Origin of the sequence: Nonomuraea bangladeshensis (genome assembly GCF_039529455.1) — a bacterium.
Classification (GTDB): Bacteria; Actinomycetota; Actinomycetes; order Streptosporangiales; family Streptosporangiaceae; genus Nonomuraea; species Nonomuraea bangladeshensis.
Genome location: NZ_BAAAMV010000003.1, coordinates 278,383 through 333,328 on the forward strand (window position 1 = coordinate 278,383; position 54,946 = coordinate 333,328).

The following is a 54,946-nucleotide window of genomic DNA, read 5'->3' on the forward strand; positions in this document are numbered from 1 at the left end:
GAGCTGACCCGCTGGGTGACCTGGCAGGGCTTCATCACCACGCCCACGTCGCTGACCGGGGGCGGCGCGGCCGTGATGATGGCGGGCCTCGCCGGGCTGTGCGGGCTCATCCCGGCGGGGGAGGGGCGGCTGCTGTGGTGGTTCGACGTGCGCTCGGCGCCCGGCGAGCCGTTCTGGGCGGACGACCCGCGCCTCGCCGAGCGGCTGCGCGAGCGCTTCGGCGGCTGGGCAGACCCGGTGCCGGCCGTCCTGGACTCCCTCGCGGGGCCCTCCCCTGTGACGCCCGACTTCTTCCCGCACCACCGCCAGCCGATCCCCGAGGTGTGGGGGAGGGGGCCGACGACCCTCGCCGGCGACGCCGCCCACACCATGCCGCCCACCATGGCCCAGGGCGCGAACCAGGCGCTGGAGGACGCCTGGCTGCTCGCCCGCTCGCTGGACGACCTGCGGGGCTACGAGCGCGCCCGCGCGCGGATCGCCCGCCGCCCGGCCCGGCTGGCCGCCACCGAGCTCACCGACATGCACCGTCCGGCCGCCGGGCTGATCCCCGACCGGCTGGCCACCTGGCTGAACACCGCCTGGCTGCGCAGGGCCAGCACCTACCTCTTGACAGCCTCATGAACGCCAGCCGACGATGTCGCAGATAGAGCAACTCGATGCGTCATACGCAACAAGGCGGTGTCGGTTGACCACCACGTCGAGCCTCATCCCCACGCTCCCCGGCCGCTCCTACTCCGACCCCGACGTCTTCGCCGACGAGCAGGCCAAGATCTTCGAAAGCCTCTGGTTCTGCGCCGTGCGCGGCGAGGACGTGCCGCGGCCCGGCGCGTTCCGTACCGTCCAGGTGGGCAGGGAGAGCGTCATCGTGGTCCGAGGCCGCGACCACCGGCTGCGCGCCTTCCTCAACGTCTGCCGGCACCGCGGCGCCCGGCTCTGCGACGAGCCCGCGGGCGAGGTCAGGCGGACGATCAGGTGCGCCTATCACGCCTGGTCCTACGACCTCGACGGCCGGCTGGCCGCCGCGCCCAACCTGGCGAAGATGCCCGACATCGACCGTGTCGCCCACGGCCTGATCCCCGTCCACCTGCGCGAATGGCTCGGCTACGCGTGGGTGTGCCTGGCCGCCGAGCCGCCGTCGTTCGAGGAGAGCGTCACCGGGGCCGCCACAGAACGGCTCGGGGACCCCGCCGCCATCGAGCGCTACCACGTCGAGGAGCTGGCGCTCGGCCGCCGCATCAGCTACGACGTCAAGGCCAACTGGAAGCTCGTCGTCGAGAACTTCATGGAGTGCTACCACTGCGCGACCATCCACCCCGAGCTGGTCGCCGTGCTCCCCGAGTTCGCCGGCGGCTACGCGGCGCAGTACTACGTCGGCCACGGCGCGGAGTTCGCCGAGCGGGTCGAGGGCTTCACCGTGGACGGCGGCCCCGGTTTCGGCAAGCTCCCCGACGTCGCGCGGGAGCAGGACCGCCGCTACTACGCGATCACCGTCAAGCCGCAGGTGTTCGTCAACCTGGTGCCCGACCACGTGATCGTGCACCGGATGTTCCCGCTGGCCGTGGACCGGACGCTGGTGGAGTGCGACTGGCTCTACCACCCCGACGTGGTCGCCTCGGGGGCGGACCTGACGCGGTCGGTCGAGCTGTTCCACCGGGTCAACGAGCAGGACTTCGACGCCTGCGAGCGGACCCAGCCCGGCATGTCGTCAAGGGCCTACCGGGAGGGAGGGGTGCTCGTGCCGAGCGAGCACCACATCGCGCTGTTCCATCAGTGGGTGAACCAGCGCTTGCGCGGATAGCGCACGGTCAGCCCGCCGTACTTGGTGACGCCGGTGACCACCACGTGCGGGCCGCCGGGCCTCGGGCGGCCCGGGACGTCGGCGGTCGAGACGTGGCCCCAGTCGCTGCGGAAGCCGTCCACGTTCGCCGTGCCGCCCTCCGGCAGGGTGGCTCGACCACGTCGTCCTGCGGCGGCTGCCGCTGTTCCGGGAGATCGGTGATGAGGCCGAGCAGGTCGCGGTAGGTCCGCGCGGTCAGGGCCAGCCCGAGCCGGTCCTCCAGCTCGGACCGGGTGAGGCGGCCCTCGACGAAGGCGTGCTGGAGCCGGCCGGCGGTGCGCTCACGGTCCTCGTCGGAGACCCGCATGTGCAAATCCGACATGCCCCGAGCATAGGTTCGGCGCGCTCAGAACGGGAGCCGTCGTCCGGAGGGGGTCCGCAGATCGAGGGGTTCCGGTTGCCGGACCGGACGGGGGCGGAGGATCACCTGCACTCTCTTCACACCTATGTGGTACCCAACCCTTTCCCATGAACTCCTCAACCTTGGGTAGCGTGAGGCGTGATGAAATCGGCCGGACCGTTCTCCCACCCCGCGCTGCTCTACCGCACCGCGGACGAGTACGTCTCCGCCACCACGGCCTTCGTCCGCGAGGGCCTGGCGGCGGGAGAGCCCGTGGCCGTCGCCGTCCCCGCGCCCAACCTCGCGCTCATCGCCGCCGGGCTCGGATCCGACGCCGGCGCCGTACGCATGCTCGACATGGGCGTCGAAGGCCGCAATCCCGGGCGCATCATCCCCGCCGTCCTCCGCGAGTTCGCCGACCGGCATCCCGGCGGCCGGGTGCGGATCATCGGCGAGCCGATCTGGGCCGGCCGCCCGGCGACCGTCTACCCCGCGTGCGCGCAGCACGAGGCGCTGATCAACCTGGCCTTCGCCGGGCGCGAGGTCACCATCCTGTGCCCGTACGACGTCGCCGCGCTCGCCCCCGCGATCGTCGAGGAGGCCGCGCGCACCCACCCCGTCATGCGGGACGCCCGGGGCGAGTGGCCCAGCGACGACTACGCGCCCGAGCGGGTCATCGACGCGCACAACCGGCCGCTGGAGGAGCCAGGGGAGTGCGTCTCCCTGCGCTTCGACGGCGACAACCTGTCGGCCGCGCGGCGCCTCGCCACCGGGCAGGCCGCTCTGCTGGGCTTCGCCGGCGACCGGCTCGACGACATCCAGCTGGTCGTGGCCGAGCTGGGCGCCAACAGCCTCGACCACGGCGGCGGCTCCGGCACGATCAGGGTGTGGGCGACGGACGACCGGCTGGTGTGCGAGGTCAGCGACCGGGGTCACATCCGCGATCCGCTCGCCGGGCGGATCCCCGTCGACCCGCGCGTTCCGGGCTCGCGCGGGCTGCTCATCGTCAACCTGCTCGCCGACCTCGTCCGCGTCCACACCCGGCCGGGCGGCACCGTCGTACGCGCCTACTTCGACCGGCCCTGACGCCCGGCCCTACCGATACTGCTCGATCTCGGCCATGCTCGGGTAGCGCTGCCCGGCCACCGCGTCCGCCGGGACCGCCGCGGCCAGCGCGTCGAGTTGCTCGGCGGTGAGCGTGATGTCGGCGGCGGCGGCGTTCTCCTCCAGATACTTCAGCCGCTTGGTGCCGGGGATGGGCACGACGTCCTCGCCCTGGGCGAGCACCCAGGCGAGCGCGAGCTGCGCCACCGTGACGCCGGCCGCGTCGGCGATCCGCTCGACCTCGGCCACCAGCCGGGCGTTGTGCTCGGCGTTCTCGCCGGAGGTGCGGGGGAAGTTGCGGCGGAAGTCGTCCGGGGCCAGCTCGCCCGAGGTGGGCGGCGCGCCGGTCAGCAGGCCGCGGCTGATCGGCGAGTACGCCACCAGCGCGATGCCGAGCTCACGTGCCGTCGGCAGGATCTCCGCCTCCAGGTCCCTGGTGAACAGGGAGTACTCGCTCTGCAGGGCCGCGATCGGGTGCACGGCGGCCGCGGCGCGCAGGGTCGGCGCGCTCACCTCCGACAGGCCGAGGTGGCGGACCTTGCCCGCGCGCACCAGCTCGGCCATGGCGCCGACGGACTCCTCGATCGGCACCTCCGGGTTGCGGCGGTGCATGTAGTAGAGGTCGATGTGGTCCACGCCGAGGCGGCGCAGCGAGGCGTCGCAGGCGGCCCGGATGTACTCGGGGCTGTTCTCGATCGTGCGGGTGGCGCCGTCCCGCTTGACGCCGAACTTGGTGGCCAGCACCACCTCGTCGCGCCGGTCCTTGATGGCCCGGCCGACCAGCTCCTCGTTGGCGCCCCTGCCGTACATGTCGGCCGTGTCGAGAAAAGTGATGCCGAGGTCGAGGGCGCGGTGGATGACCGCGATGGACTCGCTGTCGTCGGCCGGGCCGTAGAACTCGGACATGCCCATGCAGCCAAGGCCGAGCGCGGAGACCCGCGGGCCGCCGACGCCGAGAGTGCGCTTGTTCATATGTCCAGGTTGGACCCTAGAGCGCACTCTAAGTCAAATCAGGGACAACCCTGCCCACCCTGAGGGGGCAAACCCTACCCAGGGTCACTTCCTTCCAGGTCAACGCATTGATCCGGAGCCGTCGATACTTAAGGACTAAGGGGAGCTTCAGGGCTCCTTCGGGTTGATCTCCGATACTCCGCGAAGCCGTGTTCCACGAGCTTAAGAGGCATGAAGGCATTGCTCGTCAGCGGATTCGCGACCATCGGCGCCGGGGCAGGCGCCATGCTCACCCTGCACGCCGAGGCGGGGCTCGACCCCATGCACACCGTGATCAGTGAGTACGCCTGGCAGCGGTCCGGCTGGCTGCTGCCGGCCTCGCTGACCCTGTTCGCGGTGGGCGCGACGCTGATGGCCGAGGCGCTGCGCCGGAGCGGCGGCAACCGCTGGGTCGTGGGGCTGCTGGTGGCGTGGGGCGCGAGCATGTTCCTCATCGGGGCCTTTCCCACCGACCGGCCGGGCGTGCCTTTGTCGTTGTCGGGAGGCATCCACCGCTATGCCGCCTTCGCCGCCTTCCTCATGATGCCTGTCGCCGGGCTGCTGCTGGCCAGGGCCAGGGTCCGGTACGCCCGTGCGATGCGGATCCTCTGCCTGGTCGCCCTCGGGGCGCTCGTGCTGGTCGTGATCCCGTACGTGGTGCGCATGTTCGGCCTCCCGCTCACCAACGACGACATCCCCGCCGGACTCATCCAGCGGACCGTCGTGGTGACCGAGATCGCCGTGCTGGCGCTGGCCGGGCTGTCGATGCTGCGGCCGGCCGCCCGGCGCGCGCTCGCGGCCCGTCCCGTGATCGGGCAGGCGTGAAAGGCGCGGGCCGGGAAAGAAGTGCTGGCATGACGATCCTGATTGCGTACGACGGCTCCGACGACGCCAAGGAGGCCATCGCCTTCGCCGGGCGGATGTTCAAGGGCGAGCAGGCGGTCGTGCTGACGGTGTGGGAGCGCCTGGCGATGAGCTCGGCGCGGGCCTCGGCGGGCCTCATGATGACCATCGACACCGACGCCGCGGGCGACCAGGCCATCGGCAAGGCGATGGACGAGCTGGCCAGGCGCGGCGCGGACCTGGCCAGGCAGGCGGGTCTCGACGCGACGCCCCGCTGCGAGGCCGACGCGGTGGCGGTGTGGGCGGCCATCGTGGACGTGGCCGACGAGCTCGACGCCACGCTCATCGTGACCGGCACCCGTGGGCTCGGCGGGGTGCGCTCGCTGCTGCTGGGCAGCACCTCGGACCGCGTGCTGCACCACGCCCACCGTCCGGTCCTGGTGGTCCCCTCCCCGAAGACGGACCCCGAACCCGCGTAGGCCCCTGCCGCCCGCCGGAGGCGGCCCGGTGTCGCTCATTGACGGCCGGACTTCCCGCCGTCTAGGTTGACGCCAACCGACCAGCCGGTATGGAGGCAGGATGCCCACCGTGCAGACCGTCCGCGGGCCCGTGAACGTCGACGACCTCGGCCAGACCCTGATGCACGAGCACGTCTTCGTCGTGGCCACCGAACATCTCGACAACTACGGCAAAGGCTCATGGTGGGACGAGGAGCACCGGGTCGCCGACGCGGTCACCAAGCTCCGCGCGGTGGCCGCCAAGGGCGTGCGGACCATCGTGGACCCCACCGTGTGGGGGCTCGGCCGCTACATCCCGCGCATCCAGCGCGTCGCCGAGCAGGTGCCCGAGCTGAACATCGTGGTCGCGACCGGCATCTACTCCTTCGAGGAGCTGCCCCACCAGTACGAGCACCGCGGCCCCGGCCTGTTCTTCGACATCCCCGACCCGATGATCGACGACTTCGTCCGCGACCTGACCGAGGGCATCGCCGACACCGGCGTCAAGGCGGCCTTCCTCAAGTGCGTGGTCGAGCACAAGGGGCTGACGCCCGGCGTGGAGCGCATCTGCCGGGCCGTCGCCCAGGCGCACGTCCGTACGGGCGCGCCGATCACCGTGCACACCAACTCCTTCACCCAGAGCGGCCTCATCGCGCTCGACCTGTTCGCCAAGGAGGGCGTGGACCTGACGAAGGTCGTCGTCGGCCACGCCGGCGACAGCAACGACCTCGACTACCTCATGCGGCTGGCCGACACCGGCGCGACCCTCGGCATGGACCGCTTCGGCCTCGACATCTACAACCCGACGCCGCAGCGGGTGGCCACGATCGCGGCCCTGTGCGGGCGCGGCTACGCCGACCGGATGGTGCTCAGCCACGACGCGGCCTGCTTCATGGACTACTTCGGCGGGGCCTGGGACGAGGCGCACAGCACGCTCGCCCCGAACTGGCGCTACGATCACATTCACGACGACGTGCTGGCCGCGCTGCTGGACTCCGGCGTGACCGACGGCCAGATCGAGCAGATGCTGGTGTTCAACCCGAAGCGCTACTTCTCGTAAAGTGAGTGGATCGGGAGAGCGACGCGGGTAGGTGGAGCTGGGTGACTTCGGAGCAGGCCTTGTCGATCAGCCTCGGGCTCCAGGGACCCTGCGTCATCGCGAGGTTGACGGGAGACTTCGACTTCGGCTCGGCGGCCGAGGTGCGTGACCGTGTCACCAAGGCGCTCGATCTCACCCAGCCCCCGATGCTCGTCATCGACATGCAGGCCGTCAGCGTGTGCGACTCCTCCGGGCTGTCCGTGCTGGTCTATCTGCACAAGGCGGTCACCGCCTCCGGCGGGCGGCTGCTGCTGTCGGGGCTCAACGGGCGGTGCGAGCACCTGTTCGCGATCACCGCGCTCGACAAGTTCTTCGACATCCGCCGCACGGCGGAGCTGGCCATCGCCGAGCTCAGCGAAGCGGGCGACGCGCCGCCGTTCACCGGGTAGACAGCAGAGGAGCCGGCCCCCCGGCAGGGGACCGGCTCCTCACGCGGGCTCAGGCGGTGACGAGGAGTGCCACCCCGATGAGCACGACGACCGGGACGAGCCACATCACGGCCTCGAAGGCGAACTCCTTGTACATCGCGTAAGTCTCCTCTGTGTCGCTCTCATCAGGCACGAACGCCTATAAGGCATGACCGAAACGTCTCTGCGCAGCATAGCCGCCGTCAAGCGGTGACCGCGCCGTCGGAGGCGGAACCCACGGTCCTGACGTACTTCGCCAGCACGCCCCGCTCGACCGGGCGCTCCGGCCGCCGCCACGCGGCCCGGCGCGCGGCCAGCTCCTCCTCGGGCACCAGCAGGTCCAGCGTGCCGGCCGCGCTGTCGATCACCACGGTGTCGCCGTCGCGCACCAGCGCGATCGGGCCCCCGTGGTATGCCTCCGGCGTCACGTGCCCGATCACCAGCCCGTGCGAGACGCCGCTGAAGCGCCCGTCGGTGACCAGCGCCACGGACGTGCCGAGCCCGCGCCCGACGAGCGGCCCGGTGATCGAGAGCATCTCGCGCATGCCGGGACCGCCCGCCGGGCCCTCGTAGCGGACCACGATGACGTCGCCCGCAACGATCCGGCCCTCCTGGATGGCGGCGTAGCAGTCGTTCTCGGAGTCGAAGACCCGGGCCGGGCCCTCGTGACGGAAGTCGTCCTTGCCGCCCAGCTTCAGCACGCAGCCGTCGGGGGCGAGCGAGCCGCGCAGGATCGCCAGCGCGCCGCGCCGCTTGAACGGCCGCGTCACGTCCGCCACGACCTCCTGGCCCGGCCGCTCCTCGGCCTGCGCGGCCACGTCGGCGAGGGTGCGGCCGTCCGCCAGCGTCACGTTCTCGCGCAGCAGCCCGGCCTCCAGCAGCCGCCGCGCCACCAGCGAGGTGCCGCCCGCCCGCCACAGGTCCAGCGCGGTGTATGGACCGCCGCTCGGCTTGAGCCCGGTGATGATCGGCACCCGGCGGCAGATCTCGCCGATCTCGTCGATCACCAGCGGCAGCCCGGCCTCGCGGGCGATGGCCAGCAGGTGCAGCACGGCGTTCGTGGAGCCGCCCATGGCGGCCACCGAGACGATCGCGTTGTGCAGGGCGTCCGCGGTGAGCACCCGTGACGGCCGGGCGTCGCGGGCCAGCGCGTCCATGGCGAGCTCGCCGACCCGCCGCGCCGCGGCGTTCTTCTCCTCCGCCACGGCCGGGATGTCGCCGATCCCGAACGGCGCGAGGCCCAGGAAATCGGCGACCGAGCCCATGGTGTTGGCGGTGTACTGGGCGGCGCAGGTGCCGGCGCCCGGGCAGGCGTGCCGGGCCAGGTCGTCGAGGTCGGCCTGGTCGAGCCGGCCGACCTCGCGCTCACCCAGCGCCTCCCACATGTCCTGGATCGTCACGTCCCGGCCGCGCCACCGGCCCGGCATCATGGTGCCGCTGTAGAGCACCACGGACGGCACGTCCAGCCGGGCCAGCGCCATGATGGCGGCCGGCACGGTCTTGTCGCAGCCGACGATCGCCACCAGGGCGTCGAAGCCGTGCGCGCGCCCCATGAGCTCGATCGAGTCGGCGATGACCTCACGGCTGACCAGGGACGCGCGCATGCCCGGGGTGTGCATGGTGAGGTTGTCGGAGACCGCGATGGTGTTGAACTCCATCGGCGTGCCGCCCGCCGCGCGCACGCCCTCGGCGACGTGCGCGGCGAGCTCGCGGTGGGTGAGGTTGCACGGCATGGTGCCGGTCCAGGTGGAGGCGATGCCGACCACGGGCCGGCGCTGCTCCTCCTCGGACAGGCCCATGGCGTACAGGTGGGAACGGGCGGGTGCGCGGTCGGGATCGTCGGCGATGCTCAAGGGGGTCCTCCCGATGTACGGTTGTCGCCCCCTTATGATCCCGGACGCCGTCCTACTGCTCCCGCAGGCCCCACGGTGAGCCGTACTCGACCAGCAGGTCCAGGAACGGGCGCGGCTCGAACGCCTCGGGGCCGAGCACGCCCGCGCCCTTCCACGTCCCGTCGGCCAGCAGCTCCAGGGCGATCACCGGGTTGACGGCGGTCTGCCAGACGACGGCCTGGGAGCCGTACTCGCGCATCGACCACTGGTTGTCGACCACGTGGTAGAGGTACACCTCGCGCGGCCGGCCGTCCTTGACGCCCTTCACCCACGTCCCGGCGCAGGTCTTGCCGCGCATGCGCGCGCCCAGCTCGGCCGGGTCGGGCAGGACCGCGGCCACCACGTCGCGCGGTGACACCCGCACCGTGGTCCCGCCGTCGCCGCGCACGGGGACCGGCTCGGTGCGGTCCACGCCGAGCGCGTGCAGGGTCTTCAGCGTGTCGATGAACTCCTCGCCGAGGCCGTACTTGAAGGTGACCCGGCGGGCGTCCACCCAGCGGGGGACCAGCAGGACCTCCTCGTGCTCGACGTTCACGCACTCGACCGGGCCGATGCCCTCGGGGAAGTCGAAGACCTCGGGCTCGCTGAAGGGCTCGGTGGTGTACCAGCCGCGGTCCTTCTCGTAGATGACCGGCGGGTTGAGGCACTCCTCGATGGTGGTCCAGATGGAGAACGACGGGGCGAAGTCGTAGCCGTCGACGGTGAGGTTGGCGCCGTCCCTGATGCCGATCTCCTCGATCTCGTCGAAGAGGTCGTCGGCGGCGTAACGGGCGAAGACGTCGGCGAGGCCGGGCTCGACGCCCATGCCCACCAGCGCGAGGCGGCCGGAGGCGGCCCAGTCGGCCGAGCGGGCGAACTGCTCGTCGCCCAGCTTGACCCCCACCTCCTCGTACGGCCGCTCGGGGTGTGGCCTGGACATCGACATCGCCATGTCGAGGTAGTCGGCCCCGGCCGCGAGCGCCGCGTCGAACAGCGGCAGCACGAAGCGCGGGTCGGTGGCGTTGAGGAGCACGTCGCAGTCGTGCTCGCGGAGCAGGGCGGTGACGGCGTCCCGGTCGGCGGCGTCCACCTTGACCGGCGTGAACCGGTCGGCGTCGGGGCCCAGCGCGGCGACGGCCGCCTTGGCGCGGGGCAGGTCGTAGTCGGCGACGAGCATGTGGTCGAAGAACGTGCGGCGGGCGGCGATCCGTGTGATGGCGGTTCCCACCCCGCCGGCTCCCACGAGAAGGATACGCATGACGAAAAATCCCCTTTGGATGCTTTTGGGGGGCTGTGTCGCTAATCCAACTGCACTACGCTCATCAACGTCAATGGCGTTGGCATAAGGAAGGTTTCGCGATGGCGAAGCGGGTGGTGCCGGAGACGGCACGCAGGCGGCGGCGGCCGACCAAACAAGGGCAGGTCCTGACTCATCAGCTCATCGTGGAGAAGGCGCTGCGCATGCTCCGCGAGCACGGCGCCGCCGGTCTCACCGCCCGCCGGCTCGGCCTCGCGCTCGGCGCCGACGCCAGCACCGTCTACCGCTACTTCCGCGGCATGGACGACCTGGTCCTCGCCATCGCCGACGAGCTGTTCGGGCACGCCGTAGAGGGCTGGTCGCCGAGCGGCGACTGGCGGGCCGACCTGCGCGAGCTCGGGCTGCGCATCCACCACGCCTACCTGACGCACCCGCAGGCCGCCGTGCTCACCGCCAGCCGCGTCACCGGCCTCCCCCAGGAGGTCGCCACGGACGAGATGATCCTCGGCATCCTGCGCGGGGCCGGCTTCCCCGACGCCGACGCGGTCCGCATCTACCACGCCTTCATCGACCAGAGCCTCGCCTTCTCGATCCTGGACGCCGCCACCCTCTCCCTGCCGCCGGCCGCCCGCGAGGCCGACGAGGAGGTCTGGCGCGACACCTACGCCCGCCTGCCCGCCAGCACCCACCCCCACATCGCCGCGACCGCCCCGCTGCTGGTCGCCCGCATGAACGACAGCGCCTACCCGACCGCGCTCGACATGCTGCTGGCGAGCGCATCAGCCCAGCTCAGGGGGTAGAGGGGCGGTGTGCCTGAGGGACATCTGGTTCACCGCCACGCCGACGAGCAGCAGGCGGCACTGGGCGGGCGCGTCGTGCGCGCCTCGGGGCCGCAGGGCCGCTTCGACGCGCGGCCCTACGACGGACGGACGCTGACCGCCGTCGAGGCCCTGGGCAAGCACCTGCTGTACCACTTCGAGGACGCCCCCGCGATCCACGTGCACCTCGGCATGCGCGGGATCTTCCTGCGGTACGACGGCCCCGCGCGCGAGCCCCGGCGCGGGACGCGGCTCCGGCTGGCCACGGGCGACGTGGCGTTCGACCTGATCGCGCCCATCCAGTGCGAGGCGTACGGCCCCGGCGAGGTGGCCGCGCTGCGCGCCTCGCTCGGGCCCGACCCGCTGCGGGACGACGCCTCCAGGGACGAGGCCGTACGGCGGCTGACCGCGTTCGGCGGGCCGGTCGGCGCGGCCGTGCTCGACCAGAAGGTGTGGGCGGGCATCGGCAACGCCTGGCGGGCCGAGCTGCTGTTCCTCGTCGGACTGCATCCCGCCGCCAGGGACGTCGGCGCGGAGGGCGCCGGGCGGCTGTGGGACACCGCGGCCGCGTACCTCGCCCTGGGGCGCGACGCCGGGCAGGTCGTCAGCGATCCCGACCGGCCCGACGAGCGCTGGGTCTACCGCCGCGAGCACTGTCGCCGCTGCGGCGCACCCGTCCTGACCTGGGAACTCGCTTCCAGGACCGCATACGCTTGTCCTGTGGACCAGCCAGGGAAGGGGTGAACATGCGGACACAGCCGCTCCTCGACGTCCGGCGCGTCTACGTCGAGCCGGAGGCGGCCGGGCTGCCGCGCGGGCAGGAGATCCTCGCCCGCTTCCCCGACGCCGAGCTCATCGAGATCGGCAGCCACCACCGCATCCCCGAGCTGTACGGCGACGAGACCAACGTCAACCGCTGGGTGCGCATCAAGACCGAGGCGCTGGTGCTCGGCGTCAAGAAGTCGCTCACCGCCCGCCCCAACGACCGCTCGGCCGACTTCATCGCGCCCTCCACCGCCAACGGCTGCGCGATGGCCTGCGCCTACTGCTACGTGCCACGCCGCAAGGGCTACAGCAACCCGATCACGGTGTTCGCCAACATCGACAAGATCCTCGGATACGTCCGCCGCCACGCCGGCCGCCAGGGCGTCAAACCGGCGCCCAACCAGGCCGACCCGCGCGACTGGATCTACGACATCGGCGAGAACTCCGACTGCTCGGTCGACGCCACGATCTCCGACAACGTGCGCGACCTGGTCCGGCTGTTCCGCGACCTGCCCAACGCCAAGGCCAGCTTCGCCACCAAATACGTCAACCGCGACCTGCTCGACTGGGACCCGCGGGGCCGCACCCGCATCCGCTTCAGCCTCATGCCCGCCGCCGACTCCAAGCTGCTCGACATCCGCACCTCGCCGATCGCCGAGCGCCTGGCCGCCATCGACGACTTCGTGGCCGCCGGCTACGAGGTGCACGTCAACTTCAGCCCCGTCGTGGTGCGGGACGGCTGGCTGGAGAGCTGGGGCGAGCTGTTCGACCAGCTCGACGCCGCCCTCGGCCCGCAGGCGAAGGCCCAGCTCGCCGCCGAGGTCGTCTTCCTCACCCACAACGACCGGCTGCACGAGGTCAACCTGGGCTGGCACCCGAAGGCGGAGGAGGTGCTGTGGCGGCCGGAGCTGCAGCAGGCCAAACGGTCGCAGACCGGCGGCTGGAACGTCCGCTACCGCACCGGGCAGAAGGGGCGTCACGTCGCCGCCCTCACCGATCTGATCGCGGCGAGGCTGCCGTACTGCCGGGTCCGGTACGCCTTCTGACTCACCCGTCCTGCGGGTCCTGGTCGAGTCTGGCTCGGGCGAGGCGTTTGCCGAGGCCGGCCAGCGATTCGTCGGCCATCAGCGCGGCCAGGCGCGGCGCGTCCTCGTCGATCCGGCGCGACACCTCCGGCTGGTCACCGTTGAACCGCGTCCATGCCCGCACCACCTCCGGCATCGCGGCGATGGCCGCGTCCGACAGGATCGCCTCGCGCGGCAGCCACGAGGTCAGGAACCGCGACACCCGGTCCGGGCTCCACCACAGCGGATGGTCACCGACGAACTCCCGCAGCTTCCCGAACGCCTCCCGCGCCCCCGGCAGGTCCGGCAGGCCCGCCAGCTCCGCGAACCGCTCCGCCGTGTCGTCGCCCGCCCCGCGCACCAGCCCCGGCACGCTCCGCGCCCGCGTCACCGCCAGCGCGCGTACCCCCGGCAGGGTGTCGGCCACCTCCGCCCCGAGCAGGCGGTCACCCAGCTCGAACGCGTCCAGCACCCGCCCCGCGACCACCTCGGGCTCGGCCGCCGCCAGCCCCAGATCGTCGAGGAACTTCACCTCCTCGACCACGGCGTCCACCGCCAGGCCGCCGTGCGGCTGGTCGATGCCGACGACCAGGACGTGCGGCTCCTTGCCGTTCTCGTAGCGGAAGCTCAGCGCCGCGAGGATCTGCTCGCCGTACGGGTCGGCCCTGCCGTACCAGGCGCCTTCGCAGACGACCCGTCCCATGCGCCGGGTCCATCCCGGCAGTGCCTCCAGCGCCTCTTCCGCGGCCCGCCCGAACACCGACCCGCCCGGGGCTTCGCCGGGCTCAAGGACGGCGTCGGCCTGCTCCTGGGGCGCCACCGCGGCCAGGGCCGCGAGCGTCAACCGCGCCTCCGCGCCGCCGTCGCCGGTCAGCTCGCGGAGGAACGGCTCCAGCTGTCCCGGCTCCAGCTCGGCCGTCAGCCGGGCCGCCCAGAGCTCGGTCCTGAGCGGGGAACGCCACCTGAGCAGGTCGCGAGCCTGCGCGAGCGCCGCCTTGAACGTCGAAGTGCTCACACTCCGACCGTAGCCCCCGCGCCGGCCTCGTCGCGCCCCGGGTGGCGGGGCGCGACTACTTCCTCAGCCAGAGCATGTAGTACGGGCTGTCCCAGCGGCAGTCGTACTCCTTGTAGTTCTCCATGACGAGCTTGGCCGTCCCCGCCTTGACGCAGTTCGTGAGCGTCCGGAAGCCCTGGTAGGGGACCCAGCCCGCGGCCGTGGCACTGGCCGGGGCGGCGAGGGCGCCGGTGGTGAGGGCGCCGGCCATGGCCAGTGTCACGCCGAAACGTGCGGCTTTCTGTCGCATGACATCGTCCTTCCTTTGTGGGCGGCGCACGCGCCGCCCGTACGGATGGACTCACGCTACAGCTTGTTGATCTAGAAAAATCGGTAATTGTGGATCTTGTCCGGAAGATCCGGCGACCGGTTGAGCGGCCGCCCCGGACAAGTCCCGGCTAGCGGCGGTCGTCGCCGGTGAGGCCCGCCTTGCGGAGGGCTTCGGCCATGGCGCCCGTGGGGGCGGGGCTCTGGCGGCGCTGACCGCCACCACCACGCTGGCCGCCCTGGCCCCGGCCGCCGTCGCCCCCGCGCCGGCCGTCACGACCACCCTGGCCACCCTGGCCGCCCTGACCACCTTGACCGCCCTGGCCTCGGTCGCCGCGAGCACCGTCACCACGAGCGCCGTCACCACGAGAGCCGTCACCGCGTCCGCCGTTGCCCCGGGCGCGGTCGCCGCGGGCGCCGTCCCCTCGGGCGCCCTCGCCCCGGGCGCCGTTGGAGCGGCGCGGGCCGTCGGACTGGGCCGTGGCGTCGTCCTCCAGGCGCAGGGTCAGGGAGATGCGCTTGCGCGGGATGTCGACGTCCAGCACCTTCACCCGGACGATGTCCCCGGGCTTGACCACGTCACGCGGGTCCTTGACGAACGTGCGGGACATGGCCGACACGTGCACCAGACCGTCCTGGTGGACGCCGACGTCGACGAAGGCGCCGAAGGCGGCGACGTTCGTGACCACGCCCTCCAGGATCATCCCGGACGACAGGTCGGAGATCTTCTCGACGCCCTCCTTGAACGTGGCGGTCTTGAAGGCGGGACGCGGGTCTCGGCCCGGCTTCTCCAGCTCGCGCAGGATGTCGGTGACCGTAGGCAGGCCGAAGGTGTCGTCGGTGAAGTCGTCAGGCCGCAGCGAGCGCAGGGCGGCGGTGTTGCCGATCAGCGACTTGAGGTCGGTCTTGACCGAGCCGAGGATGCGGCGGACCACCGGGTAGGACTCGGGGTGCACGCTCGACACGTCGAGCGGGTCGTCGCCGCCGCGGATGCGCAGGAAGCCCGCGCACTGCTCGAACGCCTTCGGGCCGAGCCGCGGCACCTCCTTGAGCGCGGTGCGGGTGCGGAACGGGCCGTTGGCGTCGCGGTGCCGCACGATGCTCTCCGCGAGCGTGGCGCCGATGCCCGACACGCGCGTGAGCAGCGGCGCCGAGGCGGTGTTGACGTCGACGCCGACCGCGTTGACGCAGTCTTCGACCACGGCGTCGAGCGAGCGCGACAGCTTGGTCTCGGCCAGGTCGTGCTGGTATTGGCCGACGCCGATCGACTTGGGGTCGATCTTGACCAGCTCGGCCAGCGGGTCCTGCAGCCGGCGGGCGATGGAGACCGCGCCGCGCAGCGACACGTCGAGCTCGGGCAGCTCCTGCGAGGCGTAGGCCGAGGCGGAGTAGACCGACGCCCCCGCCTCCGACACCACGATCTTGGTGAGCCCCGGCATGTGCTTGCACAGCTCGCCGGCCAGCTTGTCGGTCTCGCGGGAGGCGGTGCCGTTGCCGATGGCGATCAGCTCGACGCCGTGCCGCTGCGCGAGCGCGCCGAGCACGGCGAGCGACTGGTCCCACTGGCGCTTGGGCTCGTGCGGGTAGATGGTGGCGGTGTCGACGACCTTGCCGGTGGCGTCGACCACGGCGACCTTCACGCCGGTGCGCAGGCCGGGGTCGAGCCCCATCGTTGTACGGGTGCCGGCCGGCGCGGCGAGCAGCAGGTCGCGCAGGTTGGCGGCGAAGACCCGCACCGCCTCGTCCTCGGCCGCCTGCCAGAGCCGCATCCGCAGGTCGATGCCCAGGTGGACGAGGATGCGGGTGCGCCAGGCCCAGCGCACGGTGTCGTTGAGCCACTTGTCGGCCGGCCGGCCCTGGTCGGAGATGCCGAACCGGGAGGCGATGCGCAGCTCGTAGTCGGGGCTGTCGTCGGGCTCCAGCGTGACGCTGAGGATCTCTTCCTTCTCGCCGCGGAACATCGCCAGGATGCGGTGGGAGGGCAGCTTGGTGAACGGCTCGCCGAACTCGAAGTAGTCGGAGAACTTGGCCCCCGCCTCCTCCTTGCCCTCGCGGACCTTGGACACGAGCCGCCCGCGCGTCCACAGCTGCTCGCGCAGGCCGCCGATGAGGTCGGCGTCCTCGGCGAAGCGCTCGATGAGGATGGCCCGCGCGCCCTCCAGGGCCGCGCCCGCGTCGGCCACGCCCTCGGTGACGAAGCCCGCGGCCTCGGCGGCCGGGTCGAGGGACGGGTCGGCGAGCAGCCGGTCGGCCAGCGGCTCCAGCCCGAGCTCGCGGGCGATCTGCGCCTTGGTGCGCCGCTTGGGCTTGTAGGGCAGGTAGATGTCCTCCAGGCGGGCCTTGGTCTCGGCCGCCATGATCTGCTCGCGCAGCGCGTCGTCGAGCTTGCCCTGGGACTCGATGGACTCCAGGATGGCGGTGCGGCGCTCCTCCAGCTCGCGCAGGTAGCGCAGCCGCTCCTCCAGCGTGCGCAGTTGCGCGTCGTCGAGCGCGCCGGTGACCTCCTTGCGGTAACGCGCGATGAACGGCACGGTCGCGCCGCCGTCGAGCAGTTCGACGGCCGCCTGCACCTGGCCGTCGCGTACGCCGAGCTCCGCGGCGATCCGCTGGTGAATAGAGAGCACTTGCCTGCCTTTCGATGGTCCCGCCGGTCAATTGTGCAGGACTGCGCCGTCCTTCATGACCAGAGTGCGCGCAGGGTGAACGACCACGGCCTCCGCCGCGCCGCCGCACGGCAGCACGACGAGGTCGGCCCGGTCGCCCGGCTTCAGCCCGTAGCCCCGCAGCCCGAGCAGGCGGGCGCCGCCCGTGGTGGCCGCCTCCAGCGCCAGCTCGATGTCCTCGTCCCTGCGGAAGGTGCTGCGGTAGGCGAGGTGCATGGCCCGCTCCAGCAGGTCGCCGCTGCCGTACGGCCCCCAGAGGTCGCGGATGCCGTCGTGCCCGCAGGCGAGCGTGACGCCCGCCGCCCGCAGCTTCTTGACCGGCGGCACCGGGAAGTCGTAGACCGCCGCGGTGACCAGCGCCACGCCCGCCTCGGCCAGCCCCTGGACCAGCCGGTCCTGGGCGGCCTCGCCGAGCTGGCCCAGCGCGTAGGCGTGGCTCACCGCCACCCGCCCGCCCAGCCCGAGCGCCCTGGTGCGCTCGATGATCAGCTCCAGCTCCCAGCCGCCGAGGGTGCCGCCGTCGTGCAGGTGGATGTCGACGTGGACGCCGTAGCGCTCGGCCAAACCGAAGATCACGTCGAGGTGGCGCACCGGGTCGCGGTCGATGCCCGCGGGGTCGAGCCCGCCGACCGCCTCCACGCCGCTCTTGAGCGCCTCCTCCAGCAGCTCGGCCGTGCCCGGGTTGGTCAGCACGCCGTGCTGCGGGAAGGCGACCTGGCGCACCTCGACGGGCACGCGGGCGGCGGCCTCGCGCACGGCCTCCACGCCGCGCAGCCCGACCTGCGGGTCGATGTCGGTGTGCGTGCGCACGTGGGTGGTGCCGGCCGCGCTCATGCGCTCCAGCAGGGCCGTGATGCGCCCGGCGTCGGGCACGCCGAGCTCGGCCCGGCGGCCGAGGTCGTTGCCGATGCGGCCGGCGAGGGTGTCGTCGGCGGAGTGGGGCACCCACGGGCCGCCGTAGAGGGTCTTGTCGAGGTGGCAGTGCGCCTCGACCAGGCCGGGCAGGACGAGCTGCCCGGTGATGTCGGCCACCCGCGCGCCGGGCGCGTCGAGATCGGGGCCGACCTCGTGGATCAGGCCGTCGCGGACGAGGAGGTCGGCGGGCGACCCGAGCCCCCAGGGGAGCCCGCCGCGCAGGAGCACGTCGCTCATGCCAGCACCCTAGACGCCGCCGGTGACGTTTTCCCGGCCGCCGCGATGACCGGACGGGCCGGCGGTCACATCTGCTCCAGGTGGGAGATGTTGGCCCGGTCGGCGGGGTCGTCGCTGGGCCGGCCGGCGAGCCAGGCGTCGAGGATCTCGCCGAGCACCACGTCGGAGGTGAGGCGCAGGCTCAGGGCGAGCACGTTGGCGTCGTTCCACTTGCGGGCCCCGTCGGCGGTGTAGGCGTCGACGCAGAGGGCGGCGCGCACGCCGGGGACCTTGTTCGCGGCGATGGAGGCGCCGGTGCCGGTCCAGCAGCACACGACGGCCTGCTCGGCGCGGCCCTCGGCGACGTCGCGGGCGGCGAGCTCGCAGGCCCACGCCCAGTCGTCGCGCTCTCCGTCGTCGAGCGCGCCGTGCGTGATCACCTCGTGGCCGCGCCCGCGAAGCTCCGTCACCACCCGCTCGGCCACGCCGTCCCTGCTGTCGGCGGCCACAGAGATCCGCATCCACGCCTCCGCCCGTCGTTTCTCCAGAGTCGTTCCCAAAGAGTACGGCCGGCACCTGCCGGACTGGCGAAAGCAGCGGCGGTGTGGTTGGTTGTGTCGCCAAATGAGCATTGATGTGAGCGATATCCCGGCTCTCGCCCGGGGCTGCGCCGTTCTCGGCACCGGTGGCGGGGGAGACGTCCGCACCGGGTCGCTGGCCGCGGTCCGGGCCATCCGCGAATACGGCCCCGTCCCCCTGGTCAGCCTGGCCGATCTGCCGGACGACGCCCTGGTGGTGCCGCTGTCCGGCATCGGCGCGCCGACCGTCAGCCACGAGATGATCCACAGCGAGGACGAGCCCCGGCGCGTCGCCGAGGAGGTCGAGCGGATCTTCGGCCGTCCGCCGAGCGCCGTCATGTCCTCCGAGATCGGCGGCTCCAACGGCGTCATCCCGGTCGCCTGGGCCGCCCAGCTCGGCCTGCCGCTGCTCGACGCCGACGGCATGGGCCGGGCCTTCCCCGAGGTCCAGATGGTCTCCATGTACGTCGCCGGCCTCCCGGCCGACCTGGTGATCATGTCCGACGTGCAGGGCAACGTGGTCACCATCCGCCCGGTGGACGGCCTGTGGTCCGAGCGCCTGGCGCGGGCGGTGTGCGTGGCGGCGGGCTCGTCCGCGCTGATGGCCGACTACGTGCTCACCGCCGCGGGCGCGCGGGGCGCGGTGATCGAGGGCACGGTCACGTACGCGCTGGAGGTCGGCAGGGCCACCGAGGGCGTCCCCGACCCGCTGGGCGCGCTCCAGGGCAGGCTGGGCGCCGCCCGCCTGGTCACCGGCAAGCTGACCGACGTGGAGCGGCGCACGACGGGCGGGTTCGTCCGGGGCACGGCCACGGTCGAGGGCACCGGCGACGACCGGGGCCGCACGCTCACGCTGGAGCTGCAGAACGAGAACCTGGTCGCGATCGAGGACGGCCGGCCGCTCGCGATGGTGCCCGACCTGATCACGGTCGTGGACACCGAGACCGCCGCCGCGATCCAGACCGAGGGCCTGCGCTACGGCCAGCGCGTGACGGTGCTCGCCTGGCCGTGCGACCCCCTCTGGCGCACCCCGAAGGGGCTGGAGACGGCCGGGCCGCGCGCCTTCGGCTACGAGCTCGACTACGTCCCGGTGGAGGAGCTGAGCGCCCATGTCTGACCTGCGTGTGGGGATCGACGTCGGCGGGACCAACACCGACGCGGTGGTGCTCGACGGCGACGGACGGGTGATCGCCAAGGCCAAGCGGCCGACCACCCCGGACGTGACGACGGGCCTGCGGGCCGCGCTCGACGCGGTGCTCGCCCCCCTGGGCGAGTCGCGGGAGCGGATCGGCCGCGTCATGCTCGGCACCACGCACGCCACCAACGCCATCCTGGAGCGGCGCAACCTCGGCCGGGTCGCGGTGCTGCGGCTCGGCGCGCCCGCCACGACCGGCGTCCCGCCGCTGTCCGGCTGGCCGGACGACCTGCGCAAGGCCGTCTCGGCGGGCGAGGCGGTGCTGCCCGGCGGCCACTACGTGGACGGCCGCGAGCTGGCCCGCCCCGATCTCGACGCCGTACGCCGCTTCCTCGACGCGGTCGAGGCGGAGGCGGTGGCGGTCACCGGCGTGTTCAGCCCGGCGAGCGGCGAGCACGAGCGGCTGGTGGGGGAGCTGGTCAGGGACGAGTACGGCCTGCCGGTCTCGCTCAGCCACGAGATCGGCTCGCTCGGCCTGCTCGAACGCGAGAACGCGACCGTGCTCAACGCCGCGCTGTACGGGGTCGCCGCCGACGTGACGGGCGCGCTGGTCGCCGCGCTGGCCGAACGCGGTCTCGGCGCCCGCCCGTATCTGGCGCAGAACGACGGCACGCTCATGACGCTGGAGCACGCCGCCCGCCTGCCGGTCGCCACGATCGGCTCCGGCCCGGCGAACTCGCTGCGCGGGGCGGCGTACCTGTCGGGCGTGGCGGACGCGATCGTCGTGGACGTCGGCGGCACCTCCACGGACCTCGGCGTGCTGGCCGGCGGCTTCCCCCGGGAGTCGGCGGCGGCGGTCGAGATCGGCGGTGTGCTCACCAACTTCCGCATGCCGGACATCCTGGCCATCGCGCTCGGCGGCGGCACGGTCGTGCGGGAGCGCGGCCTCGGCCCCGACTCGGTCGGCTACCGCATCGCGGAGGAGGCCCTGGTGTTCGGCGGGGGCACCCCGACCATGACCGACGCCGCCGTGGCCGCCGGCCGCATCCCGCCGGACGATCCCGGCTGGCGGCTTGACATCTCGGAAGCAATCGCCGACATGCTGCAAAGGGCGGTGGCGGCCGCCGACGAGCTGGTCGCCGACGCCGTGGACCGCATGGCGCTGGGCCGGGCCGACCGGCCGCTGGTCGCGGTGGGTGGCGGGGCGTTCGTGCTGCCGGCCACGGTGCCCGGCGCGGGCGAGCTGATCCGCCCGGAGCACGCCGAGGTGGCCAACGCCGTGGGGGCCGCGATCGCGCTGGCGAGCGGCAGAGTCGATACGATCTTGCCTGCGGGAGATAGCCGGACAAAGGCCATCGAAAGGGCCAAGGAGGAGGCGGCGGCCCGAGCCGTGGCGGCGGGGGCGGACCCTTCCCTCGTGGAGATCGTCGATCTCCTGGAGGTGCCGCTGAGCTACCTCTCCGAGCCCGCCGTGCGGGTACACGTCAAAGCAGCCGGACCCCTCGCCCGGTGACAGAACGGAAGGATCCCCCCACATGCGCTGGCACAAGCGTCTGCTCGTCGCCGGTGTGACCGGTGTCCTCGCCCTGACCGCGTCCGCGTGCGCGGGCGGACAGGTGCGCGGCGCCGGCGGCACACCCGCGCCCCAGCAGAGCGGCACCGGCCAGAGCCGGAGTGCCTCGTCCGACGGCCCGGCGAACGACAGCACGTTCGTCTACGTCCCCAACCTCGACGTCGTCACCGACTGGGACCCGGCGACGTCCTACTCCAACGAGATCGTCGCGCTGTCGAACATCTACGAGGGCCTGACCCGCTACGACGCGCGGACCCAGAAGGCCGAGCCGCGCCTCGCGCTGAAGTGGACCGCAGGGGCCGGCGGCAAGGAGTGGACGTTCGAGCTGCGCCCCGGCGTCACCTTCCACTCCGGCAAGCCGCTGACGGCCGAGGCCGCGAAGAAGGCCATCGAGCGGACGATCGACAAGAAGGGCGGCGCGGCCTACATCTGGGACGCCGTGGACAAGATCGACGCCCTGGACGACAAGACGCTCAAGTTCACCCTGAAGTACCCGGCCCCGCTCGACCTCATCGCCTCCTCCGGCTACGCCGCCTACATCTACGACGTCGGCGCCGTGGACCCCGACGGCAAGAAGGACGCCGGCACCGGGCCGTACACCATCGACACCTGGCAGAAGGGCAAGGAGACCGAGCTCACGCTGAAGGCGTACGAGGACTACTGGGGCGGCTGGCAGCCCGACCAGTACAAGAAGGTCGCCTTCCGCGTCACCCCGGAGATCACCACCGCCTGGCAGCTCCTGCAGAAGGGCGAGGTCAACTTCGTCCAGCGGCTCAACCCGCAGCTCTTCCAGCAGGCCGGCGCGACGGACGGGGTGCGCACCTCGCAGTCGCCGTCGTTCCAGAACCTGCTCGTGCTGTTCAACACCGCCTCCGGCCCGGCCAAGGACGAGCGGGTGCGCAAGGCGCTGCAGGCGGCCATCGACTACGACGGCCTGGTGGCCGCGCTCAAGGGCTCCGGGCAGAAGGCCAGCGGCCTGGTGCCGGACGGCCTGCTCGGCCACGTCCCCGGCATGCAGCCCAAGCAGGACCTGGCCAAGGCCCAGCAGCTCCTGGAGGAGGCCGGCTACGGCCCCGACAACCCCGAGCTCAAGCTGAGCCTCACCTACGCCCAGGGCGACGACGACCAGAAGCTCCTGGTCACGCTGCTCAGCTCGGCGCTGAAGAAGCTCAACGTCACGCTGCAGGCCCGGCCCATGACCTGGAACGCGCAGTGGGACCTCGGCAAGAAGCGCGGCCAGGACGTCTTCGTCATGTACTGGTATCCGGACTACCCGGACGCCTACTCCTGGTTCCTCAACGTGTTCAAGAGCGCCGACGAGCCGCAGTTCAACCTGTCGTACCTGAAGGACGCGCAGATCGACGCGGGCATCGACGCGTTGCCCGAGCTCACGGCCACCAACCAGGTCCGCGCCGACGAGACCTACCAGGACCTGCAGCGGAAGATCATCGAGGAGCGGGCGGCGGTCGCGGTGCCGTACGTGCAGACCTACCAGCGGGCGCTCTCCGCGGACGTCGAGGGATATGTGGACAACCCCGCCTATCCCAACGTGGTCTTCTTCTACGACCTGAAGCGCGCAGCCTGACCCATGGCACGCCATCTGGCCCGCCGGCTCGGCCAGGCCCTCCTGGTCGTGGCCGGCGTGGTCGTGCTCACCTTCACCGTCATGAGGCTCGTGCCCGGCGACCCCGCGGTCGCCTACGCCGGGCCGAAGGCCACGCCCGAGCAGCTCGCCGAGGTCCGCGAGCGGTTCGGGCTGGACGACCCGCTGCCCGCGCAGCTCGTCGCGTACGTGCGCGACCTGCTCACCGGCGACTGGGGCACCAGCCTGCGCACCCGCCAGCCGGTCCGCGACGACCTCTACCTCGCCTTCCCGGCCTCGCTGGAGCTGGTCGGCGCGGCGCTGGCGCTGGCGATCGTCGTGGGCGTCCCGGTCGGCGTGCTCGCCGCCCGCCACAACCGGCGGCTGCCTGACCTCGGCGTGCGCTTCACCAGCATGCTCGCGGTGTCCGTGCCGGTCTTCTGGCTGGCGCTCACCCTGCAACTGGTCTTCGCGAGCAAACTGGGCTGGTTCCCGATCGCCGGCGAGTACGACTCCTCGCTCGACACGACGAGCCCGCTCACCCTCTGGACCAACATCACGGTCGTCGACGCCCTCATCACCGGCAACTGGCCCATCCTCACCAGCACCCTCCAGCACCTGGTGCTGCCCGCGCTCGTCGTGGCCGCCTATCCCACCGGCGTCATCGCCCAGATGACCCGGGCGGCGCTCATCGAGGAGTCCGGCCAGGACCACGCGCGGATGGAGCGGGCGCTCGGGTTCGGCGAGACGGCCGTGCTGACCAGGTTCGCGCTGCGGCCGTCGCTGGCGCCGGTGCTGTCGATCGTGGCGCTGGTGTTCGCGTACTCGATCGTCAACGGCTTCCTGGTCGAGGCGGTCTTCAACTGGCCGGGCCTGGGCCGCTACGCCGCCGAGTCGATCAAGGCGCGCGACACCCCGGCCATCGCGGGCGTGACGCTGCTGGTCGCGCTCGTGTACACGCTGGCCAACCTGGTCGTGGACCTGCTCCAGGGCGTCGTGGACCCCCGGGTGAGGGCCCGATGAGGCGGCGCGCACTGCCCAGGATCCCCGACCGCTTCGCCGCGCTCGGCGCGGCCGTCGTCGTGCTCCTCGTGCTGGCCGCGATCCTCGCGCCCTGGCTGGCGCCGTACGACGCCGACCCCCGGCCCCTGGAGTCGCTGCTGCCGCCGAGCGGCGCCCACTGGCTCGGCACCGACAACGTCGGGCGCGACGTGCTCAGCCAGATCCTGTACGGCGCCCGCACCTCGCTGTTCATCGCCGTCGCCGTGCTCGCGGTCTCGGCCACGGCCGGGGTGACGCTCGGCATGGTCGCCGGCTACGCGGGCGGTTGGGCGCGCGACGTGATCATGCGGATCACGGACGTGTTCCTGGCCTTCCCCGCGCTGCTGCTCTCGCTGGCCCTCGCGGTCGTGCTGCCGCCGAGCGTCAACACGGTCGTGCTGGCCATAGCGGTGACCTGGTGGCCCTGGTACGCCCGCCTGGCCGCCTCCACGGCCGCCTCGATCGCGACGCGCGGCTACGTGGACGCCGCCCGCTGCCTCGGCGTGCCCGCGCCGCTGATCGTGCTGCGGCACGTGCTGCCGAACTCGCTCACCCCCGTCCTGGTGCAGATGTCGCTGGACGCGGGCGGGGTGATCCTGACCTCGGCGGCGCTGTCGTACCTCGGGCTGGGCGCGCAGGAGCCGACCGCCGAGTGGGGGCTCATGGTGCAGCAGGGGCAGACGTACTTCACCACGAGCTGGTGGATGGTGACCTTCCCGGGGCTGGCGATCCTGGTGACGGCGTTCGCGTTCAACGTGCTCGGCGAAGGGCTGCGCAACGCGCTCGACCCGCGGAGGGTGGTCAAGTGATCGAGGTGCGCGAGCTCAGGGTGAGCTACGCCGGGCGCGTCGTCGCCGACGTGCCCGAGCTGGACGTGGGCGCGGGCGAGTGCGTGGCGATCGTGGGGGAGAGCGGGTCGGGCAAGTCCACGACGCTGCTCGCGCTGCTCGGCCTCCTCACGGACGCCGAGGTGAGCGGCCGCGTCACCGTCTGCGGCGTGGACGTCATGACCGCCCCGCCGCGCCGGCTGCGCGAGCTGCGCGGCGCGCGGGCGGCGCTGGTCATCCAGTCGCCGCAGGCCGCGCTCGCCCCCGCGACCCGGCTCGGCGTCCTCATGCGCCGCGCGCTGCGGCTGCACGGCAGGGAGGCGACGGACGCGGCCATGGCCGAGGCCATGCGGGCGGTGCTGCTCGACCCCGGGCTGCTGCGCCGCTACCCGCACGAGATCTCCGGCGGGCAGGCCCAGCGCTTCGCCATCGCGCTCGCCATCGCGCTCGGCGCGGAGGTCGTCCTCGCCGACGAGCCGACCAGCGCGCTCGACGTGACCGTACAGGCCGAGGTGGTCGCCGTGCTGCGCCGGCTGCGGGCCGAACGCGGCCTCGCGCTCCTGCTCGTCTCGCACGACCTCGCCCTGGTGTCCACGATCGCCGACCGGGTGCTGGTGATGAAGGACGGCGCGGTGGTCGAGTCGGGACCGGCCGCGGCGGTGCTGTCCGCGCCGGCCCATCCATACACGCGCGAGCTGCTGGAGGCGCTGCCATGACCATGCTGAGGGCCGAGCGCGTCACCCTCGGGTACGGCGGGCACCCCGTCGTCCACCCCGTCGTCCACGATGTCAGCCTCGACCTCACCGAGGGCGGCGTCGGCCTGATCGGGGAGAGCGGGTCGGGCAAGACGACGCTGGCGCGGGCGTTCCTCGGCCTGCTCAAGCCGATGTCCGGCGACATCGTGTACGACGGCCGGCCGCTGCGCGAGGCCGACCCGCGCAGCTTCAGGAAGGACGTCCAGCCCGTCTTCCAGGCCGAGGCGCTCGACCCGCGCATGCGGATCGGCGCGTCCGTCGCCGAGGCGCTGCCGCGCCGCGAGCGGACCCGCGTGGGGGAGCTGCTGGAACAGGTCGGCCTGGACCCGGCGCTCGCCGCCCGCCGGCCCCACCAGCTCTCCGGCGGCCAGCGGCAGCGGGTGGTGATCGCCCGCGCCCTCGCGGTCGGCCCCCGCCTGCTCATCCTCGACGAGCCCACCAGCGCGCTCGACGTGACGGTCCAGGCGCGGATCCTCGACCTGCTCGCCGGGCTGGACGCCGAGCGGCTGCTCATCACGCACAACCTCGCGGTCGTGCGGCGGCTGTGCCGGACCTCGTACGTGCTGTTCGCCGGCCGGGTGGTGGAGTCGGGGCCGACGGCGGAGCTGCTGGCCCGGCCGGCGCATCCGTACACGCTGGCCCTGCGCGACGCCGTCCCCCGCCTCGGCGGGCCGCCACCGGCCGCGACCGGCCGCACGGAGGCCGTCCCGGCGGCCACCGGCTGCCCGTACCGGCTGCGCTGCCCCCTCGCCGTCGCGGAGTGCGAGCGCACCCCGGAGCTCCGCGAGGTCACGGACGGCCGCCAGGCGGCCTGTCACCGCGCGGCGGACGTCCTCGGGTGACCCCCGCGCGAGCTGTGCACGTCAGGCCAGGTCAAGGTCAGGTATAACGATCTTCACTCTCTGGAGCATGTCGTCCACTCCGCGAGCGAGGGACTTGCACCCGCTGCCAGCACCTTCGTCAGTCTGTCGGCCATATCCGCTACTCTCCGTTACTCACTGTGTCACCCTGTTGACGGGGGCGATCTATCAGGGGAGTGGGCCGATACGTACACAGGGAATGGGCACTACAAGATGTACTGCCCGTGTCCACAGAAGTGCAAGAAGACGATGCCGAGCACCCCGTCCGACCCGAACTGCCTGAAAAACCTACTGGGCCAGTTGATCCGGGTGACTTGCTGGTGAAGGAGCGGTTGATGATCCATTACCTGCGCATGGACGCGGGATTCTCCAGCGACGATCCCGCCGACAGCGAAGACGCCTTCGACGTGTTCACCGACCGAGTCTTCGACGAGCTGCTCAACCTGCAGGCCCTGGATGTAGGCATCGTGGAGCCCGACCTCACGGCCAGCCTCGCGGCGCGGCGGATCAGCTTCCTGATGGGGATAGAGGCGTCCACGCAGGACGACGCGATCAAACTGTTCCTGGCGAACGTGCAGTGCGCACTCCACGCTGCCGAATGCAACACGGAGGGGTTCCCTCGCTACGAGCCGACAGTGGACGCGAAGCCCTCCATCCGCCGGATCGAGGCCGCTGACGCCTGAGCTTGACATCCACGGCCCCGTCCCCCTCGCGGGAGGCGGGGCCGTCCTATCGTGTCCGCTCAGAGGGCCTTCAGGCCGCTGATGACCTCCAGCAGGACCTTCGCGTCCGGTGCGGGGGGCGGGTGCTCGACCTGGACGAGTTCCTGCGCGTACAGGTCGCCGACCAGCACGCGGACCACGCCGATGGGCAGGTTGAGCTCGGCGGCCACGTCCACGAGGCGGGTGGGCTTGGTGCACTTCTGCAGGATGATCAGGTGCTCGGGGCCGAGGCCCACGGGCGCGGTGAGGCCGCCGGCGGTGATGATCACCGCGATGAGGTCGATGGCCTCGCTCGCGGGCACCGTACGGCCCCGGGTCAGCAGATAGGCGGGGACGATCGGACCGGCGTCCTCGTCCAGCCAGCGCTCGTCACTCACTGCGCACCACCCGCATGGGGCGTCTGGGCTCCTCGGCGGGGGCCTCGGGCTCTGCCACGTGCTCTTCCGGGATCAACACGATCGCGGTGGTCCCTCCATATGGTGAACCGCGCAACGTCACGCGGATGTCGTGCCTGGCGGCCAGGCGGGAGACGACGAACAGGCCCAGCCGGTCGCTGTCGGCCAGGTCGAACTCGGGCGGGCTGGCCAGCCGCTCGTTGTACTCGGCCAGCTCCTCGGGGCTCATCCCGAACCCGCGGTCCTCGACCTCGAAGACGAAGCCGCGCGCGGCCTTCTCCCCGCGCACGATGACCTGCGTCTTGTCGGGGGAGTAGACGGTCGCGTTCTCGATGAGCTCGGCGATCAGGTGGATCACGTCGCCGACCACAGGCCCGGCGAGGCGCTCGGCCGGCATCGGCTCGACGGTGACCCGCTGGTAGTCCTCCACCTCGGCCGCCGCGCCGCGCGCCACGTCGAGCAGCGGCACCGGCCTGCTCCAGCCGCGGCCCGGGATGGCGCCGGACAGGATGATCAGGCCCTCCGCGTGGCGGCGCATGCGGGTGGTGAGGTGGTCGAGCTTGAACAGGTCCTCCAGGGCGTCCGGCTCGGTCGCCCGGTGCTGCATGTCCTGGAGCTGGATGCGCTGGCGGTGCAGGAGGGCCTGGCTGCGCCTGGCCAGGTTGCGGAAGACGTGCCGGACGCCCTCCCTGAGCTGCGCCTGGCCGACCGCGGCCTCGACGGCGGTCTGCTGGACGGTGGAGAACGCCTGCCCGACGTCGTCGATCTCGGTGGTGGTGCTCGGCACCGACACCTCGGGCAGCTCGACCGTCTCGCCCTTGCGCAGCTTGGCCACCACCTGGGGCAGCCGCTCCTGGGCGACCTCCAGCGCGGCCAGCCGGAGCGCGCCCAGCTCCTTCGACAACCGGTTGCCCATCCGCAGCGAGAACGCGATCGACACGACCACCAGCGCCAGGCAGAGCCCGGCCAGCATGAACGCCCGGCGCAGCACCTCGTCGGCGATCGGCTCGGCGCGGGCGTTCAGCGTCGCGCTGGCCCGCATGAGCGACTCCTGGAACGACTTCGCCAGCGCCTCGGTCGTGGCCAGCCAGCTCTTGGGCGTGCGGCCCGCGATGATCTGGTCCTCCATCATCCGCATCCGCTGGTAGGCGGGGGAGGAGATGAGGGAGACGTCGGCGTCGCGCAGCGGCCGGTCGAGCTCGCTCAGCGACTGGTCGACGAGGAAGCGCCGGTTGCCGACGATCTGGGTGAACAGCCTGCGCTCGGTCTCGGTGACCGGCCCGAGCGCGATGGCCTGCTCCCTGGTCAGCAGCTCCTTGGCGAAGCCGAGGTCGATGATCACGCGCGACTGCTCGTAGATGGGGATGTCGTCGATGAGGGCGACGTGCCGGTGCAGGCTGAAGATCGTGTCGATGATCGCGCTGTACGACTCCACGGTGTGCAGACGGTCGGACAGGCCCGCGTCGATCTCTCCTCGGATCGCGTCGAGCCTGTCGAGCTGCGTGTCCACCGCGTCCACCTGTGTGCGGATCTCTTCCGATCGGTTCTTGGATGTGCTGGAGAGCTGCCGGAACGTGTCCCTTGCCGCGTCGGTGCGGTTGCGCTGCGCGGCCACGGCGGCGGGGCCGGTCGTGTGGCGCAGGAGCTTCGCCGAGACCAGACGCTCACGCTGAATCTCGCTGATCAGTTTGTACGCGGGAAGGCGCAGGTTCGTCCAGACCGTTTTGTATTCGCGCAGCTCCAAACTCTCGGTCGCCGTGACGGCGGTGATGACTCCCCACAACACCACCATGGAGGCCAGTGGCACCAGCAGCAGTCCGATGATCTTCATGCGGATCGTCCGGCTACGACCCATGGCACCTCACTCCGGTCCTGGTCCCCTGGTGGCAACCCTGGACGGGACAGGCCCTGAGAATAGCAACGCGATCACTGAATTGCCCAATTTTTCGGGACTTTTGGGCACGTGTCGCCGGTCTTCATGATCTTGGAGTAGGTTTCCCGAGTACGTCGCTGAGAGGTCGCTGACAGAGGGAGATGCGTTGCGCCGTCGTCTCGCCGCGGCCGCCGCGCTGGCGCTCCTCGCGGCCTGCTCCTCACCTCCCGAGCCGGCCCGCGCCCCCGCGGGCGAGTCGACGTTCGTCCAGGTGAGAAATCTGGACGTCATCACCGAATGGGACCCGGGAAAGTCCTACTCCAACGAACTCATCGCCTTCCAGAACATCTACGAGACGCTCACGTTCTGGAATCCCGTGACGAAGAAGTCCACCCCGCGCCTCGCCACCTCCTGGCGCGCCTCGGCCGACGGCCGCACCTGGACGTTCAACCTCCGCGCCGGCGTGACCTTCCACACCGGCCGCCCGCTCGACGCCGACGCGGTCAAGGCGTCCATCGAGCGCACGATGGCCACCAAGGCCGGCGCCTCCTACATCTGGGACGCCGTCTCCTCGATCCGGGCCGACGGGCCGTCCACGGTGACGTTCACGCTCAAGTACCCGGTGCCGCTGGACCTGGTCGCCTCCGCCGGGTACGCCGCCTACATCTACGACACCAAGGCCGCCCCCGACCTCACCGCCTGGTTCCAGCAGGGCAGGGACGCCGGCACCGGGCCGTACACCGTGGCCCGGTGGCAGAAGGACAAGGAGGAGGAGCTCACGCTCAAGGCGTACGACAAGTACTGGGGCGGGTGGAACAAACCCCACTACAACATGGTCAAGTACCGGGTCGTGCCCGACCCCGACCGTGCCTGGCAGCTCCTGCAGCGCGGCGAGGCCGACTTCGTCGAGCGGCTCAACCCCCGCCTGTTCTCCAGGGCGTCGGCCACGCCGGGCGTGCGCACCTCCGAGCGGCCGTCGTTCCAGACCGCGATGCTGCTGTTCAACACCGCGCAAGGGCCGATGAAGGACGTACGGGTGCGCCGCGCCGTACAGAAGGCCATCGACTACCGCGGCCTGATCAAGGACCTCAAGGGCGCCGGCTCGCCCACCAGCGGGGTCATCCCGGAAGGGCTGATGGGCCACGTGCCCGACCGGACGCCGACCCAGGACCTCGCCGCCGCCGAACGGCTGCTGCGCCTGGCCGGCTACGGGCCCGGCGGGCGGCCGCTGCGGCTGCGGCTGACGTACGGGGAGGGCGACACCGACTGGCGGCTGCTCGCCACCCACCTGGAGGCCACGCTGAAGCCGCTCAACGTCACCGTCCAGGCCACCGCCATGCCGTGGAACGACCAGTGGGAGCTGGGCAAGCGGCGCGGCCAGGACATCTTCGTGATGTACTGGTGGCCCGACTACGCCGACGGCTACTCCTACTTCGGCAACGTCTTCCACAGCGGCGAGCCGCCGGTGTTCAACCTGTCCTATCTCAAGGACGACGAGCTGGACGCGCTGCTCGACACCGTGGCCGAGCTGACCGTGACCGACCCGCCCGCGGCGCAGCGGGCGTACGAGCAGGCCACCCGCCGCGTGCTGGACCAGCGGGCGGCCGTGGCGCTGCCGTGGGTGACCAACTACCAGCGCGCCTACCTCGGCAGCATCCAGGGCTATGTGGACAACCCGGCGTACTCCGACGTCGTCTTCGTCTACGACCTGAGGCCCTCGGCCTGATCCTGCCCCTCGACCCGCTCCTTGAGCTTGGCCCTGATCTCCTCGGGCGTGTACGCGCGCCGCCGCCGCTCGGCGCGGGCGACCACCACCCCGGTCGCCGCCACGCCCATGACCCCGGCCAGCCCGAGCACCTTCCACCACCGCCGCTTGCGCATAGTGCCTAGGCTAGCGATGTGCTGACACTCGACGAGGCCGTCAAGGTGACGCGCACCGGCGATCTGTGGATCTTCCGCGGTCGCTCGGTGCCCGACCGCGCCATCCAGACGGTGACCAACAGCCCGGTCAACCACGTGGGCATGGCCATCGTGATCGAGGACCTCCCGCCCATGATGTGGCACGCCGAGCTCGGCCGGTCGCTGCCCGACCTGTGGGCCGGCGAGCACCATCGCGGCGTGCAGCTGCACGACCTGCGCGCGGCGGTCACCACGTGGGTCGGCAGATACGGTCAGCGCCCCTGGCTGCGCCAGCTCGAACCCGAGGTCACGCCGGAGATGGAGGACGCCGCGCTGCGCACGGTCGCCCGGCTGGACGGCACGCCGTTCCCCTCCACGGCCCGGCTGGCCGGCCGCTGGTTCCGCGGCCGCGTCCCGTGGCGGGCCCGGCAGGGGATGGCGCTGGAGAGCGCCTACTGCGCGGAGGTCGTGGCGGTCACGTACGAGGAGATGGGCCTGCTGCCCGCCGGCCGCCGCCCCAACTGGTACGACCCGGGCCGCTTCTGGAGCGGCGACGACCTGGAGCTGCTGACCGGCCGCCGCCTCGGCAACGAGATCACCATCGGCGTCGAACGGACGTGAGCCCCGACATGTCCACCGTGAACGTCGCCCTCGTCGGCGTGGGCAACTGCGCGTCCTCGCTCGTGCAGGGCGTCGAGCACTACCGCGACGGCGACGCCCCCGGCCTGCCCAACCCGGTGTGCGCCGGTTACGCCGTCTCCCAGGTGCGCTTCACCGCCGCCTTCGACGTCAACCCCGCCAAGATCGGCCGCGACCTGTCCGAGGCAGTCTTCGCGCCGCCCAACAACGCCCGCAGGTTCGCCGACGTGCCCCATCTCGGGGTGCCGGTCGTGGACGGCGTGCTCGCCGACGGCGTCGGCCCCGGCTCGGCCGGCCTCGTCGAGCCGCGCGGCGCCGCGACCGCCGGGCAGGTCGCCGCCCACCTCGCCGCGACCGGCAGCCACGTCGTGCTCAACTTCCTGCCCACGGGCGCGCAGCGCGCCACCGAGCTCTACGCGGAGGCCGCGATCGAGGCCGGGTGCGCGTTCGTCAACTGCATGCCGGCCGTGCTGGCCCGCTCGCCCGAGTGGCGCGCCCGCTTCGACGCGGCCGGGCTGCCGCTCATCGGCGACGACCTGAAGAGCTCGTTCGGCGCGACGCTGCTGCACCGGGCCCTGGTGGACGCGCTCACCAGCAACGGCGTACGCCTGTCCGGCGGGCACCAGCTCCTCGGCGGCGGCAACATGGACTTCGTCAACCTCACCGACGGCGACCGCCTGGCGAGCAAGCGGGCCACCAAGTCCGCCGGCGCGGGAGCGGGGTCGCTGCACGTCGGAGCTTCATACGTGCCCTTCCTTGAGGACCGCAAGGTCGCCTACATCCGGCTCGACGGCGAGGGCTTCGGCGGCTCGCCGCTGGAGGTGGAGCTGCGCATGGTCGTCGAGGACTCGCCGAGCGCGGCCGGCAACGCGCTCGACGCCGTACGGCACGCCAAGGCCGCGCTCGACCAGGGCGTCGGCGGTCTGCTCCGCGAGCCGTCCGCCGCGTTGATGAAAGCCGTGTGAGCGCGCGTTCCGTTGGCAGGCGTAGTCCGGTGGCAGGCTAGGAGGATGCGCCTCGCCACCTGGAACGTCAACTCCGTCAAGGCCCGGCTGCCCCGCCTCCTCGACTGGCTGGCCGCCACCGAGCCGGACGTCCTCTGCCTGCAGGAGACCAAATGTCCCGCGGAGGCGTTCCCGGCCGCCGAGGTGGGCGAGCTGGGCTACGCCGCCGCGGCCCACGGCGACGGCCGGTGGAACGGCGTCGCGGTCCTGTCCAGGGTCGGCCTGGACGAGGTGACGCTGAGCTTCCCCGGCGAGCCCGGCTTCGGCGAGCTCGCCGGCGTCGGCGCCGCCCGCCCCGAGGCCCGCGCGATCGGCGCCACCTGTGGCGGGCTGCGCGTCTGGTCGCTGTACGCGCCCAACGGCCGCGCCGTCGACTCGCCCCACTTCGCGTACAAGCTGGAGTGGTTCGCCGCCCTGCGCGACGCCCTCGCCGCCGAGCTGCCGTCCGGGCCGCTGGTGGCCTGCGGCGACTACAACGTGGCCCCGACCGACGCCGACGTGTGGGACCCGGCCCTGTTCGTCGGCGCCACGCACGTCACCCCCGCCGAACGCGATGCGCTCGCCGCCCTGCGCGCGCTAGGGCTGCACGACGTGGTGCCGACGCCGATGAAGGGGCCGCATCCGTTCACGTACTGGGACTATCGGGCGGGGATGTTCCACCAGAACAAGGGGATGCGGATCGATCTCGTGTACGCGAGCGGGGACGTGAGCGGCCGGGTCAGGTCGGCTTATGTGGACCGCGAGGCGCGCAAGGGGAAAGGTCCTTCCGATCACGCGCCGATCGTTGTGGATCTCGACCCGATATCTTGATTACAAATCGCTATTGCCCGAGTATTCTGTGTTCTCACCTGGTTCGGGGGCAGCACGTTCACCGAGGTCACAGGGGGTTCTTCATGGGAACACCGGACGGTCGCGTCATTCTGTTCATCCTCCTCGGGGTGGCCCTTTTCGCCCTGGGCCGTCGTTACCAGAACATGATCACCATGCGGCAGGTCTGGAAGCAGAGCGCCAGACAGGTCACCGCCAGAAAGGTCTCCGCCCACCAGGCCGCGAAGGCGATGATCGGGATCACGGTGATCTCGGCCTTCATCGTGTGGCTGGTGTTCAACCTCAACCGCGTGATGTGAGCGAGCGGGGGGCTTCACCGGGAGGGGGGCTTCACCGGGACCAAGGCCGGAGTCGCCGGGCCCAGACCGCCAGAACAACCGCCCCCGCCGCGGCCCCCATGCTCACCGCTCGCGTCAGCCGCACCGCCCGCCGGATGTCCGCCACGTCAGGCCGCGGCCCGTCTCCCATGGTCGGCCGATGCTCGACCCTGCTCCCGTACACGTTCGTACCCCCCAGCGTCACCCCGAGCGCCCCGGCGAACGCGGCCTCGCACCGCCCGGCGTTCGGGCTGGGATGCCGGTGCCCGTCCCGCCGCACCACCGACCACGCCCCCCGCCGATCCGGCCCGGCCAGCACCGTGAGCAGCGCGGTCAGCCGCGCCGGAACGTAGTTGGCCACGTCGTCCAGCCGCGCCGCCGCCCACCCGAACCGCAGGTACCGCTCCGACTTGTGCCCGACCATCGCGTCCAGCGTGTTGACCGCCCGGTACCCCAGCAGCCCCGGAACCCCGGCGACCGTCCCCCAGAACAGCGGCGCCACGACGGCGTCGGAGGTGTTCTCGGCCAGCGACTCGACGGTCGCCCGTGCCAGCTCCTCCGCCCCGAGCCCGGACGGGTCCCGCCCGCACAGGTGGGGCAGCCGCTTCCTGGCCCGTTCCAGATCCCCGTCCTCCAGCGCCTCGGCCATGTGCAGGCCCTCCCGGGCCAGCGTCGTCCCCCCGAGAACCGCCCACGCCGCCCCCGCCACGCTCCCCACCCGGAGGACCGACGCGATTCGCCCTCGACCGGCCTGTGCCATCACCACACCGAGAGCCACCGCACCCCCGACGCACAAGGCCACATGAAGCACGCCGGCCGCCCTGGAATCCCGATAGAGCACCCGCTCCACCCGCCCGGCGGCCCGCCCGAACACCGCCACCGGATGCCCCGCACTCTGCGGATCCCCGATGACCCGGTCGAGCATCACCCCAGCCGCAAGCCCCAACCCAAGCTCACGCGCGTTTCCCTCACCATCACCACGATCACACCAAATGGGCATGAAGCTCATCTTCGTGCACATCCAGCCATGCCACCGCACGCCGGATGCGTTCCCCCGCACCCTCGGCCCACATCCGGCCCCAGCCGCCGCCCACGGCCGCCCGGCTCCGCATGACCGCGTAGGACCGCTGGAACCGTACCCGTGCGACCTCGACCAGCCGTCTCCGCTCCCGCGACGGCACCCCGTACGCGTCGCAGAAGATCCGAACCCGCTCACCCACGTCGACTTGGCGTAACAACGGATGCCGATCGACCGGATCCGCCAGCGGCGCCCAGTGCCGCAACGTTGTCACCACGTCGAACAACCGCGTGGTGGGCCGCGCCAGATCAAAGTCGATCATCCCGTACGGCACGTCCGCCCGAAAGACCACGTTCGCCGGCGAAAGATCGCAGTGCCCCACGACCTCCGGCGCCCGATCATCGTTGGACCCGCCTTCCCACCCCTCCATCCGGAGCGGAAACCCGAGGGTCGCATCGTGATAGTCCCGCAGCAGCCCGCCCAACCGCCCGAGCGCCTCGTCCTGAACGCTCGCCGCCCGCACCCCGGTGACGCCGGGCAGATAGCTGAGCACCTGCCGCCCGTACCCGTCGATCCCGCTCCCGACCACCCGGGGCGCCCCCGCGAACCCGGCCGCCTCCAGGTGCCGGAGCAGCGCGTGTACGGCGGGAGTCGACGTACTGACCGGTCTCCGCACGGTGTCACCGACCCGCACCACGCCGTCAGTCACGTCCCCGCCCTGCAGGGGAATCTCATGCAGGACCGTCGCGACCATGCCACGACAGCTTAGACCCTCCCACCCCGCCCCCGCCTGGAGTTTCCGCCCGCGATCGGACTTTCCGCTCACCCCCTCCCACCGGTCCCGACCCGCCGCCCTTCCTGACACAACCAAAACATGTGCGTGACAAGTCGCCGGATCATGCACAATAAGGCGGGAGCGCCCTTAGCTCAGCTGGATAGAGCACCGGACTTCTAATCCGACGGTCGCAGGTTCGAATCCTGCAGGGCGCGCAACCAAGACCAGGCAATCCACGGGTTGACCTGGTCTTTTGCATGATCGGCCCGGTTGCCCCGTAGGCAGCGGGAGGCGGCCCGAAGCAGCCCTGTGCCACCCTTCACGGAACATACGCGGAATGCCCGCCGCCACGTTTCCCCAGGTCGGCGTGGGAGTTTCGAGGCCCGGAACGGCGAAAGGACCCCGAGGTGTCCCGGGGCCCTGCCGTAGCTCCTGTGTCACGCCGCGAGCGCTTCCAAGATGCGCTGGTTGGCGATCTCCTGTTGGCCGTCGATGCACTTGGCGTAGACGCGGAGCATCACGTCCACGCCGTGTCCCGCTCTCTCGGCCGCTTCCGGGGCATGCACGCCCGCGTTGAGCCAGAGCGATACGGCCGCGTGCCGAAGATCGTACGGCCGGCCCGCCAGGGGAGAGGCGACCTGGTCGGGAGTGAAGGCGTACGTCCGGGCTTCCTGCCAGACTTTCGCGTACGCCGAGCCCGAGATCACGCCGCCCGTGCGCGTACGGAAGAGCCGGCCGTCCTCGCCGACTCCGAACACCGCGATGTGATCCCGCAGGATGGCCACCAGCTCGGGAGGGACGGGCTCGGTACGCGTGTGCTTCACGTCCCGATGCTTCAGCCCGCGCTCGTCGTGGGCCTGCCCGGAGTCGGTGAACCGCTTGTTGCTCTGCGGCCTGGTCTTCTCCAGCGTAAGCAGTCCCCAGCCCTTCTCCGGGAGCCGGCAGTCCTTCTGCCGCAGTCCCGCCGCTTCTGCCGGGCGAAGACCGCCGAAGTACATGCAGGCGAACATGGCGGCCAGCATCGGCCCTCGCGACCGCCCCACGTAGGTCACCGCGGTGAGCAGTTCACGCGCCTGGCGCGGGCTGACCACCGAGCGCCGATCGATCTCGCCGCTCACCTTGGCCTTGCGGAACTTGACCTTGTGCAGCGGATTCGCCGAAAGCTCCTCCAGCTCAACGGCGTATTCGAGCGCGTGATGGAAGACGGCCCGCTTGCGGCGATACGTCGAGGTCGCCGCAGGCTTGCCGTCCAGGCACAGCCCCAGGGCTTCCAGCGCCGCACGGGCGTGCTTGGTCTCCTCCAGAGCGCTCAGGGGGAGCGAAGCACCTTCCAGCCAGCGGACAGCGCGGGCGATCTCCGGTGTTGGCTCCCGCCGACGGTCCTCGGGCAGGAAGGAGTACTCGCGCAGCGCCCGCCGGATCTTCTCGTCGGACGGGCGGCCGGGTACGTCGCCGACCAGAACGCGGGTGACGGTGGCGAGAGTGTCGGTCATGCCCTCGCAGGACTTGGCCGCATGGGGCCACCAGGTGCGAACGTACGCGACGGCAAAGGCGTACCAGGTCCGGGCATCCTTGGCCTTGACCATCGAAGCGGGAAGACCGCTGTCCACGTCGAAGGCTTCGCCCTTCTTAGCCGCCTGCCGCAGGTCGGACTGGAAGCTCTCGGCCAGGCCCTTGGTCTTGAAGGTCTGCGACTTCTCACGGGTGCCGACCGTCCGCCGCACGGTATGGGAGACGACCCGAGGCTTCTTGCCGGGCTTGTCCGCTCTGGTGTTGGTGCGAATATCCCAGAACTTGACCTTGTAGGAGGTAGTCATGCCGCGCTCCTGAGGAATTCGAGCCAGGCTTCGAGGTCGCTGCGGTAGATGCGAAGCTCACCGTTGGGCAGGCGAATGCCCCTCGGTGCCTTACCGATCTCGCGCCACCGGTAGAAGGTGCGGCGGGAGACCCCGCCGAGTTCGTTGAGGACCTGGGCGACGGTCAGTAGTTCGTCTCTCCTCGTGCCGCCCTCCCGGTCTGCTCAGTTGCCGAAAGATCTTGACCGGCTGCTCTGGCCTCCAGCTCTGAGGTGGGCTCGCCAGCGTTGCCGTTTGGCGACGGTGCGCAGGAGTCGTATGGCGAGGGGTGGCACGTTGGCGTCGCCGGCCGGGACGGGCCGCCAGATGTAGCGGTGCGGGTCGGTGGGTTCGTCGGTCTGGCCGAGGGCTTCCAGGACCCAGGTACGGCGGTCCTGCTTGTGTTGGGCGAGGGTCTTGTTGGACCACTTGCGGGACACTAGGACGCGGCGTCCGGCGTAGCCGAGGTGTTCGGGCTTGTGTGCCTTGGAGCGGCACCGGCCGGGAGCCATCCCCGCCTTGGCGTTCTTGGGCTGGACGCCGTAGCGGAGCCAGTTCGGGCAGGTCGGCGAGCACGGTTCGTAACGCAGGGCGTCGACCATGCCGGCGGCATGGTCGCGCTGAGCCTGGCCGCCGTCGAGAGCGTCACCCAGAGACTTGGTCAGGTACTTGGACAGATACCGGATGCACTGGTCGGCGTCCGGTGTACCGGCGAGGACGCCTTGCACGTCCACCTGTTCGCCGAAGCGCAGCACGTGAAGGGGTTCGGCGTCGTCGTCCAGGGCGTCGAGGGCTTCGTCCCAGGTGGGCAGGACCTCGCCGGTGGCCGGGTCGAGGTAGCCGGCCTGCTCGTCCCAGACGGGCAGGTGGTCACCGTCGAAGCGCACTTCGTCGGCCTGTGGCCACCTGACCTGATGGTAGGTGGCTGCGGCTATCTGCTTGATCTCAGCGAGCAGGAGGGTGCCACGGATCGCCATGTGCAGATGCGGCGCCAGCCGCTGGCCACTTGCCGGTAGATGGAGGTGTAGGTGTCGGCGGTGAACGCGCTGGAGGTGTGTCCCAAGGTTTCCTGTACCACCTTGATTTCCACCCCGGCCCCCAGCATCAGCGAGGCTGCGCCATGGCGGAGGTCGTGGAGCCGGATGGGTGGCAGGCCGGCCAGACAGGCCAGCCAGAGGAACTGGTCGGAGACGTGCCGGGGATGTAGGCGGCTGCCGTCGGGCTGGGTGAACAGGACTCCGGTGTCAGAACCAAGATCCGGGACGGTCATGTCGCCAACCGGCCCATCTACCTGGTGATGGCGGTCACCGTCGAGGGGCACCGCGACATCCTCGGGGGATGACGGCGGAAATGGCGTCGTGGCTGTGGTGGTGAGCTTCGGTCCTCTCCCTGGCCACCTCGCAAAAACCCTGTGGGGTTTGACGAGGGGTTGCTCTTACGCCTGGCTACGGTCGTTACTCGCCGTTCTCGGCCACCCCAGGAACAATGACGGAACAGGGCAGGAGGTTGTTCATGGCGATTGCAAATAAGGGTTCGCGGCTCATTCACCATTGACGACATGACATCCCGCTGGCGCGTTCCGTCGTAAGCCCACCTACTGCCAGGGGAACAGTTTGGGTCCGTTGACGTTCGCGGTGGAACTGCCCGGCGTTTCGGGCCGCGTCCTGCTGCTGGTGTCGCTTCCCTGCTCCCGGCCGGACGCGTGGTGGGGCGAACGGACAATGGCCGTACGGCCGGCGCTGATGATGGCGACCATACGCATGGCACTCGATCGCGGCTGGCATCCCCGGCGAACAGGCAGCGCCTTCGATCTTGCCCTTGACGATGAGGATGTGACCGAGCTGATGCACGGCCAACCTCCTGCCTATGACGTCCCTTTCATGCGGAGCTGGCTGGACGCTCGGAAATGGCACGCCCGGTCCGGCCAGGGGTCGCCGGAAAAGGGCCTGTATTACGGTCACGGCTTCGTCTCCTGTACCGCTGGGCGCACGAAAAACCTGGGCTGAACGGCATTTCGTCTCCCTTTGTCACTGACATACTTGATCCTTATGACGAGACCGATAAGGCGGCTACTGATCGCCGTAGCCGTATTACTGCTGCCCTGGGCCGTACCGGCTGCGGCGTCAGCGGACAGCTTCGTGTATTCCTACCGCTGTGACGGGAAGACCCTGACTACGCCGGGCCCGGAGCAGGTGGGAAAGCTCTGCACGATCCTGGCGAACGGACCGGCGGTGGCCGGTCAGGTTCACGAGATCAGGATGGCCATCAGGCAGCGGACCCTGGGGTATGTGTGGATGCGGGCCACGCTGTACACGACGAATGGCAAGGCGGAGTCACATCCCTTCGTGGTGCCGCAGGGCGAGTTCGAGCTCGACGCCAGCGACGCGGTCTTCGCCCAGGGACAGGCGGGCACCCAGGTACGGCTCATGACCTGGAACCTCCTCGGCGGAGGCACGCTCGACGGCAAGGACTACACCGGTGAGAACCTGAAGCAGTTGATCGAGTACGTCAACGAGGTCAATCCCGACGTCTTCTTCGTCGTGGAGGCCTACGGCTCGGAGACCGCCATCCTCCAGGGGCTCAACGCCGGGCGAGCCACGACCGACCTGTACAGCTCGGTCCCGATCACGGTGGCGGAAGAGGCGAAGTACCGCAATCTCTGGCTCTTCACCAAGCTGAAGGTCGTCCAGCGCTACACCGAACGGCCGGAGATCACCGACTTCCACTTTGGCGGCGCCAAGCTGCAGCTGCCCAACGGCAAGCACATCCACGCCTTCACCGTCTGGTCCCGGCACGAGGATTCGGTCTTCGCCCCCATGCACCACGCCGTGGTGAACACCCAGTTCGGCAAGCCGATCTCGCCGTCGATCAACACGATCCTCACCTACGACGACACGAAACGTAACGCGCAGGGCCAGGCGATCTTGCAGAGAGTGGTGCCGTATTACGTCAAGGACGACGCCCCCGTGATCATGGGCGGTGACTTCAACGCGTGGTCGTATCGGGACTGGACCGGCCAGTTCGCCAAGGCCCGCGGACATGCCGGGCTGACCGTGCCCTGGACCTACACCAAGCAGTACGTCGACGCTGGTTTCTACGACGTCTTCCGCTACATCAACGCCGACGCCGGGCTCTATCCGGGCCGCACCTGGAGCACGAGGAGCGGCTTCGGTGCCGCCCCCGCTCGCATCGATTACCTGCTCTTCCGTGACAACAAGGCGCAAATGCGCGTGCTGGGCGCCCGCACCGACGTGCGCCGCCTGCCCCGCCACCAGGGCGGCTACCTGGACCAGGAATACCCGTTCTACTCCGACCACGGCGCGGTCATCGCCGACGTGCTGGTCACCGGAACCGGTCCGGGCCCGAATCGTCCCATCGTGACGGAAAAGCCCGAGTACGCGCCCGGGGTCTGGCCCGCGCCGCCGGCGGGAACCCTGATTCCACCGGCGGAACTGTCCGCCACGGCCAGCACGTTCAAGCCGTACGTGGGAGACCCCCGACTCGCGGTCGACGGCGACCCGTTCACCTACTACCACTCGTGGTACCCCGACGCGGCCGATCCCACGGTGAGCCCCGCCCAGCCGCACTTCATCACGGTGGACATGGGGCAGGAGCGCACGCTGTCCGCGGTCCGATTCGTGCCCAAGCTGGCCGCCGTCTTCTCGGCTGCCCAGAATCCGGTCGTCAACATGACCGGCACACCGCTCAAAGGTGTGCTGGAGGTCAGCGCCGACGGCACCTGGTGGGCGCAGGTGGCAAGCGTGACCTGGCCGCGGATCACCGGGCCGAACGACGTCCACCTCAATGGCGTCAAAGCCCGCTACCTGCGACTGCGCGTGGACAACGGAATGGGCGGCGCCACCGCGATCGCCGAGATCACTCCGTACGAATGACGTTGGAAGGGGTGTTGGTCCGCTGGTGAGCATCGCCACACAGCTCAGATGAGCGGCGTCGCCGCAGGCCACGGTGTGGGACTGCGCCACGCTCCGGGTTACGCACCGCCCGTGTGGCGCGAATCCTACCGGCAACCATGACCGAGGCCGGCTGCACTGTGGAGGGCTCCATTCTGACGCAGCACGGCGTGGTCAAGGACTACACGTGCAGGCACCATTGCATCAGTTCACATCAAAACTGGGCGCTCTTCGTCCTGGAGTAAGCAAGGTCCGCAGGGGGAGTCCATGCCCTCGGCCAGGACTCCCCCGGATGGTTCGGGCATTTCAGGCGGCCTGCGGTGCGCTGGCTCGCGGACCCATGCCGACGGCCTCTCCCTGGTCAGTCGCCTGGTCATGAGCGTGATCGCGGCGACGGTCAGATGGGCTTCACTGTGCGACGGCTTGCGTTCGAAGCCGACGACGTTGCGACGAGCGTTTACCAGCCAGGGCAGGGATTTGTCCGCGATCTACCGACGCGCGAGCACTTTGAACCCGGTGTGACCAGGCCGTTCAGTCACGGTCTTCAAGGTGAGGCGTAGGAAACGGCGGGCCCACTCCACCAGCGGGCCGGCGTAGGCGCTGTCGCCCAGACGAGGGTGAACTGCGGATGCAGCATCCGCAGCCGGACCAGTAGTTCCCGTGCGGCGTCGCAGTCGGGCTGCCCGGCGGCCGTGACCATGACAATCATGAGCAGGCCGAAGGTGTCAACGACCAGGTGACGCTTCCCGGCACCTTCTTCCCAGCGTCGTAGGAGCGGGAGCGGCCGGCGACGGTGGCCGCGGCACGCACCCACTGGGAATCGATGACGCCGGCGACCGGGTGGGGACAGCGCCCGGCGCGCAACCGGATGGCGCGGCGAAGCTCATCCCGGACGTGGTTGAAGACCCCGGCCCTGGTCCAACGGCTGAAGAAGCCGAACATGGTCTGGTAAGGCGGAAGTCCGCTGGCAAGGCCCTCCACTTGCAGGCGTTGTCGGTCACGTACCTGATCGCGTCGAAGATATCGCGGCGGTGGTGCCTTCCCGGCTGCCCGCCCGTGCGCGTCTGGCAGGCGGGCACCGGCAAGTTCCTCGGTCTCCCGCCGATGTCGTCGTTTCCGCTGGTCAGCAGCCTGCGGGAGAACCAGCGGCGACCTGATGAAGCAGTGCTCACGCCACGTGAGGACGGGCACGACATCCCATCAGCGATCAACTCTCCCGACCAACCTGGCAGGGGCACGGTCTTTCGTCAGGACTCGATGTCCAGGACGCCAGAGTGCTCACCTGCCGGCGGCCGCTATCCACCACGGAGTCTGCCGGATGGCTTACTCCCAGAACTCATTAGGACGCACCCGGCCGCCGGTCAGCGCTCGGCCGGTAGTGACGGTCAGGGGCAGAGGCTCGGACCGGGTCAACGTGGCCGGCGTCGTCTGCTACCGCGACGGCGAGCGGCCGTACCTGTTCTACCGCCTGCACGTCTACCACGGCCGCAAGGGCGAGCCCAAGACCTTCTTCTGGATGGACTACCGGGACCTGATCGTGGCCATCCACCAGCACCTGGGCGCGCCATTGGTGTGGTGCTGGGACAATCTGAATGTGCACCTGGCCGGCCAACTCGCCGACTTTGCCACCGCGAACGCCGACTGGTTACGCATCGTCCAGCTCCCCTCCTACGCTCCTGAACTCAATCCGCCGAGGGCAACTGGTCGCTGCTCCGCCGGGCCCTGGCCAACTTCGCCGTCACCGACCTGCCCGGGCTCGTCCGGATCGTCAAACGCAAGCTGAAGAAGATCCAGTACCGGCCCCACCTGCTCACCGGCTGTCGGACCCAGACCGGGCTCACCCTGGATACCCCGGCAAAGCCATGACCGACCCTACGAAGTCAACCTGTGTAGCCGCTGATGTTGCACGACGTCCTCACCAGGGGCCCGCGCAGGTACCCCCAGCCGACGCCCATCCGGTCAACCGGGAGGACCGTTGCCACTGCGGACGGACGCCCTGCGCCCGACGCCGGCCGCCGAGGGGTGCCGGTAGGCGATGCCGGGCACGCGCTGACCTTCGCAGTTCGGCCATTTTCGTCAGAATGAGACGCAGAAAGCGGCGGACCTAAGTGACGAGCGTCCCGGCCGTGGGCGCTGCCGCATCGACCAAATCGAGCTTCGGGTGCGAGATGCGGAGCCGGGCCAGCAGGATTTCGACTCTCGTCGAAAATCATCGGGTGTAGGGACCACGAAGATGGATCTGGACTAGTCTATATTCACAGCGCGTGGGGCTAATTTTCAACGATGTGACCGCCGAACTCCCGTTGGTGCAACGGGTGTGGTCGGCGAGTTGTGACGCCACGATCGATTTCACTTCGGTGGCCAAAACCTCGTCCATGATCGCATTTGCGCGGGGCCATGACGGATGGACAGTGCACGTGCGCGGACCGGAGACAAGGGGCACCTCGCTGACTTGCCTGAAGGGCTGGGAGTTTTTCGGCGTGGAGTTGCGGCTTGGTACTTGTCTGCCGCTGCACCCGCCCTCAGGTCTGACCGACCTCAGGGATGCGTTGTTGCCGACCCTGCCGGGTGGCCGGATCGTGTTGGGCAACCGGGACTGGGAGATGCCGACCGAGCAGAACATTGACGTCTTCGTCGACCGGCTTGCGCGTGCGCGTTTGTTGTTCTTTGATCCGCTCGTTGACGAGATCCGGCACGGCGAGCGGCCGCACGGCATGTCGGAACGGATCGCGCAGATCCGGTTCCGCCGGGCTGTCGGGATCTCGCACCGCAAGCTCGCCAGCATCGAGCAGGCACGGCACGCCGCGCAACTTCTCGCTGTGGGGAGATCGATCGCCGACGTGGTCACCGCCGGCGGCTATTACGATCAGTCGCAGCTCGCAAGGGCGATGCGGTGGGCGACCGGTCACACCCCTGGCGAGTTAAGGTCCGGTACCCCGTTTCTGGCGTGGTGATACGGCTTCGGTTCGATACAAGACGGACCGATCAGCCTGTGGTTGACTCCCGGCGTGCGAAAACTGATCGAATACAACCACCTCTCGATCGATGGGAGAATGTCTGGCGACGCCTGGTGGGCCGGGCAGATGAAGGTCGTCCCCGACGATAACCACTTCGCCTATCGGCTCCAGCTGCTGTCCTCGGCGATCGGTCTCGTGCTCGGCCGGGCGACCTATGAGGGATTTGCCCAAAGCTGGCCGACCATGACCGGCGACGTCGCGGACAAGATCGACTCTCTGCCCAAGCACGTCGCCTCCACCACGCTGACCGAGACCACGTGGAACGCGCGGGTGTTGGCTGACGATGCGGTGGAGGCGGTCGCCCGGCTCAAGGAGGCCGGCGACGGCAGATTGTTAGAAATATGGCGACGGCCCGTTCAGCCGGGCGCTGGTCGAGGCAGGTCTACTCGACGAACTGCATCTGAGGATCTCCCCCCTTCGTCGCTGGATCCGGGGAGTCACTGCTGTCCGGCATCCGGACTACCGCCATGGACCTGACAGAAGTAACTGAGCTCGGTAACGGCACAGTCGTGCTGACCTATGTGCCGAGCCGATAGACAGGGATAAGGGGAATCGACATGACTCAGGGTGCATACGCCTCGGTGAACGGCATCGACCTCTACTACGAGATCATGGGCGCTGATCACTCCGGTCCGCCGCTCGTCATGTTGCACGGTGGCGCGTATACGTTCCATCTGAGCTTCGACTCGCTGCTGCCGGCGTTGACCGCCGAGCGAAAGGTGATCGGTATCGAGCTGCAGGGGCATGGGCACACCGCCGACAGCGACCGGCCGTTCTCCATCCGGCAATGCGCCGAGGACGTGATCGCGCTGCTCGATCACCTCGGCGTCGAGCGGGCCGACTTGTTCGGCTACAGCTTGGGCGGGCTGGTCTCCACCGAGGTCGCCGTCTCGGTCCCGGATCGGGTCGGCCGGGTCGTGCTGGCGGCCTCGCATTTCGGGGCGACCCGGGGCGAGGCGTATTACCCCGAAATCACGGCGTTGGAGCTGGATTCGCCTCGGATGCCGACCGCGGCGGAGTCCGAGGCGATGCAACGCGCCTACGAGGAGGTGGCGCCGAATCCCGAGGGGTTCTTCCCGTTCGTGGCGAAGATCGGGCCATTCGTACATGATCTCGACGGGTGGAGCGACGAACAGCTGGGCCGACTGACGATGCCGGTCTTGATCATCGTCGGCGACACCGACTTCGTCCGGCTCGAGCACGCGGTCGAGATGAAGCAACTGCTGCCGAACGCGCAACTGGCGATCCTGCCGGGCACGAAGCACCTGCAGGTCATCCGGCCCGACCTGGTGCTGCCGATGGTGACCGCGTTCCTCGGCCGGTGATCAGCCCCGGCAGGTGCGGAAAGAAGACTGGAGTGATTCTGGTTGGTAGTCAAACGCACCCAGGTCGTTCCGCGTCAGGACGCGTAGCGGGCGCTTGTATGGTTCCGCTGGGACGCGAGCTTTGGCGCTTGAGGGCTAAGCACACCTGCCGGATGCGCTGGACCTATTCGGGGGCTGGGGTGTGCGTAGTCTGACGGGTGGTGAGCTTCCCGTCGACGAGCAGGTAGACGGGGGCGGCGTCCGGGACAGGTGTTCACCGCCTTATCGATCCCCAGTCGTACGGCCGGCTCGGCCACGTCCCGAACCGCTCGTCGCCGCCGCTGAAGCGGTCGTCGTCGTGCTCCTGATGGCCGCGCCCCGCAACCGAAGTGTCGCGCGTCACCTGCGAAAGGAGAACGGTTCGAGCCGCGGTCGGTATGGGACACGGCGCCTGGCTGGAGCAGACCGGTGCCGGCGGCCATCCGGATCCTCCTTGACCAGTTCGGCGCGATAAGGGTCGGTCATCGCCCAGCCCAGCACCGCCTTGCTGGGGCAGTCGATCACCGTGGCCAGGTAGAGGAAGCCCTCCCAAGTGCGGACATAGGTGATGTCGCCGACCAGCTTGATGCCCGGCCGCTCAGCGGTGAAGTCGCGGCTTCGACCAGCGCTCGACGGCACGGGTCGCAGTGAGGCTCTGGACGCGTCCCGCTCTCCCAAGCCTGATCCGGCGTTGCTACGCTCTGGTTCGATCAAGTGGAGGAGAGGCGGCGCATGACCGGGACCTGTACATTCTGCGGCATCGTAGCTGGAGAGATCCCTGCGGAGATCGTCTACTCCGACGAGCATGTGGTCGCCTTCCTTGACATCTCGCAGGCGACTCGCGGTCACACCTTGGTCGTTCCCCGCGAGCACTGTCGCGACCTGACCGACATCGGTCCGGACCGCGCGGGCCTGCTGATGCGGGGTGCTGTGCACACCGCCGCTCTGCTGCGGCGCGCGCTGGAACCGGGCGGGATGAACATCTGGCACGCCACCGGCCCTACGGCTTGGCAGACCGTGTTTCACTTCCACCTTCACCTGCTTCCCCGCTACACCCCCGAGGACCTCAGGCAGGCATGGAAGCATCGGGAACTGTCGCTGTCGTCGCTGTCGCCACTGGCCGATCACATCAGAACCGCCGCGGCGTCCTGAAAGCGCGTCGCCTACGGCGCCGTCCGTCTGATTTGCCCCACGCGGACAGGGCAAGGGATGACAGTTGAAAACCAGCAACGACTTCGACCGAGGCGGACACCTCGCGGGGGCAACATAGAGGGGCGTACGAATTTGAGCACGTGCCGAGCACTGCGACCGTCATCTATAGATGGTGCCAGCGGGGCTGGAGCGCGGCGTCACCACCAGCATGAATAATGGAATTTAGTGTCTTGGCGGGATCGCGCTTCTGTTGAAGAGTGAGCGGTTCTATCGGTTGGGCATGAATGCTCGGACTGATGTGTGCTATCAAGCCTGTGATGCGCGGGTCATAGTCATCGTAATCATCCCATTCGTAACTTACCGGAGAAGACGGTTCTATGCCGCTGGCTCGCGCAGCGTCGACGAACCAGTAGAGCTGACCGAAAGTCAACTTCGCTAAGCGTACTGTGATGAACACGATGTCCCTTCTGATAGCGGCATCCGGACCGACTTTCATTCTTTGAAATCCAGAGCGCCGTATCCGGTCTTACGGGCGTGCATCTGCAGGTCGTCGAGAGTGACGTCGGCATCCGGTTCGAGCTGGCGGCAGACGCGTTCGAGGAACGCCATTACCTCTTGAACATTGCGGCGGGTCGCTGTCGCGTACGCCAGGGCCCGGTTGAGGACGGCCTTGGTCCGAGTAGGGGCGTCGTCGCACCACAGCTGGAGGACGTGGCTCCGTGGAGCCACATACGAGCCGAGCATCGTGAGTGCGAAGGTGCCTTTTTCCCTTGCCTCGATCGTGTGCTGCAAATAGCGGGAGGGCGGAAGGACGAGCCGGAAGCCGTAGTGGTCGACCCAGGAGAGTGCCTGTGGGGTGATTTTTCGTTCACGCATCCACTCCGCGAAATGGTCGCGTGGCTGCTCGGAGTCGGCGCTCTCCATCACGTGCGTGGCCGTCGGCCAGCAATTGAGGATCTCTTCCAGGTGGTGGTCACGCAGTTCGGCGACACCGGAGTAGATGAGTGTCCTGAGCCGCCGGCCGTCGTGTGCCCTGACGGCGTAGCAGGGTAGGAATGCCCGGCTCACCTCCAGAACCTCAAGGTTGAGCAGTTCATCAGGCAAGTCGTACTCGCCTCTGTCGGGACGTCGGGCAACTTCTGCGACGGCGCTGGGGCGGAATCCGCAGGCCTCGGGGAGGAGGCGGAAGGCCCGCTGGGCGTACGCGGCGTCCCGATCGAGAATCCGCACGCCATGAGCGTAATGGGCGGTGCGAAGCGGTCCGCATCGCACGCCGTCGAAATACAGGCGCAGCCGCTCCTGCTTCTCGGTATAGCGGCGGTCGTCGCGCACCGACCGCAGGCCGCGCTCGGTCAGGGAGAGGGCGTCGGCGCTGCCTTGCAGATGGCCGATGCCGCCCAGGAAGCGCAGGACCCGGTCGACCATGTGCTCGGAGACGCCCAGGAACGCGGCGATGTCCTGGAGGCGGGTGAACCCGCCTTCGGCGATGGCGAGGCCGACATAGCGATCGAGGAGGTCGAACGGGCTACGTTCTTCGATGGTCGCGGAGAGCTCCGCGGCGTGCAGGGGAAAGGCGAGCGCGTGGATCCGCACGGGCCGGGTTCCGGGCAGGTCGGCGGCGTGCTCCAAGGCGCGGGCCTGGGCGTAGAGGATCGTGTCAGTTGACGTGCTGCTCATGGGTTCTCCCCGAGGCGTCGCATGATGTCGCGATAGCCGCGCAGGTCGCCGGAGGTTCGTACGTGATCGTGCAGTGCGTGTGCCAGGTCCCGGAAGCCGGAGTCGGTGGCGTTGAGGAGGGTCATGAGGTCGCCGACGAGGATCAGCCGCTGCTTGGCCCGGGAGAAGGCCACGTTGGAGCGGCGTACCTCGCTGAGGAAGCCGACATTGCGGTACGGGTTGCTGAGCGTGAACCCGAAGAGGATGGTGTCGTGCTGGCCGCCCTGGAAGGAGTCGACCGTCGCCACCCGGCGAGCGACGACGCTTTCGTCACCGATGCGCCGGGTGAGCAGGGAGGTGACCAAGCCGATCTGAGCCGCGTAGGGGAGAATTACCGCCCAGTCATCAGACTGCGCGTGATAGTGGGTGGCTAGGAGTGTCAGCAGCCTGGCCTCACACTCGTTGAGCCGGCTGTCCTTGGGCCATGGCTCGTCCGCGCGGGGTCTGCGGTCGCGCCGCGCACGCTCCGGGAGTTCCGCGGTGTCGACGAACGCCACGGGAGCGGCGAACAGGTCGTCGTGGTGGACTCTCCTCACGTCGGTTTCCAGGAGACCGTCGTAGAAGTGGCGGGAGATGAAGCGGGCCAGGCTCTCGGGCATCCGGCGCTGGTAACGGAGCAGCTCCTTGTTCTCCGGAGGCGTCACGGGGAACAACAGCTCGAAGGCGCTGTCAGTGATGAGCCGGACCAGCCCGGAATCGCCGGGATGCTCCTTCTCGGCCCAGGCGACGAGCCGTTGGTCCGGCAGCGGCGGCAGCTGCACGTGGTCCCCGACGAGGACCGCCCTGCGTGCCCTGACCAACGGAACAAGCAAATCAGCCGTGCCGATCTGGCCGGCCTCATCGACGATGGCCACGTCGAAGTCGACGTCGTCGAGATGCTCGCTCGTCGCGGTGCCGATGCAGGTCGCGCCGATCACGTCTGCGTATCTGACGAGCTCGCCGTACAACTGCTCAGTACGCCGTTCGAGTTGTGCTCGCCAGGAGATCAAGAGATCGAACCGGCTGCGCATCCGCCCGAGTGTCGAGCCTGCGGCGCGCAGGAATGCGGCCAGCCTCGCCGGGTCGGCGCTGATCTCGGGCGTCTCGCCGTCGAGCAGTCCGCGCAGAGACGTGGCGACCTTCGCGGCTCGTTCTGCGCCGGCTCGTCGCCTGGCCAGGTCGCGTTCGTGAGTCCGTCGGGCGGCCACGAGGTCGGGATGCGTGGCACGGACCTGGTCGAGCTCGACCGCCAGCCGTGCCCGGTCCTGCGCGATCAGGCCCGAAGTCCGGCGGATGTCCTCGGACTCGGCCGCCGTCCCGGATCGCTTCTCTTCGAGACGGATGAGCCGCCGCCGGAAGAACCGGCCGACCAGCGGGAGGCCGGCGGCCTTCCGGGCACTGTCCAGCGCGCGTTCTAGCCGGTCGAGGGCATGGACATGTTCGGCGAGCAGCTCTTCGTGGCGGCGCTCCTCGTGGTCCAAGGCGGCCGTCCGCTCTCGGAGGTCGGCGGTCACGGAATCTTCACGCTCAGCCAGGACAGCGGCGCTTCGCTGGACATCCGCATCAGCCTCCTTCAGACGCCCCAGGTCCTGGGCGAGCTGCCGGTACAAGGCGTCCGCCGGACCATCCGAAGCCGCCGCTGCATAGCGCGCGAGAACAAGCTCCGTCCGCTCGGCGATGCGCCGCTGGAGCTCGACCGCCCGCGCCTCAAGCATCAGGTGCTCGCAGCCCGGGGTAACGCCGTCTTCCCGGCCGATCCGCAGGACCAGCAGGTCTTCCGGCAGGTCCTGGAGCACGTTGTCCACCGCTCGGTTGGTGTAGGACGAGATGAGGACCTTGCGCTGCTCATCGGCGCAGGCGAGAACGACCTGGCGGATGGTGTGCGTCTTGCCGGTGCCGGGCGGGCCCTGGATGAGAGCGAGGTCGGGAACGGCCAGAGCCTTGTGAAAGGCACTCAGCTGGCTGGCGTCCAGACGCTCCCGGGGACGGCGCCCAAGGACGGGGGCAAAGGGCTGGAAGCGGTGGTCGGCCAGCGTGGTCAGGAGCTGAGGATTGCGGGTGCGGCCCTCCCGAAGAATTTCGATGGCCGCCCGCTGCTTGTCGTAGGCGATCAGGTTGGGTGATTCAGCGAAGGCACCGCTCTCAGGGATCCGGCCGAAGTCGACGGGCCGTTCGAACCTTACTGTGGCCACGCCCTCGTCGATCCGCTCGATCCGGCCGCGTAGGTCGGGCTCGCCGTCAATGTGCACGCGGGCGCCGGCCGTTAGACGGTTGGCGTCGATGAGCTGGAAGGCGTGCACCGACCGCGCGGAGCGGCGGGTCGCCGCCACTGGGGTGACGCGGTGGTACGGAACGAGTCGGCTGGCGTCTCCAGCCGAGGCCTCGATCCGGCGTCCCTGATCTACCAGTGTGCCGAGTTGGTTGAGGAACGCGGTGTGGGAGGCCCGTACTGTGGGCGTTGGCTCCTGGCCGGGCGGCGAGGTGAAGCCGGTGGCCCAGGTGGTCTGGATTGCTGGCCAGCCGGAGGAGTGCTGCAGCTGGGAGGGGTGGTCGAAGACCCGCCATCGCCCGGCGCGCAGCAGCAGGCCGCCGCGCACAATCTGGTCGTGGTCGCTGAAGTGCATCGGATGGATCCCACCGATCCAGTAGCCACGCGAGTCCTTGGTGGGGAAGAGCATGAGCGCGTACCGGCCGTCGACATAGATCTTGAGGAAGTCGTCCCGGCCCTCCCAGCCGCGTTCCACACGAGCGGGAATGAGGTTCTGCGATCCGGCCGACCACAGGTCGTGGCGGATCCCTTCCAGCCCTGGCAGGAGCGGATGCCGCTCGCGTTGTCTGACCAGCTTGCCGGGGAAGTTCTTGGACCAGATCAGACCGACCTCGACGCCGAGATCGACGATCTTTCTCTCCACCAACTGCTCCTTCACCTCACATGCGCAGTCCCGCGCTGAGTTCCACGATGTCTCCGCGCCCAGCCGGATCAGGGACAAGCGCGCGGTCGAGGGCTTGGGCGAAGCGCTCCGGGACTGCAGGGTTCAGGACCGCCGCCGAGACGAGCGGTACGGGCGGGCGTCCGGTCACCGTCACGTGGATCAGCTCGGCCAGGCGGCGAACGTCCTCGGCGGGTTCGACGGGATGGAGGAACGCATCGCCGACGTCACGGAGAAAGAGTGCCCCACCTCGGTCGGTCATGATCGAGTCAGAGTCGAGGGAGCCATGGGCGAGGCCTCTGGCATGTAGGGAAGCAAGCCCTTCGCAAAGTCCGGCGATGCCAGCGGCCAGGACCCTCACGGCCTCGGACTCGCGGCCTCGGCCGCCATAGAACTGGGCCAGGGTGGTGAACGAGGGGATCGCAGTGACCAGTGTCGCCGTCTCCGCGGTCATAGACGCCGCGACGGGCGGAGGCAGGCCGGGGAGTGCTTCGGCGAGCAGGTCGGCCTCGGCGGCCAGGGCGACGCGGAGATCCAGGGCTTCGGAATCGGGCCACCTGGTGGCGATTCTGCGGATCCAGAGGTGATGGCCGTCAGGTGTGAGCGCGAAGGCCCGGGACCTGATCGCTCGGCCGTCCGTGGACCTCTCCTCTTGGGGATTGCCGGCGATCCGGTAGGCGACGTCCCCGATCTCAACGATCTCGCCAAGGCCCATGGGCTTTTCGTCAAGCGGCTTGTCCGGCTCCGGCCGTGCCCGCTCGACGACCACCCACCCCTCATGCTCGGCTTTGATGGCGCGCAAATGGTCATCCGGCCATAGGCCCGGCTCTTTGTCGATGGTCCGGTGGCAACTCGGGCACAGCAGCATGAGGTTGCTAAGGCCATCGACTTCCGCCGGTCTGACCGCCTCCCGGCGAGGCCCGTCAGGGGAGTGGGGTGCGATGTGGCCCATCTCGCCGATGTGGTGGGTGCCACCCTCGATGTCCAAGGGTCTGCGGCAGATGGTGCATCGCCTGTCGGTCGCGTCGAAGAGCGCGCGTCGAATCTCGTTGGGGATGTGCTTGCGCTGAGCTTGCGCCACTTGAGGATGGTAGCGACTGCTGCGCCCAGATGACGGCTGTCCGCCAAAGTACGCAGCCTCCGAGCAGGTAACTCACTTGCCGCGAAAATCATCGAATTAGGTGCAGGTTTGAGCCCGAGCCAAGCCCTGCGACCGTCATTCATGAATCACGCCATGAGGTGCCTAGAAGATTCCGGACAGCCAGCTACATAAGCTGACAGCAGTCTGGAAGAGGTAGGTACGTGACGAGGCGTCGCAGGCAGTTCTCGCCGGAGTTCAAGGAAGAAGCCGTCCGCATGGTGCTGGCCGACCCCGCGGGCTCCTCGCTCCATGCGACGAGCCCGCGGTGAGAACCGGGATGTGGTGCGTCAGGAGATCGCGGCGAGCCGGTTCGCGGCCAGGTCCTCGACGATCGTCGACTGCTCCGGGGTCCAGCCGAGGATCCGCCGTGCGGCGTCCCCGCCGGCCTGCTGGTCGAGCAGCAGCGCCTCGCCGAGCAGGCCGAGGCGTTCGAGCGTCCGGGCCACCGGCTCGGGAGCGACCCGGCCGGACAGGCCGATCGCCCGGCTCACGGCTTCGGTGATCTCGCGGACAGTGGGGTTCACGCCACTGGCCCCGATGAAGTACGAGCCTGCGGGCGCGCTCTCCAGCGCCCGTACGTAGAGCACGGCGAGGTCGTCCACGTGCACCGTGCCCCAGTGCTGCTCCCCATGGCCGATCATGGTGAGGGCCGGCGCGTCTCCTGCGGTTCTCGGCCCCGAGGCCACGAGGTTCAGCAGCCCGCCGCCACGGCCGTAGACCACGGCGGGAGCCACCACCGCGACGCGCACGCCGGGCGTGGAGAGCACGCGCTCCACGATCGGCACCCGCCAGGCCGTCAGACGCGGCGGGTTCATCGGGGTCGATTCGGTGATCGCGGTGCCGCTTCCGTGCACCCAGAGTCCGCTGGTGTGGACGTAGGGCCGGTCGGTGCCCTTGAGGGCGCCGAGGATGTGCGTGGCCGCGGCGTCGTCGATCCGCGCACTGCTGTCGTCACCAGGAGCGGCCAGGTGGATCACGCCGTCGGCGGCGTCGGCGAGCCGGTGCACCGCATCGGCATCGGCCAGGTCGCCGAGGACAGGGACCGCCCCTCTGGCTCGTACGGCCTCCGCCTTGCCCTGGTCGCGGACCAGGGCGGTGACCTGGTGCCCCTCGGCCACCAGCCGATCGAGAACCGCCGCGCCGATGTAGCCGGTTGCGCCGGTGAGAAATACGCGCATGAGTCGTCCTTCGTCGAGGAGTTGTGGAAGGCGGCCTGGAAGCCGGTGGCCGCGCTGGCCACTGTTGTCGATGGCCGCTTATCGTGTCCAACGAAGAATCTCGATGCTCATATCGCCGGCACCGATAGATGGAGGAGGCACATGGACCAGCGCAGGCTGGAGTACTTCATCGCGGTGGCCGAAGAGATGAACTTCACCCGTGCCGCCCAGCGCCTCCACGTGACGCAGTCGACGCTGTCGGCGGGGATCAAGGCGCTGGAGAGTGACCTACGGGTCGAGCTGGTGACCCGGTCGACCCGATCGGTCCAGCTCACCGAGGCGGGATCGGCGTTCCTCCCCGAGGCCAGAGCGGCCCTGGAGGCTCTGGACCGGGCCCGCGCCACCGTTGAGCCGGTCTCCGCCGGCCTGCGCGGCAGCCTCACGGTCGGCATGCTCACCAGCATGACCGTCGTGGACGTCCCCGCATTGGCCGGTGACTTCCATCGCCGGCACCCGGGGGTGCGGCTGCGCGTCGCGATGTCGCAGCGCGGCACGGCGGGGCTGGTCGAGGACGTCAAGGAGAGCCGTGCGGACGTGGCCTTCGTCGGCAGGCGCCTCCGGGACGAGCATCTCAACGTCATGCCGATCAAGGATTTTGAGCTCCAGCTGCTCGTCGCCGAGGACCACCCCCTGTCCCGGCGTGACGCCGTGCGCCTTGCCGACCTCGCGAGTGAGCCCTTCGTCGAGATGCCGATCGGCTTCTGCCAGCGGGAGCTGGTGGACGAGGCGTTCGCTCGCGCGGAGCTGACGCGTCAGGTGCTGGTCGAGGTCTCCGACATCACTACGATTCCCCAGTACGTGATGCGTGGGCTCGGCGTGGCATTCCAGCCCAAGACGTTCCCCGTGCACCCCGGTCTGCGCGCGGTGGCGCTGCAG

Annotated in this window: 57 protein-coding genes, 1 tRNA gene and 1 pseudogene (2 of these 59 running past the window's edge); 32 read left to right on the forward strand and 27 right to left on the reverse strand. The window is 70.1% G+C overall.

Translation table 11 applies throughout. The features are described 5' to 3' along the window. Together ABD292_RS09525 and ABD292_RS09530 are read left to right on the forward strand one after the other, a co-directional pair. Positions 1-621: the 3' portion of an FAD-dependent oxidoreductase gene (locus ABD292_RS09525; RefSeq protein WP_344206701.1), read on the forward strand. It extends 486 nt beyond the left edge of the window; only the last 621 of its 1,107 coding nucleotides appear in the window; its start codon lies beyond the left edge, outside the window; its stop codon occupies positions 619-621. 64 nt (positions 622-685) lie between these two features. Beyond that, complete coding sequence (locus ABD292_RS09530; RefSeq protein WP_344206702.1) at positions 686-1,798, forward strand: aromatic ring-hydroxylating oxygenase subunit alpha; 1,113 nt, start codon at positions 686-688, stop codon at positions 1,796-1,798. Between the two features lie 7 nt (positions 1,799-1,805). On the opposite strand, the gene ABD292_RS09535 is transcribed toward ABD292_RS09530, so the two are convergent. Further along, a complete protein-coding gene (locus tag ABD292_RS09535; protein WP_344206703.1) occupies positions 1,806-2,159 on the reverse strand; it encodes a DUF1707 SHOCT-like domain-containing protein in 354 nt (117 codons plus the stop codon). A gap of 180 nt (positions 2,160-2,339) precedes the next feature. Here ABD292_RS09535 and ABD292_RS09540 point away from each other — a divergent pair, with 180 nt between their 5' ends. Next, positions 2,340-3,263 (forward strand): anti-sigma factor RsbA family regulatory protein, encoded by a 924-nt coding sequence (locus ABD292_RS09540; RefSeq protein WP_344206704.1) that lies wholly within the window; start codon positions 2,340-2,342, stop codon positions 3,261-3,263. A 9-nt stretch (positions 3,264-3,272) separates the two neighbouring features. On the opposite strand, the gene ABD292_RS09545 is transcribed toward ABD292_RS09540, so the two are convergent. After that, the gene (locus ABD292_RS09545; RefSeq protein WP_344206705.1) at positions 3,273-4,253 is read right to left on the reverse strand and encodes an aldo/keto reductase; all 981 of its coding nucleotides are present in this window, start codon (positions 4,251-4,253) and stop codon (positions 3,273-3,275) included. Between the two features lie 210 nt (positions 4,254-4,463). On the opposite strand from ABD292_RS09545, the gene ABD292_RS09550 reads away from it, so the two are divergent. The 4 genes from ABD292_RS09550 (at position 4,464) to ABD292_RS09565 (ending at position 7,099) form a co-directional block, all read left to right on the forward strand. Then, complete coding sequence (locus tag ABD292_RS09550) at positions 4,464-5,096, forward strand: DUF998 domain-containing protein (protein ID WP_344206706.1); 633 nt, start codon at positions 4,464-4,466, stop codon at positions 5,094-5,096. A gap of 29 nt (positions 5,097-5,125) precedes the next feature. Further along, entirely contained in the window at positions 5,126-5,593 is a 468-nt protein-coding gene (locus ABD292_RS09555) for a universal stress protein (protein ID WP_344206707.1), read from the forward strand. Between the two features lie 100 nt (positions 5,594-5,693). Beyond that, a complete protein-coding gene (locus ABD292_RS09560; RefSeq protein ID WP_344206708.1) occupies positions 5,694-6,671 on the forward strand; it encodes a phosphotriesterase family protein in 978 nt (325 codons plus the stop codon). Positions 6,672-6,712: 41 nt separating this feature from the next. Continuing rightward, positions 6,713-7,099 (forward strand): STAS domain-containing protein, encoded by a 387-nt coding sequence (locus ABD292_RS09565; RefSeq protein ID WP_344206709.1) that lies wholly within the window; start codon positions 6,713-6,715, stop codon positions 7,097-7,099. Positions 7,100-7,148: 49 nt separating this feature from the next. Here ABD292_RS09565 and ABD292_RS09570 read toward each other — a convergent pair whose 3' ends face one another. The 3 genes from ABD292_RS09570 to ABD292_RS09580 are packed head-to-tail and all read right to left on the reverse strand — an operon-like array spanning position 7,149 to position 10,246. Continuing rightward, on the reverse strand, positions 7,149-7,271 hold the full coding sequence (locus tag ABD292_RS09570; RefSeq protein ID WP_344206710.1) for a hypothetical protein: 123 nt from the start codon (positions 7,269-7,271) through the stop codon (positions 7,149-7,151). Positions 7,272-7,320: 49 nt separating this feature from the next. Then, positions 7,321-8,970, reverse strand: coding sequence for a dihydroxy-acid dehydratase (ilvD, locus tag ABD292_RS09575; protein ID WP_344206711.1), 1,650 nt, complete (start codon positions 8,968-8,970; stop codon positions 7,321-7,323). 52 nt (positions 8,971-9,022) lie between these two features. Then, positions 9,023-10,246: a saccharopine dehydrogenase family protein gene (locus ABD292_RS09580; RefSeq protein ID WP_344206712.1), complete on the reverse strand. Its 1,224-nt coding sequence runs from the start codon at positions 10,244-10,246 to the stop codon at positions 9,023-9,025. A gap of 101 nt (positions 10,247-10,347) precedes the next feature. On the opposite strand from ABD292_RS09580, the gene ABD292_RS09585 reads away from it, so the two are divergent. From ABD292_RS09585 to ABD292_RS09595, 3 genes are read left to right on the forward strand one after another with little or no spacing between them, the layout of a single operon-like run. Beyond that, entirely contained in the window at positions 10,348-11,046 is a 699-nt protein-coding gene (locus tag ABD292_RS09585) for a TetR/AcrR family transcriptional regulator (RefSeq protein WP_344206713.1), read from the forward strand. Positions 11,047-11,055: 9 nt separating this feature from the next. Further along, positions 11,056-11,808 (forward strand): DNA-formamidopyrimidine glycosylase family protein, encoded by a 753-nt coding sequence (locus tag ABD292_RS09590; protein WP_344206714.1) that lies wholly within the window; start codon positions 11,056-11,058, stop codon positions 11,806-11,808. A 2-nt stretch (positions 11,809-11,810) separates the two neighbouring features. After that, complete coding sequence (locus tag ABD292_RS09595; protein WP_344206715.1) at positions 11,811-12,875, forward strand: spore photoproduct lyase family protein; 1,065 nt, start codon at positions 11,811-11,813, stop codon at positions 12,873-12,875. A 1-nt stretch (position 12,876) separates the two neighbouring features. On the opposite strand, the gene ABD292_RS09600 is transcribed toward ABD292_RS09595, so the two are convergent. The 5 genes from ABD292_RS09600 to ABD292_RS09620 all read right to left on the reverse strand — a co-directional run bounded on the left by ABD292_RS09600 (position 12,877) and on the right by ABD292_RS09620 (position 18,529). After that, positions 12,877-13,908, reverse strand: coding sequence for a hypothetical protein (locus ABD292_RS09600; RefSeq protein ID WP_344206716.1), 1,032 nt, complete (start codon positions 13,906-13,908; stop codon positions 12,877-12,879). A gap of 55 nt (positions 13,909-13,963) precedes the next feature. Next, positions 13,964-14,197 carry a hypothetical protein gene (locus tag ABD292_RS09605; RefSeq protein ID WP_344206718.1) on the reverse strand — a complete coding sequence of 78 codons (234 nt, stop codon included), beginning with the start codon at positions 14,195-14,197 and terminating at the stop codon, positions 13,964-13,966. Positions 14,198-14,345: 148 nt separating this feature from the next. Next, complete coding sequence (locus ABD292_RS09610; protein ID WP_344206719.1) at positions 14,346-16,838, reverse strand: Tex family protein; 2,493 nt, start codon at positions 16,836-16,838, stop codon at positions 14,346-14,348. A 27-nt stretch (positions 16,839-16,865) separates the two neighbouring features. Then, positions 16,866-18,029 (reverse strand): amidohydrolase, encoded by a 1,164-nt coding sequence (locus ABD292_RS09615; RefSeq protein ID WP_344206720.1) that lies wholly within the window; start codon positions 18,027-18,029, stop codon positions 16,866-16,868. A gap of 65 nt (positions 18,030-18,094) precedes the next feature. Next, entirely contained in the window at positions 18,095-18,529 is a 435-nt protein-coding gene (locus ABD292_RS09620) for an RpiB/LacA/LacB family sugar-phosphate isomerase (RefSeq protein ID WP_344206721.1), read from the reverse strand. A 115-nt stretch (positions 18,530-18,644) separates the two neighbouring features. On the opposite strand from ABD292_RS09620, the gene ABD292_RS09625 reads away from it, so the two are divergent. From ABD292_RS09625 to ABD292_RS09660, 8 genes are all read left to right on the forward strand, one after another. Beyond that, positions 18,645-19,703, forward strand: coding sequence for an S-methyl thiohydantoin desulfurase family protein (locus ABD292_RS09625; protein WP_344206722.1), 1,059 nt, complete (start codon positions 18,645-18,647; stop codon positions 19,701-19,703). Next, positions 19,696-21,234 carry a hydantoinase/oxoprolinase N-terminal domain-containing protein gene (locus tag ABD292_RS09630; RefSeq protein ID WP_344206723.1) on the forward strand — a complete coding sequence of 513 codons (1,539 nt, stop codon included), beginning with the start codon at positions 19,696-19,698 and terminating at the stop codon, positions 21,232-21,234. The genes ABD292_RS09625 and ABD292_RS09630 overlap by 8 nt, the downstream gene beginning before the upstream one ends. A 22-nt stretch (positions 21,235-21,256) precedes the next feature. Beyond that, positions 21,257-22,879, forward strand: a complete 1,623-nt coding sequence (locus tag ABD292_RS09635) for an ABC transporter substrate-binding protein (RefSeq protein WP_344206724.1) — start codon at positions 21,257-21,259, stop codon at positions 22,877-22,879. Positions 22,880-22,882: 3 nt separating this feature from the next. Next, entirely contained in the window at positions 22,883-23,899 is a 1,017-nt protein-coding gene (locus tag ABD292_RS09640; RefSeq protein ID WP_344206725.1) for an ABC transporter permease, read from the forward strand. Beyond that, complete coding sequence (locus ABD292_RS09645) at positions 23,896-24,726, forward strand: ABC transporter permease (RefSeq protein WP_344206726.1); 831 nt, start codon at positions 23,896-23,898, stop codon at positions 24,724-24,726. The genes ABD292_RS09640 and ABD292_RS09645 overlap by 4 nt, the downstream gene beginning before the upstream one ends. Next, a complete protein-coding gene (locus tag ABD292_RS09650; RefSeq protein ID WP_344206727.1) occupies positions 24,723-25,460 on the forward strand; it encodes an ATP-binding cassette domain-containing protein in 738 nt (245 codons plus the stop codon). Before ABD292_RS09645 ends, ABD292_RS09650 begins: the two co-directional genes overlap by 4 nt. Next, the gene (locus ABD292_RS09655) at positions 25,457-26,341 is read left to right on the forward strand and encodes an ABC transporter ATP-binding protein (protein ID WP_344206728.1); all 885 of its coding nucleotides are present in this window, start codon (positions 25,457-25,459) and stop codon (positions 26,339-26,341) included. Before ABD292_RS09650 ends, ABD292_RS09655 begins: the two co-directional genes overlap by 4 nt. A gap of 353 nt (positions 26,342-26,694) precedes the next feature. Continuing rightward, the gene (locus ABD292_RS09660; protein WP_344206729.1) at positions 26,695-27,042 is read left to right on the forward strand and encodes a hypothetical protein; all 348 of its coding nucleotides are present in this window, start codon (positions 26,695-26,697) and stop codon (positions 27,040-27,042) included. Positions 27,043-27,101: 59 nt separating this feature from the next. Here the strand turns inward: ABD292_RS09660 and ABD292_RS09665 are convergent, their stop codons facing one another. Continuing rightward, the gene (locus ABD292_RS09665) at positions 27,102-27,458 is read right to left on the reverse strand and encodes a DUF742 domain-containing protein (protein WP_329590998.1); all 357 of its coding nucleotides are present in this window, start codon (positions 27,456-27,458) and stop codon (positions 27,102-27,104) included. Next, on the reverse strand, positions 27,451-29,307 hold the full coding sequence (locus ABD292_RS09670; RefSeq protein ID WP_344206730.1) for a sensor histidine kinase: 1,857 nt from the start codon (positions 29,305-29,307) through the stop codon (positions 27,451-27,453). The genes ABD292_RS09665 and ABD292_RS09670 overlap by 8 nt, the downstream gene beginning before the upstream one ends. 208 nt (positions 29,308-29,515) lie before the next feature. On the opposite strand from ABD292_RS09670, the gene ABD292_RS09675 reads away from it, so the two are divergent. Beyond that, positions 29,516-31,075: an ABC transporter substrate-binding protein gene (locus ABD292_RS09675; RefSeq protein ID WP_344206731.1), complete on the forward strand. Its 1,560-nt coding sequence runs from the start codon at positions 29,516-29,518 to the stop codon at positions 31,073-31,075. Here the strand turns inward: ABD292_RS09675 and ABD292_RS09680 are convergent. After that, positions 31,051-31,230: a hypothetical protein gene (locus ABD292_RS09680; RefSeq protein WP_344206732.1), complete on the reverse strand. Its 180-nt coding sequence runs from the start codon at positions 31,228-31,230 to the stop codon at positions 31,051-31,053. The two genes, ABD292_RS09675 and ABD292_RS09680, sit on opposite strands and share 25 nt — an antisense overlap. Positions 31,231-31,248: 18 nt before the next feature. On the opposite strand from ABD292_RS09680, the gene ABD292_RS09685 reads away from it, so the two are divergent. From ABD292_RS09685 to ABD292_RS09700, 4 genes are all read left to right on the forward strand, one after another. Then, entirely contained in the window at positions 31,249-31,869 is a 621-nt protein-coding gene (locus tag ABD292_RS09685) for a hypothetical protein (RefSeq protein ID WP_091077888.1), read from the forward strand. An 8-nt stretch (positions 31,870-31,877) separates the two neighbouring features. Further along, positions 31,878-32,852: an inositol-3-phosphate synthase gene (locus ABD292_RS09690; protein ID WP_344206733.1), complete on the forward strand. Its 975-nt coding sequence runs from the start codon at positions 31,878-31,880 to the stop codon at positions 32,850-32,852. A 45-nt stretch (positions 32,853-32,897) separates the two neighbouring features. Further along, positions 32,898-33,701, forward strand: coding sequence for an exodeoxyribonuclease III (locus tag ABD292_RS09695; RefSeq protein WP_344206734.1), 804 nt, complete (start codon positions 32,898-32,900; stop codon positions 33,699-33,701). 83 nt (positions 33,702-33,784) lie between these two features. After that, complete coding sequence (locus tag ABD292_RS09700; RefSeq protein ID WP_344206735.1) at positions 33,785-34,018, forward strand: hypothetical protein; 234 nt, start codon at positions 33,785-33,787, stop codon at positions 34,016-34,018. A gap of 31 nt (positions 34,019-34,049) precedes the next feature. Here the strand turns inward: ABD292_RS09700 and ABD292_RS09705 are convergent, their stop codons facing one another. Together ABD292_RS09705 and ABD292_RS09710 are read right to left on the reverse strand one after the other, a co-directional pair. Beyond that, on the reverse strand, positions 34,050-35,057 hold the full coding sequence (locus ABD292_RS09705; protein WP_425565042.1) for a cobalamin biosynthesis protein: 1,008 nt from the start codon (positions 35,055-35,057) through the stop codon (positions 34,050-34,052). Beyond that, on the reverse strand, positions 35,020-35,808 hold the full coding sequence (locus ABD292_RS09710) for a phosphotransferase (protein WP_344206737.1): 789 nt from the start codon (positions 35,806-35,808) through the stop codon (positions 35,020-35,022). Before ABD292_RS09710 ends, ABD292_RS09705 begins: the two co-directional genes overlap by 38 nt. Positions 35,809-35,970: 162 nt before the next feature. On the opposite strand from ABD292_RS09710, the gene ABD292_RS09715 reads away from it, so the two are divergent. Next, positions 35,971-36,044 (forward strand) — tRNA-Arg (locus tag ABD292_RS09715). Between the two features lie 222 nt (positions 36,045-36,266). Here ABD292_RS09715 and ABD292_RS09720 read toward each other — a convergent pair. Genes ABD292_RS09720 through ABD292_RS09735 form a run of 4 tightly spaced genes read right to left on the reverse strand, consistent with a single transcriptional unit; the run spans position 36,267 to position 38,934 of the window. Further along, positions 36,267-37,646: a tyrosine-type recombinase/integrase gene (locus tag ABD292_RS09720; protein WP_344206738.1), complete on the reverse strand. Its 1,380-nt coding sequence runs from the start codon at positions 37,644-37,646 to the stop codon at positions 36,267-36,269. Next, on the reverse strand, positions 37,643-37,813 hold the full coding sequence (locus ABD292_RS09725) for a helix-turn-helix transcriptional regulator (RefSeq protein ID WP_344207149.1): 171 nt from the start codon (positions 37,811-37,813) through the stop codon (positions 37,643-37,645). Before ABD292_RS09725 ends, ABD292_RS09720 begins: the two co-directional genes overlap by 4 nt. Before the next feature lie 36 nt (positions 37,814-37,849). After that, complete coding sequence (locus tag ABD292_RS09730; RefSeq protein ID WP_344206739.1) at positions 37,850-38,641, reverse strand: replication initiator; 792 nt, start codon at positions 38,639-38,641, stop codon at positions 37,850-37,852. Beyond that, on the reverse strand, positions 38,596-38,934 hold the full coding sequence (locus ABD292_RS09735; RefSeq protein WP_425565062.1) for a tyrosine-type recombinase/integrase: 339 nt from the start codon (positions 38,932-38,934) through the stop codon (positions 38,596-38,598). The genes ABD292_RS09730 and ABD292_RS09735 overlap by 46 nt, the downstream gene beginning before the upstream one ends. 352 nt (positions 38,935-39,286) lie before the next feature. Between ABD292_RS09735 and ABD292_RS09740 the strand changes: the two genes are divergently transcribed. Then, positions 39,287-39,670 carry a hypothetical protein gene (locus ABD292_RS09740; protein ID WP_344206741.1) on the forward strand — a complete coding sequence of 128 codons (384 nt, stop codon included), beginning with the start codon at positions 39,287-39,289 and terminating at the stop codon, positions 39,668-39,670. A 42-nt stretch (positions 39,671-39,712) separates the two neighbouring features. Further along, positions 39,713-41,557, forward strand: a complete 1,845-nt coding sequence (locus ABD292_RS09745; RefSeq protein WP_344207150.1) for an endonuclease/exonuclease/phosphatase family protein — start codon at positions 39,713-39,715, stop codon at positions 41,555-41,557. A gap of 743 nt (positions 41,558-42,300) precedes the next feature. Here the strand turns inward: ABD292_RS09745 and ABD292_RS48905 are convergent. Continuing rightward, positions 42,301-42,771 (reverse strand): transposase, encoded by a 471-nt coding sequence (locus tag ABD292_RS48905; RefSeq protein ID WP_425565063.1) that lies wholly within the window; start codon positions 42,769-42,771, stop codon positions 42,301-42,303. A gap of 122 nt (positions 42,772-42,893) precedes the next feature. Between ABD292_RS48905 and ABD292_RS09750 the strand changes: the two genes are divergently transcribed. From ABD292_RS09750 to ABD292_RS09765, 4 genes are all read left to right on the forward strand, one after another. Continuing rightward, the gene (locus ABD292_RS09750) at positions 42,894-43,358 is read left to right on the forward strand and encodes a transposase (protein WP_344206742.1); all 465 of its coding nucleotides are present in this window, start codon (positions 42,894-42,896) and stop codon (positions 43,356-43,358) included. Between the two features lie 502 nt (positions 43,359-43,860). Continuing rightward, positions 43,861-44,529: a helix-turn-helix domain-containing protein gene (locus tag ABD292_RS09755; RefSeq protein ID WP_344206743.1), complete on the forward strand. Its 669-nt coding sequence runs from the start codon at positions 43,861-43,863 to the stop codon at positions 44,527-44,529. Between the two features lie 54 nt (positions 44,530-44,583). Further along, a complete protein-coding gene (locus ABD292_RS09760) occupies positions 44,584-45,069 on the forward strand; it encodes a dihydrofolate reductase family protein (RefSeq protein WP_344206744.1) in 486 nt (161 codons plus the stop codon). A gap of 104 nt (positions 45,070-45,173) precedes the next feature. Then, a complete protein-coding gene (locus ABD292_RS09765) occupies positions 45,174-45,917 on the forward strand; it encodes an alpha/beta fold hydrolase (protein ID WP_344206745.1) in 744 nt (247 codons plus the stop codon). A 253-nt stretch (positions 45,918-46,170) separates the two neighbouring features. Here the strand turns inward: ABD292_RS09765 and ABD292_RS09770 are convergent, their stop codons facing one another. Both ABD292_RS09770 and ABD292_RS09775 read right to left on the reverse strand, forming a co-directional pair. Continuing rightward, entirely contained in the window at positions 46,171-46,299 is a 129-nt protein-coding gene (locus ABD292_RS09770; RefSeq protein ID WP_344206746.1) for a hypothetical protein, read from the reverse strand. 19 nt (positions 46,300-46,318) lie between these two features. Continuing rightward, positions 46,319-46,550, reverse strand: a pseudogene (locus ABD292_RS09775) (DDE-type integrase/transposase/recombinase); the annotation flags it as partial. 117 nt (positions 46,551-46,667) lie between these two features. Here ABD292_RS09775 and ABD292_RS09780 point away from each other — a divergent pair. Then, positions 46,668-47,087, forward strand: a complete 420-nt coding sequence (locus ABD292_RS09780; RefSeq protein WP_344206747.1) for an HIT family protein — start codon at positions 46,668-46,670, stop codon at positions 47,085-47,087. A 163-nt stretch (positions 47,088-47,250) separates the two neighbouring features. Here the strand turns inward: ABD292_RS09780 and ABD292_RS09785 are convergent, their stop codons facing one another. The 5 genes from ABD292_RS09785 to ABD292_RS09805 form a co-directional block, all read right to left on the reverse strand. Then, on the reverse strand, positions 47,251-47,544 hold the full coding sequence (locus ABD292_RS09785) for a hypothetical protein (protein ID WP_344206748.1): 294 nt from the start codon (positions 47,542-47,544) through the stop codon (positions 47,251-47,253). 35 nt (positions 47,545-47,579) lie between these two features. Then, positions 47,580-48,764 (reverse strand): hypothetical protein, encoded by a 1,185-nt coding sequence (locus ABD292_RS09790; protein ID WP_344206749.1) that lies wholly within the window; start codon positions 48,762-48,764, stop codon positions 47,580-47,582. Continuing rightward, complete coding sequence (locus ABD292_RS09795) at positions 48,761-51,694, reverse strand: DEAD/DEAH box helicase (RefSeq protein ID WP_344206750.1); 2,934 nt, start codon at positions 51,692-51,694, stop codon at positions 48,761-48,763. The genes ABD292_RS09790 and ABD292_RS09795 overlap by 4 nt, the downstream gene beginning before the upstream one ends. Before the next feature lie 16 nt (positions 51,695-51,710). Beyond that, the gene (locus ABD292_RS09800; protein WP_344206751.1) at positions 51,711-52,793 is read right to left on the reverse strand and encodes a hypothetical protein; all 1,083 of its coding nucleotides are present in this window, start codon (positions 52,791-52,793) and stop codon (positions 51,711-51,713) included. A 347-nt stretch (positions 52,794-53,140) separates the two neighbouring features. Beyond that, on the reverse strand, positions 53,141-54,031 hold the full coding sequence (locus tag ABD292_RS09805) for an NAD-dependent epimerase/dehydratase family protein (RefSeq protein ID WP_344206752.1): 891 nt from the start codon (positions 54,029-54,031) through the stop codon (positions 53,141-53,143). Positions 54,032-54,172: 141 nt separating this feature from the next. Between ABD292_RS09805 and ABD292_RS09810 the strand changes: the two genes are divergently transcribed. Continuing rightward, positions 54,173-54,946: the 5' portion of a LysR family transcriptional regulator gene (locus ABD292_RS09810; protein ID WP_344206753.1), read on the forward strand. The gene runs 120 nt beyond the window's last position; only the first 774 of its 894 coding nucleotides appear in the window; it begins with the start codon at positions 54,173-54,175; its stop codon lies beyond the right edge, outside the window.

Excerpts from the sequence above, each read along its gene's own strand:
- ABD292_RS09535 (WP_344206703.1), bottom strand. The coding sequence starts at position 2,159 with ATGTCGGATTTGCACATGCGGGTCTCCGACGAGGACCGTGAGCGCACC.
- ABD292_RS09540 (WP_344206704.1), top strand. The coding sequence starts at position 2,340 with ATGAAATCGGCCGGACCGTTCTCCCACCCCGCGCTGCTCTACCGCACC.
- ABD292_RS09545 (WP_344206705.1), bottom strand. The coding sequence starts at position 4,253 with ATGAACAAGCGCACTCTCGGCGTCGGCGGCCCGCGGGTCTCCGCGCTC.
- ABD292_RS09550 (WP_344206706.1), top strand. The coding sequence starts at position 4,464 with ATGAAGGCATTGCTCGTCAGCGGATTCGCGACCATCGGCGCCGGGGCA.
- ABD292_RS09555 (WP_344206707.1), top strand. The coding sequence starts at position 5,126 with ATGACGATCCTGATTGCGTACGACGGCTCCGACGACGCCAAGGAGGCC.
- ABD292_RS09560 (WP_344206708.1), top strand. The coding sequence starts at position 5,694 with ATGCCCACCGTGCAGACCGTCCGCGGGCCCGTGAACGTCGACGACCTC.
- ABD292_RS09580 (WP_344206712.1), bottom strand. The coding sequence starts at position 10,246 with ATGCGTATCCTTCTCGTGGGAGCCGGCGGGGTGGGAACCGCCATCACA.
- ABD292_RS09585 (WP_344206713.1), top strand. The coding sequence starts at position 10,348 with ATGGCGAAGCGGGTGGTGCCGGAGACGGCACGCAGGCGGCGGCGGCCG.
- ABD292_RS09595 (WP_344206715.1), top strand. The coding sequence starts at position 11,811 with ATGCGGACACAGCCGCTCCTCGACGTCCGGCGCGTCTACGTCGAGCCG.
- ABD292_RS09605 (WP_344206718.1), bottom strand. The coding sequence starts at position 14,197 with ATGCGACAGAAAGCCGCACGTTTCGGCGTGACACTGGCCATGGCCGGC.
- ABD292_RS09615 (WP_344206720.1), bottom strand. The coding sequence starts at position 18,029 with ATGAGCGACGTGCTCCTGCGCGGCGGGCTCCCCTGGGGGCTCGGGTCG.
- ABD292_RS09620 (WP_344206721.1), bottom strand. The coding sequence starts at position 18,529 with ATGCGGATCTCTGTGGCCGCCGACAGCAGGGACGGCGTGGCCGAGCGG.
- ABD292_RS09630 (WP_344206723.1), top strand. The coding sequence starts at position 19,696 with ATGTCTGACCTGCGTGTGGGGATCGACGTCGGCGGGACCAACACCGAC.
- ABD292_RS09635 (WP_344206724.1), top strand. The coding sequence starts at position 21,257 with ATGCGCTGGCACAAGCGTCTGCTCGTCGCCGGTGTGACCGGTGTCCTC.
- ABD292_RS09640 (WP_344206725.1), top strand. The coding sequence starts at position 22,883 with ATGGCACGCCATCTGGCCCGCCGGCTCGGCCAGGCCCTCCTGGTCGTG.
- ABD292_RS09645 (WP_344206726.1), top strand. The coding sequence starts at position 23,896 with ATGAGGCGGCGCGCACTGCCCAGGATCCCCGACCGCTTCGCCGCGCTC.
- ABD292_RS09655 (WP_344206728.1), top strand. The coding sequence starts at position 25,457 with ATGACCATGCTGAGGGCCGAGCGCGTCACCCTCGGGTACGGCGGGCAC.
- ABD292_RS09660 (WP_344206729.1), top strand. The coding sequence starts at position 26,695 with ATGATCCATTACCTGCGCATGGACGCGGGATTCTCCAGCGACGATCCC.
- ABD292_RS09670 (WP_344206730.1), bottom strand. The coding sequence starts at position 29,307 with ATGAAGATCATCGGACTGCTGCTGGTGCCACTGGCCTCCATGGTGGTG.
- ABD292_RS09680 (WP_344206732.1), bottom strand. The coding sequence starts at position 31,230 with ATGCGCAAGCGGCGGTGGTGGAAGGTGCTCGGGCTGGCCGGGGTCATG.
- ABD292_RS09690 (WP_344206733.1), top strand. The coding sequence starts at position 31,878 with ATGTCCACCGTGAACGTCGCCCTCGTCGGCGTGGGCAACTGCGCGTCC.
- ABD292_RS09695 (WP_344206734.1), top strand. The coding sequence starts at position 32,898 with ATGCGCCTCGCCACCTGGAACGTCAACTCCGTCAAGGCCCGGCTGCCC.
- ABD292_RS09700 (WP_344206735.1), top strand. The coding sequence starts at position 33,785 with ATGGGAACACCGGACGGTCGCGTCATTCTGTTCATCCTCCTCGGGGTG.
- ABD292_RS09705 (WP_425565042.1), bottom strand. The coding sequence starts at position 35,057 with ATGTGCACGAAGATGAGCTTCATGCCCATTTGGTGTGATCGTGGTGAT.
- ABD292_RS09710 (WP_344206737.1), bottom strand. The coding sequence starts at position 35,808 with ATGGTCGCGACGGTCCTGCATGAGATTCCCCTGCAGGGCGGGGACGTG.
- ABD292_RS09720 (WP_344206738.1), bottom strand. The coding sequence starts at position 37,646 with ATGACTACCTCCTACAAGGTCAAGTTCTGGGATATTCGCACCAACACC.
- ABD292_RS09730 (WP_344206739.1), bottom strand. The coding sequence starts at position 38,641 with ATGGCGATCCGTGGCACCCTCCTGCTCGCTGAGATCAAGCAGATAGCC.
- ABD292_RS09735 (WP_425565062.1), bottom strand. The coding sequence starts at position 38,934 with ATGACCGTCCCGGATCTTGGTTCTGACACCGGAGTCCTGTTCACCCAG.
- ABD292_RS09745 (WP_344207150.1), top strand. The coding sequence starts at position 39,713 with ATGACGAGACCGATAAGGCGGCTACTGATCGCCGTAGCCGTATTACTG.
- ABD292_RS48905 (WP_425565063.1), bottom strand. The coding sequence starts at position 42,771 with ATGTCGTGCCCGTCCTCACGTGGCGTGAGCACTGCTTCATCAGGTCGC.
- ABD292_RS09750 (WP_344206742.1), top strand. The coding sequence starts at position 42,894 with ATGGCTTACTCCCAGAACTCATTAGGACGCACCCGGCCGCCGGTCAGC.
- ABD292_RS09780 (WP_344206747.1), top strand. The coding sequence starts at position 46,668 with ATGACCGGGACCTGTACATTCTGCGGCATCGTAGCTGGAGAGATCCCT.
- ABD292_RS09790 (WP_344206749.1), bottom strand. The coding sequence starts at position 48,764 with ATGAGCAGCACGTCAACTGACACGATCCTCTACGCCCAGGCCCGCGCC.
- ABD292_RS09805 (WP_344206752.1), bottom strand. The coding sequence starts at position 54,031 with ATGCGCGTATTTCTCACCGGCGCAACCGGCTACATCGGCGCGGCGGTT.